Consider the following 57,671-nt stretch of genomic DNA (forward strand, 5'->3'; position numbering starts at 1 on the left):
AATTCTTCATCCCTGACCAGTGGTGTGCCCAGGAAACCTACCAGGTGATGCTGAAAAATGAAATCTGGGTCCACACCAAAGGGATCGACGACGAGACCCTGAAACGCTTTCATTTCCGGCCTGTTGCCGATATTAACCAGGCGATTTCCGAACTGCTGGAACGTTTCGGCCAGGATGCCCGGTGGGCGATTGTGCCCGATGGCCCCTTACTGATTCTCAAGGTCGATTAAGCCTTGTGCTGAAGTCTCCCGTCATCTGAGTGCTCCTGAATCATAGCGTCTGACTCTAACGATTAACCCCGGCTCTGCCGAATTGAAGCAACTTTAGACTTGACATGGAAATGCCGTTTGGTATTGTACCTAACAAACGTTAGGTTTGCTCACGGAGAAGACATGGCTGAAACAATTCCACGGCGCGAGATCATCCTGCAGGAAGCGGCTCACCTATTCCGCGAAAAAAGCTATCCGGGTGCGAACCTGCGTGAGCTGGCGCGCCGGGCCGGCATTCAGGGGGGGAGCATCTACCACCACTTCGCCTCGAAACAGGAGATCCTCTTCCAACTGATGGACCACACCATGACCGATATGATCGAGCGTCTGACCGAACGCTTGGCCGATACCCGAACGCCTTCGGAGAAACTGCGCAAGACCATCAATTTTCATATTGAATATCATGTCACCGGCCCTGATCAGACCTACATCACCGACGAAGAATTGCGCAACCTGACCCCGGAAAACTACCTCAAGGTGGTAGAGAAGCGGGATCGCTATCAAAAAATCATCGAGCAGATCCTGATCGACGGCAAGTCCGAAGAGGGTTGGCAATTGGACGAGCCAAAACTCTATACCCGAGCCCTGATCAAGATGTGTGCGGGGGTCTCGACCTGGTTTAAACCGCAAGGAAGCTTGAGCGTTCCCCAGATCGGCGAAGCCTATATCAGGCTGCTCTGTAACGGCCTGCTCCCGCGCTGACGTGGTGTAAACAAAAGTGAAAATCTGTCACCAACGAGACAGTCAGCTACAGCAGCCCCAAAACCAGAGTTACGCATAATTTGATTATGATTACAGACAGTTACCTCTATAAGCTGATGTCAACTTCACCAGCCCGGCGGTTGGTATTTTCCTTGCTATCTTTCAATTAACGGATAGCAAAACTGACAGGATGGACCACATGGAACTGACCCGCGAAATCTACTGGAACGTCGGCCACTCAGTGCTGATTCCGATGTATCTGCTGGTATTTGCCGCCTTCGGTGTGTTGATCTGGGGGCTGCGCAAACGCCTCGTGACATACCGGCTGGGGCAGGCCCTCGACCGTACCGATCAGCCCGGGGTGCGTCTGACCGGGGTGCTGCGCGACGTCTTTTTGCAGGCGCGGGTGCTGCGGGTTGCGGGTGCCGGGACCGCCCACGGGCTGTTCTTCTTCGGTTTCGTGTTGCTGACCATCGGCACCACCCTGGTGTTTATCCAGGCGGATGTGCTTCATCCTCTCTTCGGTGTGCGCTTTCTGACCGGCAACTTCTATCTGCTCTTTTCCATCGTGCTGGATATCGCCGGTCTGGCCGCGATTCTCATGCTGCTGGGACTGGCGGTACGCCGCTATCTGCTGCGGCCCAAGGATCTGCCGACGGTCGGCGATAATGCTCTGATGCTGTTGCTGCTGCTTGCGATCCTCTTCACCGGTTTTCTGGTCGAGGGGCTGCGCATGGCCGCCACCGAAATGGGCACCAGCCTAAGCTGGTGGTCACCGGTCGGTCTGCTCTTCGCCCAGCCTTTCGCCGGGATGAGTGACTCTGCCCTGCGCGGGCTGCATAGCGGCCTCTGGTGGTTCCACTTCGCGCTGGTGCTCGGTTTTTTCTGCGCCATCCCCTTCACCCGCCTGCGCCATCTGCTCTTGACCCCGGCCAACATCTTCTTCCGTGATCTGGGCCCTACCGGCAAGCTGCGCACCCTGGATCTGGAGGATGAAGAGGCGGAGCATTTCGGTGCCGCCAAGGTTGCCGATCTCTTCTGGAAAGATATCTTCGACGCCGACGCCTGCACCTACTGCAAACGCTGTCAGGACCGCTGTCCGGCCTGGAATACCGATAAACCCCTGTCGCCGATGAAACTGGTCAACCAGATCGGCGAGGTCAGCTTCACAAACCCCGAGGCCAACCTGATCGAAACCATCACCACCGATGTGCTCTGGAGCTGCACAACCTGCCGCGCCTGCCAGGAGATCTGCCCGGCAGCCATCGAGCATGTGCCGAAGATCGTTGAGATGCGCCGTAATCTGGTGCTGATGGAAGGGGAGTTTCCCGGCGAAGAGGTGACCAAGGCAATGGAGAGCACCGAAGTCAACGGCAACCCCCTCGCCATGGCCCCCGCCACCCGCGCCGACTGGGCCGAAGGACTGGAGGTTGCCGACCTGAGCAAGGGAGAGAAGGCCGAAATCCTCTACTTCGTCGGCTGCTACGCATCATTCGACAAACGCAATCAGAAGATCGCCAAGAGCTTCATTAAGCTCTGTAACGCCGCCGGGGTCAGGGTCGGAATTCTGGGTAAGGATGAAAAATGCTGCGGCGAGCCGATGCGCAAACTCGGCAACGAATACCTCTACCAGATGCTTGCAACGGAGAACATCGAGCAGATCAAGGCGACCGGCGTTGAGCGCATCGTCTCCGCCTGTCCGCACTGCTTCAACACCTTAAGTAAAGATTATGTCGATCTCGGGCTGGAGCTGCCGGTTGAACACGCCAACAGTTTCCTTGCGGAACTGCTGAACAGCGGTAAGCTCAAACTCAAGCCCGCCAGCCTCGACTGCACCTACCACGACAGCTGCTACCTCGGCCGCCATAACAATCTTTACGAAGCCCCGCGGCAGCTCTTGCAGGCAGCCGGAGCCAGCATTCGCGAGATGGAGAAGAACCAGGCCGAAAGCTTCTGCTGCAGCGCTGGCGGCGGGCGGATTCTGGCCGAAGAGAAGCTGGGAACGCGCATGAATCAGAAGCGCGCGACCATGGCCGCCGAGACCGGGGCCCCGACGCTGGTATCAAGCTGCCCCTTCTGTATGAGCATGTTCGAAGACGGCATCAAGGGTGCCGATCTCGATGAACAACTGAAACCGCTCGACCTGCTAGAGATTCTGGCCGAGCGAATTTAGGGATAACCTTTAAAAGACAAGCTTCACCACGGAGGCCACAGAGAACACAGAGGAAGGTCAACACACAGGCAAGGCTCTTGGATAAAACCAAAAAGATGGGTTTTCTCGGTGTCCTCCATGTTCTCCGTGGTGAAAAAAAAAGACTTTAAACAGGAGGTCAAGGAATGAACATTCTGGTCTGTATCAAACAGGTTCCCGACATGGAATCACGCTTCAAGGTCGCCGCCAGCGGCACCTGGTTCGAAGAGAGCGATCTCGCCTGGCGCATCAACGAGTATGACGAGTTCGCCGTCGAGCAGGCGGTCAAGCTCAAGGAGCAGCTCGGCGATGCCGATCTGACGGTGCTCAGTATCGGTCCGGCGCGGGTCAAGGAGGCGCTCAAGAAGGCGCTGGCCATGGGCTGCGAGCGGGCGGTGAATATTGTCGATCCGGCGGCGGCCGAGAAAGATTCTTTCCAGATCGCCAGCAGCATCGCCGCCTTCGCCAAAGACAAAAGCTTCGACGTCATCTTCACCGGCATGCAGTCGCAGGATCGCGGCAGCGGTCAGGTCGGGGTGCTGGTTGCCGAACTGCTCGGAATTCCGGTCCTGACCACCGCAGTCGAATTTGAATACACCGACGGCAGCATAACGGTGCGGCGTGAACTCGAAGGCGGCTTAAGAGCGGCGGTCAAGGCGAGTACCCCGGCGCTGGTGACCTGCCAGCTGGGCCTCAACACCCCGCGTTACCCGACCCTGCCGAACATCATGAAGGCGAAGAAGAAGGAGCTGCTCGAGATTCCGATTGGCGAGCTGCTGAAGGATGAAGCCCGCCTTACGACCCTCGCCCTCGCGTACCCGGAGAAGAAGGGTTCAGCCCTGGTCCTCGAAGGGGAGATCGGCGAGCTGGTCGACAAGGTGATCGGGATCCTGAAAGAGAAGACATCCGTTTTATAAATACAGGAGTGAACCATGAAAGCATTACTGGTTGGAGAATATAGAGAAGGAAAACTGCTGGAGTCGACCTACGAGCTGGTCGGCTTCGCCCAGAAACTCGGCTGTGAGTTCGAGCTGTTCCTGGTCGGGACGGAAGCCGCCCTGCCCCAGGTGAACGCCAAGCTTTATCTGGCCGATGTCGCCACAGTCGGGGAATACAACCCGGCGCTGCACAAGCAGCTGATTCTGGATGCGGTTGATAAAGCCAACGCCGATACGGTGGTCTTTCTTCATTCGAGCAGCGGCTGGGATCTGGCACCGCGGGTGGCCTTGGCGCTGGGCGCGGCGCAACTCTCCGAGGTGGTGGAGATCAAGGGGGATGGCTATCTGCTCCCGGCCTGCAACGCCAAGCTGCGGCGCACGGTGAAGGCCGCCACCGGCAAGAGTGTCATCACCCTGCAGGCCGGAGCGTTCATGCCGGCTGAACAGAGCGGCGCTCCCCAGGTGGAGAAGCTGACCACCAGCACCCCGGCGCAGAGCGAATTCCTGGGATACGAGCAGGCCGAAGCGGGACAGGTCGATCTGGGCAAGGCCGAGATCATCGTCAGCGCCGGACGCGGAGTCGGCAAACCGGAGAACGTCGCCATGATTCAGGCGCTGGCCGAAGCCTTGGGCGGCGAATACGGCGCCAGTCGCCCGGTGGTCGACGCCGGCTGGGCACCCCATGACCGGCAGGTCGGCACCACCGGCCAGGTGGTCTCGCCCAAGCTCTATGTGGCCTGCGGCATCTCGGGCGCGATCCAGCATCTGGCCGGGATGAAGAAATCGGAGTTCATCCTCGCGATCAACACCGACAAGGACGCCCCCATCGGCGAAGTCGCCGACGTACTGGTGGTGGCCGATATCAAACAATTTGCGCCGGCCTTGACTGCAAAACTGGCTGGCTAAAACGAGAGCAGGGTACCACGGAGAGCACAGAGGACACCGAGATCGGCAAGAAGTTCTTTGGGGTTATTGCCCTCTGTGATGAAAAAGGATTTTCCTAACTGAAAGGACAAACGCTCATGCAGGACGTATTCATAATCGAGGCGCTGCGCACCCCCTTTGGCAGTTTTGGTGGCGGTCTGGCTGATGTCCCGGCACCACAATTAGCCGCAACCGTGGTTAAGGCGCTGCTCGCCAAAACTGGAGTTGCCGCCGACCAGATCGATCAATTCATCGCCGGCCAGGTGATTCAGGGCGGCGTCGGTCAGGCGCCCGCACGTCAGGCAATGCGCGCCGCCGGACTGCCCGACAACATTCCGGCAATGACCATCAACAAAGTCTGCGGCAGCGGGCTTAAGGCTATCATGCTCGCCGCCGACAGTATCCGCCTGGGTGACGATCAATTCTCCATCGCCGGCGGCATGGAGAACATGTCGCTTGCTCCCTACTGTCTGCCGACAGCGCGCTACGGCATGCGCATGGGGAACGCCGAAGCGATCGACCTGCTCATTCATGACGCCCTGCGCGACCCTTTTACCGGGCGCCACATGGGGGAAGTCACCGAGGAGGTTATCGCCCGCCTCGCCATCAGCCGCGCAGATCAGGACGAGTATGCCCTCGATTCCTACCGGCGCGCCCAGCATGCCATTACCGAAGGACTGCTGGCGTCTGAAATTGTTCCGGTCATAAAGCAGACGCGCAAAGGCGATGTCGTCTTCGATAAGGATGAAGACCCCTTCCGTGTCGACTTTGACCGCTTCACTTCACTACGCCCGGCCTTCCGCAAAGACGGCACTCTAACTGCCGGCAACGCCTCAACCATCAGCGATGGCGCATCTTTCGTCATGCTCGCGAGCAAGGCCGCGGTCGAAAAGTTCGGACTTAAACCGCGCGCACGCCTGGTCGCCTACGCCACCAACAGCCTGCATCCCGATAACTTTCCCGAAGCTCCGGTTGGCGCCATCGAACGCGCATGTGCCAAGGCCGGGCTGACAACGGAGCAGATCGACCTGTTCGAGATCAACGAGGCCTTCGCCGCCGTTACCATGATCGCCATCCGCCAGCTCGGCCTCGACCGCAACAAGGTCAACATCAATGGCGGCGCCTGTGCCATTGGCCATCCGGTCGGCGCCAGCGGCGCACGCCTGGTGACCACCCTGCTCAACGGCCTGGAACAGCGCCAGCAGCGTTACGGCCTGGCGACTCTGTGCATCGGTGGCGGTGAAGCTGTCTCGGCGATAATCGAGAGGATTTAACAACGATCACCGCAAAGACGCGGAGGACGCAAAGAATCGCAACTGATCAGCAACAAAGATCTTCGCTCTGAAGATAATCTCTTTGCGCACTTTGCGTCTTGAGTGAGCGCAAGCGGTAACTTTTCAATAGGGAGTAAGAAGAATGGCAATCAGCAAAATCATGGTCATCGGGGCCGGCCAGATGGGCGGCGGTATTGCTCAGGTCGCAGCCGAAGCGGGACTGCAGGTGGTACTCAACGACATCGACCGGGGTTTCATTGACAAACGCCTGAGCTTTATCAGCGGTCTGCTCGACAAAAATATAGCCAAGGGACGAATCACCGCCGAGAAAAAGACCGAAATCCTGGCCCGGCTGATCCCCTCCACCGATTTGAAGGACGCCGCCGGAGTCGATCTGGTCATCGAGGCCGCGACCGAGAACATGGCGCTCAAGGAGAAGATTTTCCGCACCCTTGACCTGGTCGCCAAGCCTGGTGTGATCCTCGCCAGCAACACCTCCTCGCTCCCGATCACCGAACTCGCGGCGGTCACCAAACGCCCGGAGCTGGTGATCGGCATGCACTTCATGAACCCGGTGCCGGTGATGAAGCTGGTCGAGGTGATCCGCGGCATCGCCACCAGCGATGACACCTACGCCAGAGTCAAAGAGCTCTCCGAGCGGATGGGCAAGGTTCCGGTCGAGGTCAATGACTATCCAGGATTCATTGCCAACCGACTCCTGATGCCGATGATCAACGAGGCGATCTACTGTATCTACGAAGGGGTCGCCGACGCCGAATCGATCGATACGGTCATGAAACTCGGCATGGCACACCCCATGGGGCCCCTGACTCTGGCCGACTTTATCGGCCTGGATACCTGCCTGGCGATCATGGAGGTGCTCTACGAAGGATTCGCTGACAGCAAGTACCGGCCCTGTCCCCTGTTGCGCAAAATGGTCAAAGCCGGCTGGCTTGGCAAAAAAAGCGGCAAGGGCTTTTTCGAATACAGCAACTGATGCTTGCGTAAAAAGTATCAGATTGAATGGCTAAGCAAAAAACGCCAAATGCAGCAACACCGCAGTTGACAAGCTTTTGCGCCGCCATCAGCAATTAACCTCAGGAGGAGAGCATGGCTTACAAAAGTATTCTGGTGCACCTTGACCAGTCATCGCGGAGTCCAGGCCGATTTGATCTCGCACTTGATTTGGCCAAACGCCAGCAGGCCTGCCTCAATGGCTACTATGCCACCTCGATGCCCTATCTGGTTCAGCAGGTCGGACAACATCATATTGAGACCCTTGCTGAATGTCGTGAAAAAGCACTCAACGCCGGTGTGACCTTCAACTGGGTGGCGGAAGCCGAAGAGCTTGAGCAGCAACTGCTTTCCGCGCGCCTGAATTATCAGTCCTTTTTCAGCGACCTGACGATCATCGGACAACCCGCCGCAGACGCCGGGGCCTCCTCAGCAATCCCACGGGATCTGCCGGAAAAACTGATTCTGACCTCGGGACGTCCGATCCTGACCATCCCGTTTGCCGGGAATTTTCTGCAAATCGGCCGGCGGGCCATGGTTGCCTGGCGCTCGGGGCGGGCCTCGGCGCGTGCCGTTGCCGATGCGCTACCACTTTTGACTCAGGCTGATTCGGTCCATCTGCTCAGCTTTGCCACCAACAATACAGAGTCTGTCCTGGGCGAAAAAACTCTGAAAAAATTGGCTGGCTTTCTGGCCCTTCACGGGATTGACACAACGACCGAATCGCGACCGATCCAAGGCATCAGTTTTGGCGATGCCTTGCTGAATCGCGCGGCCGAAGAGGGGATCGATCTGCTCGTCGCTGGCGGCGCGCTCCCCTCCTCACCGGCCCCGCTGGCCACTCAATTATTGAAACAGATGACGATTCCGGTGCTGATGTCGAGTTGAGACACAGCGTTACGGCGACGACTGCCAGCCCCAACCCATATCAGTCAAGGAGTTGATCAATGGACTTTGAAAACCTGCTTTATAACTGCAATGAGGGGATCGCAACCCTCTACATCAACCGCCCCAAAGCCTTGAATGCCCTGAATGCTGCAACCATCAGGGAGTTGATCTCCGCGTTTACACGCATCGGCGCTGATGCTGAGGTCAAACTGGTGATTCTGACCGGAAGCGGCGAAAAAGCCTTTGTTGCCGGTGCCGATATTTCCGAAATGCAGCCGCTTGATGCGATCACCGGACGCCAGTTTGCGCTGCTGGGCCATCAGCTGGCGGCACTCATTGAAGAGCTGCCCAAGCCGGTCATAGCAGCGGTTAACGGCTTCGCCCTCGGCGGCGGCTGTGAACTGGCGCTCTGTTGCGACATTCGCCTGGCGAGCGATAACGCCCGCTTCGGCCAGCCCGAGGTCAATCTCGGCGTGATCCCCGGCTTCGGCGGCACCCAGCGTCTGGCCCGCCTGATCGGCAAGGGGCGCGCCAGCGAACTGATCATGACCGGCGATATGGTTGACGCCGCCGAGGCCTACCGGATCGGTCTGGTCAATAAGGTCTATCCCGCAGCTGAATTGCTGGCGGCGGCGCAGAAGATGGCGCAGAAGATCGCCTCCAAGGGTCCGGTGGCGGTCGGTCTGGCCAAGGCCGCCCTGCGCGACGGACTTGAAACCGACCTGACCCGCGCCTGCGCCCGCGAAGCCGACCTCTTCGGCCTTTGCTTCGCCACCGCCGATCAAAAGGAAGGGATGCAGGCCTTTCTGGAGAAACGCCCGGCACAGTTTGCAGGGAAATAAAAATGAAATTTTTTTACCACAGAGCACACAGAGGCCACTGAGAAAACCAGAGACTCAAACCTTGTCTGTCACGCCTTGGCCATTCTCTGTGTTCTTAAATAAAGGATTAAATCTTTGAATTTGGATCTCACTGAAGAACAAAAACTGATCCAGCAGACCGCGCGCGAATTTGCCGAGGCAGAGCTGGCCCCGGTCGCGGCGCAGTTGGACCAGAACGGTGATCAGCAACCCTTCTTCGACAACCTGCGCAAGCTAGCCGAACTCGGCTTCATGGGACTGAACGTGCGCGAAGAGTACGGCGGCGCCGAAACCGGCGTGGTCGCTTTCTCCGTCGCCCTGACCGAGATCGCCCGCGCCTGCGCCTCGACTGCGGTGACGCTGTCGGTCAACAACATGGTCTGCGAAGTGATTCAGGCGGTCGGCAACGAAGCACAGCGCCAGGCGTACATCCCGCGCATCTGCTCTGGAGAGTATCCGGCCGGGGCCTTTGCTCTGACCGAAGCCGGGGCTGGCTCCGATCCCGCCGGCATGACCACCAGCGCGGTACTCGACGGTGAAGACTGGGTCTTAAACGGCAGCAAGCTGTTCATCACCAGTGCGCCTTACGCCGGGGTCTTTGTGGTTTGGGCGATCACCGACAAACTCGCTCCCAAGGGGAAAGGGATCAGCTGCTTTCTCGTCGAACAGGGTACGCCGGGCCTGAGTATCGGCAAGCAGGAAGAGAAGATGGGGCAGCACGCCTCAGCCACCAACGAGATCAGCTTCAGCGACTGCCGCATTCCGCAGAGCGCGCTGATGGGGAAACTGAACGACGGCTTCCGCATTGCGGTCGGCGAGCTGGCCGGAGGACGCATCGGCATCGGCTCGCTGGCGCTGGGGGTCGGGCTGGCCGCCATCGACTGCGCCAGCCGTTACGCCCTCGAGCGCAAGCAGTTCGGTCAAAAACTGGCCGACTTCCAATCGACCCAGTGGAAGATCGCCGATGCCTACACCGAACTGGAAGCCGCACGTCTGCTGCTGATGAACGCCGCATTCCAGAAGGAGCAGGGCCGCTCCTTCGCCCGCGCCGCCTCCATGGCCAAACTCTTCGCCAGCGAAAGCGCCAACCGCGTCTGCTACGAAGCCCTCCAGATTCATGGCGGCTACGGCTACACCCGCGATTATCCGGTCGAGCGCTACGCCCGCGATGCGCGCATCACCAGCATTTATGAGGGGACCAGCGAGATCCAGCGCCTGATCATTGCTCGCGATATCTTGCACAGTTTGAGTTGAGCCTGCAGGCATAGATCCTTTTTAAATTATTGGAATCGAACAACAGGAGGAAGTACCGATGATCTTTGAATTGAATGAAGAACAGAAGCTGATCCGCCAGACAGTGCGCGAGTTTGCCGAAAAAGAGATCAAACCGAGCGCCGCCGAGCGCGACGAGAACGAAAGCTTCGACCGCAGCCTGATGTTCGACAAGGTCGGTGAACTCGGCCTGGCCGGGATTGTGTTCCCCGAAGAATACGGCGGCGCCGGCGCCGATTACATCAGCTACGCCATCGCGGTCGAAGAGCTCTCCCGCGTCTGCGGGTCGACCGGGGTCACGCTCTCGGCGCATCTCTCATTGGGCGCCAACCCGATCTACCTGTTCGGCAGCGAAGAGCAGAAGCAGCAGTATCTGGTGCCGCTCGCCGAAGGGACCAAGCTCGGGGCCTTCGCCCTGACCGAAACCGCGGCGGGCTCCGATGCCGGCGGGACCAAGACCACGGCGGTGCGCGACGGCGACAGCTGGGTTTTGAACGGCACCAAGATCTTCTGTACCAACGGCGGCGAGGCCGAGATCAATATCGTTTTTGCCCGCACCGATAAGAATGCCGAGAAACATCACGGCATCAGCGCCTTCATCGTCGAGAAGGACACCCCCGGGTTCAGCTTCGGCAAGAAGGAGAAGAAGCTCGGCATCCGTTCTTCACCGACCCGCGAGCTGGTGTTCGACAACTGCCGGATTCCTGCGGCCAACCTGCTGGGTACGGAAGGAAGCGGCTTCAAGGTCGCGATGAAGACCCTCGATGGCGGCCGGATCGGCATCGCCGCTCAAGCCCTGGGGATCGCTCAAGGCGCCTATGAGGCCGCCCTCGACTATGCGCGCGAACGCAAGCAGTTCGATCAGCCGATCGCCAGCTTCCAGGCGGTGCAGTTCAAGTTGGCCGACATGGCGACCGAAATCGAGGCCGCGCGCCTGCTGGTCTATCAGGCCGCGTATAAGGCGAGCGCCGGGCTGCCTTACGGCAAGGAATCGGCGATGGCCAAGATGTATGCTTCGGATGTGGCGATGAAAGTCACCACCGAGGCGGTCCAGATCTTCGGTGGCTACGGCTTCACCCGCGACTTCCCGGTTGAACGCATGATGCGCGACGCCAAGATCACCCAGATCTACGAGGGGACCAACGAAGTCCAGCGGATCGTCATCGCAGCGGCGATCACGCGCTGACAGTTTCGGCAGCAATGGGTTCAACGGCGGTAGACAGGTGTAAAGACATATCGTCTCCGTCCGTTGACACCCGCCAGAACCAGATTCTGAGCCAAACGAAAGTCCCCTTTTAATGTGTGTAATTCCAGAGAGTTAAGCCAGGAGATTTTATAAACAGAGAAAAACTGAGCTTGGCATTGGGATTGCTAATAATAAGTTCGACAGCACCAAACTTTCTTGCTGGAGACGATTATGACCGTGATCAATTACCCCGGGCTCAGTTTCGATCTGGACGACACCGCCTGCCTGCTGCGTGAGACCGTCAGGGATTTTGCCGCCGCCGAGATCGCCCCACGGGCCGCGGATATCGACCGTGACAACCTGTTCCCGGCTGACCTCTGGCGCAAAATGGGCGATCTCGGCCTGCTCGGCATCACCGTCAGCGAAGAGGACGGCGGCGCCGGGATGAGCTACCTGTCACACGTCATCGCCATGGAGGAGCTCAGCCGCGCCTCGGCCGCAGTCGCCCTCTCCTACGGCGCCCATTCCAACCTCTGCGTTAACCAGATTTTTCGTAACGGCACCCCCGCCCAGAAGCAGAAATATCTCCCCAGACTGATCAGCGGCGAGCATGTTGGCGCCCTGGCCATGAGTGAATCCGGCTCCGGTTCCGATGTCGTCAGCATGACCCTGCGTGCTGAGTGCAAGGGGGATCATTACCTCTTGAACGGCACCAAGATGTGGATCACCAACGGCCCCGATGCCAACACTCTGGTCGTTTATGCCAAGACCGAACCGACCCTGGGACCACGCGGCATCACCGCTTTTCTGATTGAAAAAAGCTTCCCCGGCTTCTCTACCGCGCAGAAACTCGACAAACTCGGGATGCGCGGCTCGAACACCTGCGAACTGCTCTTCGAGAACTGCATGGTGCCGGCAGAGAACATCCTCGGCGGGCTCAACTGCGGGGTCAAGGTGCTGATGAGCGGCCTCGATTACGAACGCCTGGTGCTGTCGGGCGGCCCCCTGGGAATCATGAGCGCCTGCATGGATGCGGTCCTCCCCTATCTCCACGAGCGCAAGCAGTTCGGCCAACCGATTGGTGAGTTTCAACTGATGCAGGGGAAGCTGGCCGACATGTACACCAACATGAACGCCAGTCGCGCCTATGTTTACGCGGTCGCGCGCGAAGCCGACAAACAGGGACGCCGTACTCTGCGCAAGGATGCCGCCGGGGCGATTTTGTATTCGGCTGAAAAGGCGACCCAGATGGCGCTGGATGCCATTCAATGCCTCGGGGGCAACGGCTATATCAACGACTTTCCCACCGGCCGTCTGCTGCGCGACGCCAAACTCTATGAAATCGGCGCCGGCACCAGCGAAATACGTCGCATGCTGATCGGCCGCGAACTGTTTGCAGAGACCATAAGCTGAACGGTAAAAAAACTTTGCCGTCGGAAGCGGGATATCTATGAGGATTTTGAAGAGTTTACTCCAGGGTGAAGCTGAAGATTTCAAATGCAACGCCGCAGCGATGCGCGCCCTGGTGAGTGACCTGCGCACCAAGGTCGCTCAGATAAAACTGGGCGGCGGCGAGCGCTCAATGGAAAAACACCTCGAGCGCGGAAAACTGCCGCCGCGCGAACGAATCCGCCAGCTGCTCGATGTCGGCTCACCTTTCCTGGAATTTTCCCAGTTCGCCGCCTGGCAGATGTACGACGGCACGGTCGCAGCGGGCGGAGTCATCACCGGCATCGGGCGGGTCTGTGGTCAGGAGTGTCTGATCATCGCCAACGACGCCACGGTCAAGGGGGGCAGTTACCTGCCGTTGACGGTCAAAAAACATCTGCGCGCCCAGGAGATCGCAGAACAGAACATGCTCCCCTGCATCTACCTGGTCGATTCGGGCGGCGCCTTTCTCCCCCTGCAGGAAGACGTCTTCCCTGATCGCGACCACTTCGGCCGGATCTTCTTCAATCAGGCTCAGATGTCGGCCAAGAGGATTCCGCAGATCGCCGTGGTCATGGGCTCCTGCACCGCCGGCGGCGCCTACGTGCCGGCAATGGCCGATGAGAGCATCATCGTCAAAAATCAGGGCACGATCTTTCTCGGCGGTCCGCCGCTGGTCAAGGCGGCGACCGGCGAGGTAGTCAGCGCCGAAGAGCTGGGCGGAGCCGACGTCCATTGCCGCACCTCGGGGGTCACAGATCATTACGCCGCCAACGACGGTCACGCCCTCGGCCTGGCCCGGCGCATCGTCAACAATCTGAACCGGGTCAAACCGGCCCAGCTCGACCTGCGCGAACCGCGTGAACCCCTCTACCCGGCTGAAGAGCTCTACGGCATTATTCCGACCGACAGCCGCAAGCCCTTCGAGGTACGCGAGGTGATCGCGCGCATTGTCGACGGCAGCGAATTCGACGAATTCAAGAAGCTCTACGGCGAAACCCTGGTCTGCGGCTTCGCTCACATCCATGGCTACCCGGTCGGTATCGTCGCCAACAACGGCATCCTGTTCTCCGAATCAGCCCTTAAAGGGGCGCACTTTGTTGAGTTGTGCAGTCAACGCGGCATTCCGCTGGTTTTCCTACAGAACATCACCGGTTTCATGGTCGGCAGCAAATATGAAACCGGCGGCATCGCCAAGGATGGTGCCAAAATGGTCATGGCCGTGGCCTGCGCCAGGGTACCCAAGTTCACCGTGCTCATCGGCGGCAGCTACGGCGCCGGCAACTACGGTATGTGCGGCCGCGCCTTCAACCCGAGGTTCCTCTGGATGTGGCCGAATGCGCGGATCTCGGTCATGGGCGGTGCCCAGGCCGCCGGCGTCCTCGCCCAGGTCAAACGCGACGCCCTGGAAGCCCGCGGTGAAGATTGGAGCGCCGACGACGAAGCCAGCTTCAAGCAACCGATCCTCGACCAGTACGAACTGCAGGGACACCCCTATTTCGCCAGCGCCCGTCTGTGGGATGACGGCATCATCGACCCGGCCGATACCCGCATGGTCCTCGGACTCGGAATTTCAGCAGCCCTCAATGCCCCGATCGAAAAGACCACGTTCGGCGTTTTCAGGATGTAACTATGGCTGACCAACTGCTCACAACCATTGATGAACTGGGCCGGGCGACGCTGGTGCTCAACCGTCCCGAACGACACAACGCCTTCGACGACAGCCTGATCGCCGAGCTGACCGCCGCCCTCCAACAGCTGGCCGCCGATCCAGAGGTCCGCCTAGTCGTCCTGACCGGCGCCGGGAAAAGTTTTTCGGCGGGCGCGGATCTTAACTGGATGCGGCGCATGGCTGACTATACCCATGCCGAAAATCTCGCAGACTCCATCGCCCTGACCGAACTGATGCAGACCTTGGATACTCTGCCCAAGCCAACCCTGGCACTGGTCCAGGGCGCAGCTTTCGGTGGAGGAGTTGGGCTGGTCGCGGCCTGCGATCTGGTGCTCGCCACACCTGAGGCCAAATTTTGTCTTTCCGAAGTCAAGCTGGGGCTCATCCCCGCCGTCATCTCCCCTTACGTAATCGCAGCGATCGGTGCGCGGGCCGCGCGGCGCTATTTTATCAGCGCCGAACGCTTTGATGCCAAGCACGCCCGCAAGCTGGGGCTGGTCCACAAGATCGTCCCCGCTGAAAATCTGGTCAAAGAAGCCGATCGCATGACCCGCCTGCTGTTGCAAAATGGACCTGAGGCGATGGCACTCTCCAAGCAACTGATCGCCGATGTTTCCCATCGGCCGCTGGACGCGGCGCTGATCGCCGATACCGCCGAACGGATTTCATCCGTGCGGGCCAGTGATGAGGGACGCGAAGGGCTGAGCGCATTTTTGGAAAAACGCCCCCCCCGCTGGGCCAAAGAATGATGCCTTCGACAGCCGATATGACTATTTGCGTATGCATGAAGGATAAAGAAATATGTTTGATTCCCTGCTGATCGCCAATCGCGGCGAGATCGCCTGCCGCATCATCCGCAGTGCCCGCCAGCTCGGGCTGCGCACCATCGCGGTCTATTCTGATGCGGACCGCGATGCACGCCATGTGGCGCTGGCCGATGAGGCCTGGCACCTCGGTGCGGCACCGGCGACGGAGAGCTACCTGCGGGTGGATAAACTGCTGCAGATCGCCCGCCAGTCGGGTGCCGCCGCCATCCATCCGGGCTACGGTTTTCTGGCCGAAAATGCCGAGTTCGCCGCCGCCTGCGCCGCAGCAGGGCTGATCTTCGTCGGCCCCCCGGTGGCGGCGATCCGCGCCATGGGGAGCAAGAGTGCCGCCAAGGAAATCATGCAAGCGGCTGGCGTGCCGCTGGTCCCCGGTTATCACGGTGAGGCTCAGGATCTGCCGACCCTGCGCAGCGCCGCCGACGACATCGGCTTCCCCCTGCTGGTCAAGGCGAGCGCTGGCGGTGGCGGCAAAGGGATGCGCGTGGTGCGCGATCCGGCCGAACTGGAGGCCGCCATCCAAGGCGCCAAACGTGAAGCCGCGTCGAGTTTCGGCGATGACAAACTGCTGCTCGAACGCTATCTGGAACAGCCCCGCCATGTCGAAATCCAGGTCTTTGCCGACAGCCTGGGGAATTGTCTGCACCTGTTTGAGCGCGACTGCTCGGTCCAGCGCCGCCATCAGAAGGTCCTCGAAGAGGCACCCGCCCCGGGGATGACCGCCAGCCTGCGTCAGGCGATGGGTCAGGCCGCGGTTAAGGCGGCGCAAACCATCGGCTACGTCGGTGCCGGAACCGTCGAGTTTCTCCTCGACACCGATGGCTCCTTCTACTTCATGGAGATGAACACCCGCCTGCAGGTTGAACATCCGGTTACCGAGATGATCACCGGTCAGGATCTGGTCGCCTGGCAGCTGCAGGTGGCCGCCGGCGAAGCACTCCCCTGTGCGCAAACCGAGCTCGCCATCGGTGGCCACGCCATCGAGGCGCGGATCTACGCCGAAGATCCGAACCGTGACTTTCTGCCCTCCATCGGCCGGCTGCATCATCTGCGCTTCCCGGCCGAAGACGCCCATCTGCGCATCGATACCGGGGTGCGTCAGGGGGATGAGGTCAGCATCTATTACGACCCGATGATCGCCAAGCTGATTGTCTGGGGCAAGGATCGCGGCGGCGCCCTGCGTCGCATGCGGCGGGCGCTGGAACAGGTCGAGGTGGTCGGAGTGGCGACCAACGTCGCCTTTCTTAACGCGGTCGTCAGCCAGGCCGATTTTGCCGCGGGCCAGTTTGATACCGGCTTCATCGGACTGCATCATGACGAACTGATCCCCGCCCCGCAAGTCGCCTCAGACCAGGTTCTCGCCCTCGCCTGTCTCTCTCTGCTTTTGCAGCGCGAGGTCGACGCGCGCCAGACCGCGCGCAACTCAAACGAACCCTGGTCCCCCTGGCACAGCACCAGCGGCTGGCGTGCCAATGGCGACAATCACCATCTGCTCCACTTTGTCGACGGCGAAACCGACCTGCTGATGACCCTGCATTATCGCGACAGCGGCTATCTGCTCGAACTCCCCTCCGGCTCCTGTGAAATTTCCGGACGTTTCGATAAGGATGGCAGCCTGTTGGCGACGGTTGCCGGACAACAACTCCAGGCGCGCGTGGTGCGGCGCGGCATGGAGTTCACTGTCCTCTGTTGCGGACGGCGCCATAATCTGGTGCTGCACGATCCGCAAGCCGAGGCGCTTGAGCAGGAGGACGCCGGCGGGCGACTGACCGCACCGATGCCAGGCAAGATTATCGCCCTGCTGGTCGCGGCGGGCAGTCGGGTCACACGCGGCACCCCGCTGCTGATTATGGAAGCGATGAAGATGGAACACACCATTAACGCGCCCGCTGATGGCCTGGTCACCCAGTTCAACTATCCGGTCGGCGCCCTGGTGAACGACGGTGTGGCGCTCCTGGACTTTGAAGCGGATGAGGGGAGTTGAGATGAGACTACCGAAACGGATCAAGATGGTCGAGGTCGGCCCACGCGATGGCCTGCAGAATGAGGCCATGATCGTCCCCCTCGAGGTGAAGATCGCCCTTATTGACCGTCTCTCGCAGACCGGCCTGGCGGCGATTGAAGGGGCAAGCTTTGTCTCGCCGAAATGGATGCCGCAGATGGCCGACAGCCTGGCAGTGATGCAGGGGATCGCACGCCTGCCGGGGGTGAGTTATCCGGTGCTGGTCCCCAACCTGCAGGGCTTGGAGGCCGCCATCGAGGCCGGCGCCGACGAGGTAGCGGTCTTCGGCGCCGCGTCTGAATCCTTCTCGCGCAAAAACATCAACTGCTCCATCGCCGCCAGTTTCGATCGCTTCGGCGAGGTCTGCGAGGCCGCCCGCAAACAGGGACTGCGCGTGCGCGGCTATGTCTCCTGTGCCCTCGGCTGCCCCTACGAAGGAGCGGTCGAACCGGAGACCGTCGCCTGGGTCGCCGGACGCATGATGGAACTCGGCTGCTATGAAATTTCCCTCGGTGACACCATCGGCGTCGGCACCCCGGTCAAGGCCCAGGCGATGATCGATGCGGTCGCACGCAAGGTCCAGGTCGAACGCCTGGCGGTTCATTTTCACGACACCTATGGCCAGGCGCTGGCGAATATTCTGGCGGTCATGCAGCAGGGGATCGCGGTGATTGACAGTTCGGTTTCCGGCCTCGGCGGCTGCCCCTACGCTCCCGGCGCCTCGGGCAATGTCGCCAGCGAAGACCTGCTCTACATGCTCAAGGGACTGGGAATCGAGACCGGCGTCGACCTGCAGTCACTGGTCGAAGCGGGCCGCTACATCTCCGGCGTACTCCAGCGCCCCTCGGGTTCGCGCGTGACCAACGCGCTGGCCGGGCAGAGCGTCCCGACAAAGGCTTGCGTCTGAACCCTATTTTATCAACGCCGGTGCCGAGCTCTGCCGAGAGATAAAGATCCCAGTGAGCCGCGCAGATACTCGTGATATGATGCCCCATGCCAAAGACCATTCTCGACCAGTATCAGACCCTGCTCCAATCCCTCGACCACTGGTTCAGTGACTGTATTACCGTGGCTGGCGATCAGATCACTTGCCACAAGGGGTGCTCAAGCTGTTGCCGCGGCCTGTTTGAAATCAGTCTGCTCGATGCCCGGCTGCTGCAGCAGGGATTTGACCGACTCGACGCCGCGACACGTGAATTGATCCTCGTCAAGGCCCGCACCCGCGTAACGGAATTGCAAACCGCCTGGCCGGGATTCCAGCCCCCTTACATTCTGAACAGACTCCCCCACGACAACTGGCAGGAGATGCCGGAAGATGATCCAACGCCCTGTCCGTTACTGTCCGGGGCAGGCCATTGCCTGATCTACTCCCATCGCCCCATGTGCTGTCGCCTGCATGGGCTGCCGAACATCGACCTCTCGGGTGAGTCCTTCTCCGATGACTACTGCACTCTCAATTTCAGCGCCAGCGATCCCTTGCAGATACCGGAACTGCGCTTCCCCTTTCGCGTAACCTTTACCAGGGAATTTGACCTGTTGGCCCGTTTCGCCAGAGTGCAATTCGGCACTCCGGAACTGGAGCTCGATACCTTCATCCCCTGCGCTCTGCTGATCGATTTTGACAGTCCTGATTGAGGGCGTCTGCCGCATAAGACCCCGGACATCTATGGTTGCAGCTCGCCAGAGTCCAGCTATACTGGGGATGAATCACACCGCATTACCGTCCATTGAACAAAATTGGAGCTGGCATGAAGACCTTTTTTCTCGCATTGATCTTTACCCTCTGCACCACCAATCTGTTCGCGCAAACCCTCAATGATCTGAACTTTATCACCGAAGAATATCCCCCCTTCAACTTCAGCGTAAAGGGGCAGCTGCGAGGGATCTCTACTGACACCCTGGTTGAGATGCTCAAACTGCTCGGCGCCCAACAGACGCGCAAAAATATCGGGTTGTTCGCCTGGGCCAGGGACTACAATATCGCGCTCAAGCAGGAGAATGCCGTACTCTTTTCAACAACCCGCACCGAAGCCCGGGAGAAGCTGTTCAAGTGGGTCGGTCCAATTATCAGTTCGGAGATCGTTCTGTATGCTCGTAAAGATCGACATCTCAGCATCGGCAGCATCGACGACCTCAATCGACAGAAGTTGCGCGTCGGCGTCGTCCTGAACGATGTCGGTGAACAGCTCCTGCTGGAGAAAGGGATCAAACGGGCACATCTCTTTCGCTTCAACAAGGGGGTTCATCTCGCCGAAATGCTCGCACGGGGCCGGATTGATCTCCTCGCCTATGATAAACTGGTTACACTCTTTAACCTCAAAACCCTCGGGTTTGACCCGAAGGATTTTGAGGCGGTATATGTACTGAAACGGGCGTCATACTATTACGCCCTCAATACACAGATCGACGACCAGATTGTTCTCCAGTTGCAGCAGGCCCTTGACCAGCTCAAGACCTCCGGCGCAGTTGACGCAATCGTCAAACACTACCTCGATTGATTACGCCAGGATGCCGATGCTCTCACCTTGACCCCATTCCGTAATACCAGTCTAACGCCAGAAAATGTCAGGAGAACAGAACCAGGGCTGACCAGACCAGGGCTGTGTTTTTTTTGTTATGCCTCTCTTGCTTGTAATGACCGCATTCACGTTATAATCAGCAGTCAATTGTTCTGAGTAAGTACTACGAGGTTCTGGCTTAAAATGCCGGGTAACGCGCCTCTCTTATCAAAGCCGTAAATCGCCTTAATCTGCTCCTGAAGTCTGTCCACAGTTTTATTGCAAGGGTCTCCCGCCATGAGCGAATTAATCCATACCTCTCCTTCCGATGGAGATGCCAAAACCCTGGCCGCGGCCAATCGCGTACTGGTCGGCGGCAGTTCGCAGAAGGGGCTTGCCCGCTTTTTACCCTTTCTGGGCCCGGCTTTTATCGCCAGCATCGCCTATGTCGATCCCGGTAATTTCGCGACCAATATCGAGGGCGGAGCCAAGTTCGGCTACACCCTTTTATGGGTGGTGGTCGCCAGTAACCTGATGGCGATGCTGATTCAGTGCCTCTCGGCCAAGGTCGGAATCGCCACCGGACGCAATCTGGCCGAACTCTGCCGCGATCACTTCCCCACGCCGGTGGTCTGGGGAATGTGGGTGTTGATGGAGCTGGTCGCTATTGCCACCGATCTGGCCGAATTTATCGGTGCAGCGATCGGCTTCAACCTGCTGTTTGGCATGCCGCTGTGGGTCGCCGGGCTTCTGACTGCGGTGGTGACCTTTCTGATCCTGGCCTTGCAGTCACGTGGCTTTCGTCCGATGGAAGCAGTCATCTCCGCCCTGCTCGGCGTGATCGCACTCTGCTATCTGATCGAAACTGTACTCGACAAACCCGACTGGACCAAGGTTGCCTACCACGCTGTGGTTCCCCAATTCGCCGGTTCCGAAAGTGTGCTGCTGGCCACCGGGATTCTCGGCGCGACCATCATGCCGCACGTGATCTTTCTCCACTCCTCACTCACCCAGGGACGGATCGTGACCAGCGACCCGGTTCATAAACGACGGCTGTTCTTTTTTGAAGTCGCCGACGTCACTATCGCCATGGGGGTTGCCGGGTTTGTCAACGCGGCGATGCTGATGATGGCAGCGTCCACCTTCCATACCCAGGGATTAAGCCACATCGCGACCATTGAAGAGGCCCACCGCACCCTTGAACCCCTGCTCGGGGCCGCCGCCGGCTGGGTGTTCGCCATCTCTCTGCTGGCCGCCGGGCTCGCCTCGACCACCGTCGGCACCATGGCTGGACAGGTGATCATGCAGGGATTTCTACAGCGCCATATCCCGATCTGGGTGCGACGTCTGGTCACCATAGTCCCCTCGCTGGTCGTCATCTTCCTCGGCTTCGACCCGACCCGCACCCTGGTCCTCAGCCAGGTGGTGCTCAGCTTTGGTCTGCCGTTCGCCATCATCCCGCTGGTGATCTTTACCCGACGCAGCGACCTGATGGGGACCCTGGTCAACTGGCGCTTCACGACCCTACTCGCCTGGCTGGTGACAACCTTGGTTGTTTGTCTCAATTTCTATCTGCTTTATCAGACCCTGTGGGGAGCCTGAAACCATGCTTAAACATATTCTGGTTGCTCTGGATGGAACGTCACTCGCCGAAACCGCCCTCGTCGAAACCCGGGTTCTGGCCAGACTCTGCGGCGCAAAAGTCACCCTGCTGCACATTATTGAACCGACTTCAGCCCCCGTAGTGCATGGCGAACGCCACCTGACCGATAAAAACGAGGCCGAAGAGTATCTGGCCCAAATCGCCCGGCAGTTTGCCGCCGAAGGGATCCCCTGCGAGCGACATGTGCACAGCGAGGCGATCACCCAGGTGGCAGGGGAGATTGTCGCCCATCAACAGGAGCTGCAACCCGACCTGATCGTCATGTGCACCCACGGCCCGGGGAAACTTGAACGCCTGCTGCACGGCAGCCTGGCACAGCGGGTGATTGCTCTCGGCCAGACCCCGCTGCTGCTGACCAACCCCGAACATCGCCTGGGGGGGAAGCCCTTCGTGCTGCGCCAGATCCTGGTCGCACTCGACGGAGATCCCAGGCATGAAAACGGCTTTGAACTGGCCTGCACTCTGGCGAAGTACAGCCGGGCCCATCTCAACCTGCTGTCCGTGGTCCCCGAGCTCTCCTCCCTGGCCGGGCGCAAGGCTTCACTCTCCCGCTTTCTGCCCGGCGCCAGCTGGTTTCTGCAGGGGCTGACCCTGCACAACCTCAAAACGTATCTGGCCCGCCTGCTGGTTCGGGCCGAGGAACGGGAACTTCACATTGACGCCGAGGTCCAATACGGTAAAATCGCCAGGACCATCAGCGCCCGAGCAGATGCGCTGGAGACTGATCTCATCGTGCTGGCGACCCATGGCAAGGCGGGAACTCAGGCCTTCTGGGCCAACAGTATCGCAGCCCAGGTTCAGGGTTTGACCACCCGCTCCCTGCTGCTGATTCCGGTTTAAGGGCCGATCCTCATGACGCTGGCAACACGGGGAAAACGCTCCGGGAAATTTTCAAGAAAGAAGTGAGAGTGCAATGAAAAAAGCGATTATTCTATCCATTATCGGTCTGATTATTGTCGTTGGGGTGCTGGCTGGCATTAAAGCCCTGCAGATCCGGGCAATGATGGCGCAGGGGGCAAAATTTGTCATGCCTCCCGAAATTGTAACCTCGGCGCCGGTGCAGTCCGACACCTGGGAATCAACCCTGAGCGCGGTCGGTACGCTGGAAGCGGTGCAGGGGGTGGTTGTAACCGCCGAAATGACGGGCAAGGTGGAACACATCGCCTTTGAAGCCGGCAAACGCGTGGCGGCCGGAGACCTGCTGGTGCAGCAGGACGTTTCGGTCGAGAAAGCCCAGCTGAAGGCAGCAGAAGCCATGGCGGAGTTGGCGCGAATCAATTTCGAGCGCTCAAAAACCCTGCTCCCCGAACATTCCATCTCACAATCCGACTACGATAACGCCCTGGCTAAACTCACCGAGGCCCAGTCCCAGATTGACAACATCCAGGCCCTGATCGCCAAAAAAACCATTCGCGCGCCCTTCGCCGGACGACTTGGCATCCGCCAGATCAACCTGGGCCAGGTTATCAACGACGGCCAGGCGATTGTCAGTCTGCAGTCCCTGGGTCCCATCTTTGTCAATTTTCTCCTCCCCCAGCAACAGCTGGCCAAACTGCGCAACGGGCTGAAGGTCAGGCTCAGGTCGGACGCTCTTCCCGGCCAGACCCTCAACGGCGAGATCACCGCCATCGACCCCAAGGTGGATGCCGCGACCCGCAATATTCGAGTGCAGGCCCTGGTTCCTAACCCGAAGGAGCAGCTGCGAGGCGGGATGTTCGTCAACCTCACCCTGGTCCTGCCGCAAGCGGAGCAGGTGCTGACCATCCCGGCCACCGCCGTGCTTTACGCCCCCTACAGTGATTCGGTCTTCGTCATCGAAGAGAAAAAAAATGCCGCCGGCAAGCCGGCAGGCAAGGCGGTACGCCAGCAATTCGTCACCCTGGGCGAAAAACGCGGTGACTTTATCAGCGTAAAATCCGGCCTGAAGGCTGGCGAATCCATCGTAAGTACCGGCGCCTTCAAACTGCGCAATGGTCAGGGCGTGATCGTGGATAACAAGCTGGCGCCCGAATTCAAGCTGGCCCCTCAGCCGGCTGAGGGCTAGGCGATGAAATTCACCGATATTTTCATCCGCCGGCCGGTTCTGGCGCTGGTGATCAGCCTGTTGATCATCATCTCCGGGCTGCAGGCCATCCGCTCCCTGAACGTCCGTCAGTACCCGCGCAGTGACAACGCCGTCGTCACCGTCACCACCGTCTACGTCGGCGCCAACGCCGAACTGGTGCGCGGATTTATCACCACACCCCTGGAGCGGGTCATCGCCGCCGCCGACGGCATCGACTACATCGAATCCCAAAGCGCGCCGGGACGCTCCACCATCAGTGCCCGACTGAAACTCAACTACGACCCGATCAAGGCGCTGTCCGAGATCAGCTCCAAGGTCGACCAGGTGCGCGGGGATCTCCCGCCCGAAGCCGAAGTCCCGATCATCAATGTGGAATCAGCCGACAGCAAGTTCGCTTCGGCCTATCTGAGCTTTACCTCGAATATCCTCAAACAGAACCAGATCACCGATTACCTGGTGCGCGTCGTCCAACCCCGCCTGTCGGCCCTGGAGGGTGTCCAGCGCGCAGATATTCTCGGCGCGCGCACCTTCGCCATGCGCATCTGGCTCAACCCCGAGCGCATGGCGGCCTTCAATATCAGCCCGGCCCAGGTGGTCCAGGCCTTGACCTCGAATAATTATCTGGCCTCGGTGGGAAGCACCAAGGGCTCGCTGATTCAGGTCAACCTGACCGCCAACACCGACCTGCGCTCGGTCGAGGAGTTCAAACGCCTGATTGTACGCGAAGAACATGGCGGCATCGTACGCCTTGAAGATATCAGTAAGATTGTCCTCGGCGCCGAAAACTATGACACCGAAGTGCGCTTTTCCGGCCAGACCGCTGTCTTCATGGGGATCTGGCCGCTGCCCAACGCCAACTCTCTCGACGTCATCAAACGGGTCCGGGCCGAGATGGAAGCGATCTCCAGCCAACTGCCCGCAGGCTTAAAAGGGCGCATCGCCTACGACGGCACCGCCTATATCAACAATGCCATTCATGAGGTGGTCAAGACCCTGAGCGAGACCTTGTTGATCGTGGTGATCATCATCTTCCTCTTTTTAGGCTCAATGCGCGCGGCGATTATCCCGGTGATCGCCATCCCCCTCTCCCTGATCGGCGCCGTATTCCTGATGCAGGCCTTCGGCTTCACCATCAACCTGCTGACCCTGCTGGCGATCGTGCTCTCCGTCGGTCTGGTGGTCGACGACGCCATCGTCGTTGTCGAGAACGTCGAGCGCCACATGGGAGAAGGAAAATCGCCGATGCAGGCGGCCATTCTGGGCGCACGTGAACTGGTCAGTCCGCTGATCGCCATGACAATTACCCTGGCGGCGGTCTATGCACCGATCGGTTTACAGGGGGGACTGACCGGCTCGCTGTTCCGCGAGTTTGCCTTCACCCTGGCCGGGGCCGTGACCATCTCCGGCATTGTCGCCGTCACCCTGTCGCCGATGATGTCCTCGCAACTCCTGAAAGCAGGGATGAATGAACATGGCTTCGCCGGAGTCATGGACCGTAGCTTCAAAAGGTTGCGGGCCTTTTACGGACGCTTACTGAACGGCAGTCTGAATGCCCGACCGGCGGTGTACCTGGTATGGCTGGTAGTGACACTGCTGACCATCCCGATGTTCACCATGTCGGCCAGAGAGCTGGCTCCGAGCGAGGATCAGGGGGTCATCTTCGGTATTCTGGACGCGTCCGCCAACTCCACCCTGGACCAGACCAGTCACTATGCGGCCGCGGTCAGCAAAGCGTTCCTGAGCGTCCCGGAAACCCAATTTGTCTTTCAGGTCACCATGCCCTCTTCCGGATTTGCCGGGATGGTGGTCAAGCCCTGGCAGGAGCGTAAGCGCAATATTTTTCAGATTATGCCCGAGGTCCAGCAGAAGCTCCACGCCATCCCCGGCATCCGCATGTTTCCGGTCACCCCGCCGGCGCTTCCCGGCGGGGGGTCGTTTCCGGTCGAATTCATTCTGGCCTCAACCGCCGAGCCCGAGCAGATCCTGAAATTCGCCAACCAGATTCAGCAAGCCGCAGCCAAAAGCGGCATGTTCGCCTTTCCGCCGCTCATCGACGTCAAGATCGATCAACCACAATCCGAGATCGTCATCGATCGCGAGAAAGTGGCGGATATGGGCCTTAATCTGCGCCAGGTGGGGTCTGAGATGGCGACAATGATGGGGGGGAATTTTGTCAACCGCTTCAACATCGCCGGTCGCAGCTACAAGGTCATCCCCCAGGTCCAGCGGATCGACCGCCTGAACCCGGAGCAGCTCGGCGACATCTACATCAGCGGACCCAACGGCCAGCTGATTCCCTTAAGCAGCATCGCGACCATCAAGAACAGCACCGTACCGCGCTCATTAAATCGCTTTCAGCAGCTCAACGCTGTCAAAATCAGCGGCGTGGCGATGCGTCCCCTGGACGAGGCGCTGCGTTTTCTGGAAAGAGAAGCCGGCAAAATTCTGCCCCAGGGCTATGTGCTGGATTACACCGGCGAGTCGCGCCAGCTGCGAACCGAAGGGAACAAATTCCTGCAGGCCTTCGCGTTGGCTGTCATCCTGATTTTCCTGGTCCTGGCCGCCCAGTTCAACAGTTTCCGCGATCCCTTCGTGATTCTGGCCGGCTCGGTGCCGCTGGCGATGTTCGGGGCAATGATTTTCACTTTTCTCAAGATGCCCAATCCCAACGTCCCCTTCTGGACTCAGGGCTGGACCACGACCATGAATATTTACTCCCAGGTGGGGTTGGTCACTCTGGTCGGGCTGGTCGCTAAAAACGGCATTCTGATCGTGGAGTTCGCCAACAAGCTGCAACTGAAGGGACACAGCAAACGGGAAGCCGTGCATGAGGCTGCCATGACCCGCCTGCGTCCGATCCTGATGACCACCGGGGCGACCATCGCCGGTCACTTCCCCCTGATTCTGGTCACCGGTGCCGGGGCTGCGGCACGAAACTCCATCGGTCTGGTCCTGGTCGGAGGAATGGCGGTCGGGACCCTGTTTACCCTGTTTATTATTCCGTCGATTTACATGCTGGTGGCCAAGGACCACAGCCAAGACCAACGTCAAGAGGACGCGATTACCACCGGTTAAAATATCCTGACCGTAATCTTTTCTGCCTGCCTTAAGGCAAACGATTTCTCGACGAAAAGGTCCTGATACCATGGCACCACCCGTTCAAAAAACTTTCTCTCTCCATCGCCTGCTCCCCCTGATGGTGCTGGTTCTTTTTATTGCGGCGCTCTGGGTGTTGCATGGCGTCCTGAGACAGTTTCACTATCACCAGGTGGTGGTGCAACTCAGGGCGATCCCGGCCTCACAGGTACTGGCGGCGCTGGGCCTGACGATTCTGAGCTACCTGATCATGACGGCCTACGATCAGCTGGCGGTTCACTACATCCGCCATCCTCTGCCGAAGGGCAAGGTCGCGCTGGCCTCCTTTGTCAGCTACGCCTTCAGTAACACCATCGGCCTTTCCCTGCTGACAGCCGGATCGATCCGCTATCGTCTTTATTCGGCCTGGGGCCTCTCTACAGAGGAGATCGCACGACTGGTCACCTTTACGGTGCTGACCTTCTGGCTGGGCATCGTCACCGTCGGCGGCATCACCTTTGTAACCGAACCCCTGGCGTTACCGGTACTTGAACACCTGTCGATCCATTCAGCGCGACCACTCGGGCTCCTCTTCTGTGGTCTGGTGGTCGGCTACCTGCTCGTCATCTTCATGCGCAATAGCCCTTTCCGTTTCCGCAACTGGGAGCTCCCGCTACCGACGTTGCGCCTCGCCGGAGCACAGGTTCTGATCGGCGCACTCGACTGGGCGCTGGCCGGCAGCGTCCTTTTTGTCCTGCTCCCGACCCATGCGAAACTCTCGTTTCCACAGTTCCTCGCGATCTTCCTGCTCGCTCAGGTCGTGGCCCTGATCAGTCATGTGCCGGGCGGTCTGGGGGTTTTCGAATCGATGGTTCTGCTCTCTGCCCCCGAGATCCCGGCCGATGTCCTGCTCGGCGCGATGCTGATCTACCGCGCCATCTACTATCTGTTGCCCCTGATGCTGGCCGCGCTGCTGCTCGGGGGGAATGAACTACTGCAACGCAAACGATTGATCAAGCAGGCGGCACAGCTGGCGGGTCGCTGGGGGGGCGTCATCATCCCGCAGCTGCTGGCCGCAACAACCCTGGTCAGCGGCGCGGTGCTGCTCTTCTCCGCTGCCACGCCAGCACTCCCCGAGCGCCTGCACTGGCTGCAGGATTTTCTGCCGCTGCCGGTGATTGAGCTGTCACACTTTCTCGGCAGCCTGGTCGGAGTCGGGCTGCTCCTGCTGGCGCGCGGGCTGCAGCGTCGCCTCGATGCCGCGTATCTGTTGGCGGCCGTTCTGCTTGTGGCCGGCAGCGCATTTTCGCTGCTCAAAGGAGCTGACTACGAAGAAGCCCTGCTGCTCGCCCTGATGCTGCTGGCCCTGCTCCCCTGCCGGCGTTATTTTTACCGTCACGCCTCGCTGCTCAGTGAGCCGTTTAGTTTCGGCTGGAGCATCACCATCCTGCTGGTGCTGGTCTGTTCATTCTGGCTGGGCCTTTTCGCCTATAAGTATGTTGCATTTTCGAACGAGCTCTGGTGGCATTTTGCGCTGCGCGGGGATGCTCCGCGCTTTCTGCGCGCCACCGTTGGCGCAACCGCGCTGTTACTGGTTTTTGGGCTGACCAAGCTTTTGCACCCCTCGCCACAGGACCCTGACCTGCCTGGCTCCTCTGAATTAGACGCAGCGAAGCCGATTCTGGCCCGCTCTCCGGTCACCATGCCAAATCTGGCCCTGCTCGGCGACAAGGCATTGCTCTTCGATGACCAACGGAACGGCTTTGTCATGTATGGCGTTGAACGGCACTCCTGGATCGCGTTGGGGGATCCGGTCGGACCACCCGAGATCACTCAGGATCTGGCCTGGAAGTATCGCGAGCTGGTTGAGCGCCACGGCGGACAGACGGTGTTTTATGAAGTCGGAACCGCCATGCTGCATGTCTACCTGGATATGGGGTTGACACTCTTCAAGCTCGGCGAAGTCGCGCGCGTCCCCCTGGCAGAATTTTCCCTCGAAGGCGCAACGCGCAAAGGGTTACGCTACACCTACAACCGCCTCAATCGCGACGGCTGCAGCTTTGAAGTTCAGCCGGCCTCGGCGCTCCCCGAACTGATGCCGGAACTGCGGCGGGTTTCGGATGCCTGGCTCCGCGAAAAAAGCACCCGGGAAAAGGGCTTTTCCCTGGGCTGTTTTGATGAGGACTATCTGCTGAATTTCCCTGTCGCCCTGATCAGACAAGAGGGAGAGATCGTCGCCTTCGCCAATCTCTGGTGCAGTGGCAACCTTCAGGAGCTCTCCATCGATCTGATGCGCTTCTGCAGCGACGCCAAAAGCGGCGTCATGGAATTCCTGCTTATCAATTTGATCCTCTGGGGGAAGGAACAGGGCTACGCGTCTTTCGATCTCGGCATGGCGCCCCTCTCCGGACTCAAAAATCGTCCATTCGCCCCCCTGTGGAACCGGATCGGCGCGGTCATCTTTAATCAGGGCGAGCACTTTTACAACTTTGAGGGGCTGCGTGAGTACAAACAGAAATTCGATCCGATCTGGGAACCGCGCTACCTAGCTGGTCCGGGGGGGCTGTCTCTGCCGCGCATCCTGCTCAATATCGCGGCCCTGATCAGTGGCGGGATTAAAGGGGTTATCGCCAAATGACCTGGAGTATCTGGCCGCAACCCACAGGAAGTTAAATGCGCCTGTTTCTAAAATTTGATGAGATACGCGACGCGCTTTTTACCTATTTGGAGAGACGCTCAAAAACAACCCTCTTCAGCTGGAGCCTCGGGCTGACAGCGCTGACCGGAACCCTCGATTATTTCACCGGCGGTTATTCTTTCATCCTCTTTTACCTCATCCCCATATTCCTTGGGTCCTGGTTCATCAACCGGACCGCCGGGACTCTGATTTGTATCGTCAGCTTTGGCTCCAGTCTTCTCGTCAATCCCCTGCGTTATGTGCTTCATCATTACACTCACCCCTCGTTTTATTACTGGGATATCTCCCTGGAATTTATCTATCTTTTGCTGTTAAGTCTGATGTTCTCCACCCTGAGAGCACAATTCAACACCGAACGTGAAATGTCCCGCATCGACCATCTGACCAGGGCCCTGAATCGACGCGGGCTGCTCGAACTGGTGACCTATGAAATGGCGCAATGCTCGCGGCATAACCGCGAACTCAGCATGGCTTTTCTCGACCTGGATAACTTTAAAACGATTAATGATCAGCGCGGTCACGCTGAGGGGGACAGGGTCCTGTGTGCCGTCGTCTCTACACTGCGGAAAACTCTGCGGCAGGCCGATACAATTGCGCGGGTCGGGGGGGATGAGTTTGTCGTGATGCTGCCTCAAACAGACGCCGAAGCCGCCGGAGAACTCCTCCGCAAGGTGCAGAAACAACTCTTGATATCGATGGAAAACCAGGATTGGCCGGTGACCTTCAGCATTGGCCTCATCACCTATGTGACCCCTCAGGGCACGGCAGAAGAGCTGATTGCACGGGTGGACCAACTCATGTATTCCATCAAAAACCGGAACAAAAATGGCCTCTTGCATCGGGTTGTGCCCTGATATACAGAGGCTCTGATATACTTCCACGGGGACAATACTATGCATGCCGTGGCATCATCCGCAATTGAGGCATCAACAGATGGAGATTCATGATCGACCTGTTCCCTGGCTGCTCTTCGGTGCTGAACTGCTGGGTACGGCGCTTCTGGTTACGGTTGGATTATCCCTCGTGATCCTGGCCTTCGGTCAGGGCAGCCCGCTGATCCAGCTGATCCCGAGTTCTGGAGTGCGCCGCCTGCTCACCGGGTTTCTGTTCGGCACCACCGGTGCCCTGATTGCGCTCTCGCCCCTCGGCAAGGAAAGTGGCGCGCATATCAACCCGGTCGTGACCCTGGCGTTCTGGCTGACAGGCAAGCTGAAGGGGTGCTACGTGCCGGGGTATATCATCGCCCAACTCGCAGGGGCGTTGTTGGGATCCCTCCCCCTCTTGACCTGGGGCGCGATGGGGCGCAGCATAGACTTTGGCGCGACTCTGCCTGGCGCTAACTACAGCACCGAAGCCGCCCTATCGGGGGAAGTTATCACGACCTTTTGCCTGATCACCGGACTGTTCTTTTTTCTACGCAATGAGAAATTGCGTCCCTTCACCCCGGCGCTCTTCCCCTTCCTTTATGCCCTGATGGTCTTCATCGAGGCGCCAGTCTCCGGTACCAGCACCAATCCTGCTCGCAGTTTCGGTCCAGCGCTCATCTCCGGCAATTGGCAGTCCTGGTGGATCTATTGGGTCGGTCCCTTACTGGGGATGTTGCTGGGCCTCGCCGCTCTTCACTTCAGCGGGCTGGGGTGGTTCAAGATCGAGGTCGCCAAGCTCTATCACTTTGGTCATGATCGCTACGGTGTTTTTCACCGACAGGGTGAACCCAGGCAACAAGCGACGAAAGGAACCCCATGAATATCAGACTTGATGGCAAACGCGCCCTGGTCACCGGCGGCAATTCCGGCATCGGCGCGTCGATCGCCCTGGCCCTCGCCGAAGCCGGCGCGCAGGTCGCGATCAACTATGTTACTCACCCGGAAACCGCCCAAGAGATGGTCGCACAAATTGAGACCGCAGGCGGCAAAGCGCTGGCGCTTGAGGCCGATGTCGCCGATCCCGCTGCCATCGCGGCGCTTTTTGCTAAGCTTGATTCCGCCTGGGGCGGGATCGATATCCTGGTCAACAACGCCGGAATCGACGGCGGCCGGGCCCTCAGCTGGGAGACCGAGCTCGCAGCCTGGCGCAAGGTGATCGACGTCAACCTGCTGGGCGCCTTCTACTGCGCACGCGAAGCCTTGCAGCGCATGGTCACGCAAAAAAACGGGGTGGTCGTCAATCTCAGCTCGGTGCATGAAGAGATCGCCTGGTCCGGTTACAGCGCCTATGCCGCGAGCAAGGCGGCGGTCAGCATGCTGACCAAGACCCTGGCGCAAGAAGCCGCACCTTTTGGGGTACGCGTACTCTCCATCGCGCCCGGGGCGATCAAGACGCCGATCAACCGCTCCGTCTGGAGTGATCCACAGAGTCTGAAGGATCTGGTTGAAAAAATTCCGCTGGCCCGCATCGGCGAACCGGCGGAGATCGCCAATATGGTGGTGGTGCTGGCCTCTGAGGTGGCCTCATACATCACCGGGCGCACAATCTTTGTCGATGGCGGCATGACCGATTATCCCGATTTCGCCCATGGTGGCTGAGCGGGATCAATGCACCAAAGAAAGGCAAACCATGGAAGCTTCAACACATAACGCACCCGGCTGGCCGGGCATTCCAGCACGCTGGACCTCCAGCGCCAAATCCGGTGTCGGGGCCTCCTTCGGCACCCACAGCCGGGTCTGGTTCACCTTAAGTCACGGCATCTTTAATGAAATCTATTATCCGCGCATTGATCAGGCCTGTGCGCGTGATATGGGCTTGATCATCACCGCCGGCAACGACTTTCTTGCCGAGGAGAAACGTGACACCCAGAGTCGCGTTCACTGGCTGAGCGAGGGAGTCCCGGCCTTCGGTCTGGTGAATACCTGCCATCAAGGCCGCTTCCGCATCGAAAAGCAGATCCTGACCGATCCACGGCGCGACGCAGTGCTGCAACAGACCCGCTTTAGCGCCACCCAGGGCCAGCTCGCCGATTATCGCCTGCATGTGCTGCTCGCACCCCATCTGGGCAATCAGGGGGCCGGCAATACCGCCTGGATCGGCGACTACAAGGGCGTCCCCATGTTGTTCGCCGAACGGGACGGCCTGGCCCTGGCGCTGGCCTGCTCTGCTCCCTGGGGCAAACGTTCGGCCGGGTTCGTCGGTTTTTCGGACGGCTGGCAGGACCTGCTGGCCAACCACCAGCTGACCTGGGACTACACGCGCGCCGAAAACGGTAACGTGGCCTTGGCCGCCGAGATCGACCTGACGGCGGGTCAAGGCGAATTTCTGCTGGCGCTGGGCTTTGGCCGCAATAGCGCCGAAGCCGGTAACCGTGCCCGCGCGGCACTGCAGGATGGCTTTCCGTCCGCCCAAAAGGGCTACTCCGACGAGTGGCGCATTTGGCAAAAACAGCTGCTCCCGCTGGATGCAGAACACCAGGAGGGGCAGCAGAATTTCTACCGAGTCAGCACTGCCGTGGTCCGCAGTCATGAATCCCTCAATTTCCCCGGCGGGCTCATCGCCAGCCTCTCGATCCCCTGGGGTTTCGACAAGGGCGACAACGATCTGGGCGGCTATCACCTCGCCTGGCCGCGCGATCTGGTTGAATCGGCGGGCGGCCTGCTGGCGGCCGGCGGCAAACAGGAGGTGCGCCGCGTGCTCGGTTTTCTGCAGGCCACGCAAGAGGCGGATGGCCACTGGGCGCAGAACATGTGGCTCGATGGTTCCCCCTACTGGCACGGGGTGCAAATGGACGAGACCGCCTTGCCAGTGTTGCTGGTCGATCTGGCGCGGCGGGAAAAGGCCCTGACCAAGGCCGATCTGACCCGTTTCTGGCCGATGGTGCTTGCCGCAGCGACCTATCTGGTACGCAACGGACCGGTCAGTCAGCAGGACCGCTGGGAGGAAGACCCCGGCTATTCCCCCTTCACCGTCGCAGCCGAGATCGCCGCGCTCCTGGCGGCTGCCGAACTGGCCGACCTGCAGCAGGAATCAGGTATCGCGAACTATCTGTGTGAGACCGCAGACAGCTGGTACACCGCCATTGATCGCTGGATGTATGTCAGCGGGACCGACTGGTGCCAGAAATATCAAGTTGCCGGCTATTACGTACGCATCGCGCCGGTCGAGGACGATGACGGCCTGACCCGTTTTCAGACCAGCATCCCGGTCAAAAACGTCGCGCCCGAACAGGCCGCAAGCCCCGCCTGCCATCTGGTCAGCCCCGACGCCCTGGCGCTGGTCCGTTTTGGTCTGCGCGCAGCCGATGACCCGCGCATCCTCGACACGCTCAAGGTAGTGGATGCCTTGCTCAAGACCGAGACCTCGCAGGGTCCGGTCTGGCATCGCTACAATGGCGACGGCTACGGCGAGCACGCCGACGGTAGCCCCTTTGACGGCACCGGCATCGGCCGCGCCTGGCCCTTACTGACCGGCGAACGCGCCCACTTCGAGTTGGCGGCGGGACGAGTCGCCGAAGCAAAACGCCTGCGAGGCACTCTGGAATCCTTCGCCGGAGCTGAAGGTTTGCTTCCTGAACAGATCTGGGACGCAGCGGATATTCCCGAACGTGAGCTGTTTTTCGGCCGCCCCTCCGGGTCGGCGATGCCGCTGGTCTGGGCCCACGCCGAACACCTGAAGCTGCTCCGTTCCCTGCATGACGGACGGGTCTTCGACCTGCCCCCGCAAACGGTGCAACGTTACCTGGTGGATAAAACCGAATCCCCCTGCATGTTCTGGCGCTTCAACCATAAAATCCGCTCGCTGGCAGCGGGAAAAAGTCTGCGCATCGAGACACTCTTCCCTTCGGTGATTCACTGGAGTGATGACAGCTGGCAAAGCAGGCAGGATTGTCCGACCCTTGACACAGGTCTCGGGGTGCATTTCGTCGATCTTCCGCAGGCCGCGCTCAAGAGCGGGACGACCCTGGTTTTCACCTTCTACTGGTCGGAAGCGAACCGCTGGGAGGGAAGTGATTTTTCGCTGAACGTCGAGTGACTTTCCTATACGTCCTGGCTTCGGCAAGGCCGGCCAGTATCAGTAAGTAAGGAGAAAGAATGAATCTTCTGCAAATTTTTATGGGTGCCACACTCCTGCTGGCGGGACGACGCCTGTTCTGGTTGGCGGTGGGAATTATGGGGTTTCTGTTCGGCTTCAACTGGATGAGCTACCACCTGATGAGTTGGCCCGCCTGGAGTGCCTGGCTCATTGCAGCCGGCCTCGGCCTTCTCTGCGCGCTCGGCGCGATTTTTCTGCAGCGGGTCTCCTTTGGTATCATGGGCTTTCTGGCCGGCGGTTATCTGCTAGTAAAACTGCTGCTCGTCCTGGAAGTCCAAAGTGATCCGGCTCCGGTTCTACTCTTTTTACTGGGCGGCGTGATCGGCGCAGTTCTGGCTCTCGTCTCAGTGGACTGGGTGTTGCTGACGCTCACGTCCCTCGTCGGGGCAGCGGTCATAAGCGAAGACATCAGCGTCGGCCCCTGGCTCTCAGGTTTGCTATTTCTCGGTCTGACTCTGATTGGAATCGCGGTCCAATCGGCCAGCTTAAGAAATAAAGATGAGCGTATTCCCGCTCCTTCACGCCACAGGTAAGCGAGAGTTTGCCACCATGAAGAAAGTTTCACCATGAATGCAAAAAATTGCACAATCGGGGTCGATCTGGGAGGCACAAAAATCAAGGTGGCCCTGGTGACCGAATCGGGCAGCATCCTGAACAAACTCAAAGTAGCTACCCCCGCCCAGGACGGTCCGACAGCTGTCATACGAAAAATCGTCACCGCGGTCCACGATCTTTTGCAAGAAGAAGGGATCTCCCCCCACTGTCTCGGGATCGGAGTCGCCGGACAGATCGATAGCGCTGGCAAAACCGTGCGTTTTGCCCCCAACCTGAATTGGCATGAGGTCCCGCTCCAGGCCGAACTGCAGAGAGAGCTTAAGCTGCCGGTCGCCCTGCTGAACGATGTGCGCGCGGCGACCTGGGGTGAATGGTTGTTCGGTGCCGGCAAAGGCTGCGCTGATATGGTCTGTCTGTTCGTCGGCACCGGCATCGGCGGCAGCGTTGTCAGCGGCGGCCGTATGCTTGACGGCAGCAGCAACAGCGCCGGCGAACTCGGCCACATGACAGTTGATCTGCACGGTCCCCTCTGCAACTGCGGCAATCGCGGCTGCCTCGAAGCTTTGGCTGGCGGCTGGGCCATCGCCCGGAGCGCCAGGGAGGCGGTGACCGCCGATCCCACTGGTGGAGCGCTGCTAAAAAAAATGGCGGAAGGTTCGGTGGCGGCAATCACAGCGGCACTCGTCGCCCGGGCCGCCCAATCCGGCGACCCACTGGCCGGCCAGATCGTTGCCAGGGTGAGCGAAGCCCTGATCAGTGGCATGGTTGGTCTGATCAACGCCTTCAACCCGGAACGGCTGGTGCTGGGCGGTGGCGTAATTGAGGGGCTGCCGAAGCTGGTTGGCGAGGTTGAGCGAGGGGTGAAGGGGAAAGCCCTGCAGGCCGCCCTCGCACAACTTCAGGTGCTCCCGGCTTTACTTCACAATGACGCCGGGGTGATTGGCGCGGCAGCCTTCGCCATGCAGCGCTGCGGCACAAATAAAAACCCGGGATGACTCTGTCCCCAACAAACTGGAGTGAACGCATGCACCTCGGCATCGCCGCCGACCACGGCGGGTTCGAACTCAAACACAGGTTGATCGATGAGCTGCAGAACCAGGGGCATACCCTGATCGATTTTGGTGCTGCGAACCTCGATCCGACTGACGACTACCCCGACTTCGTCATCCCCCTGGCCAGAGCGGTGGCCGCAGGAACCATAGAGCGCGGCATCGCCATCTGTGGCAGCGGTGTCGGAGCCTCGGTGGTCGCCAACAAGGTCGACGGGGTGCGCGCCGCCCTGGTCCATGACTCCTTCAGCGCCCACCAGGGGGTCGAGGACGACGCGCTGAACCTGATGTGTCTCGGTGCACGGGTTATCGGTCCTTCCCTGGCCATAGAACTTGCGGGCATATTTCTGCAGGCCCGTTTCTCTAAAGCCGAACGGCACCAGCGCCGCCTGTCCAAGGTCGCGCGCCTGGAAGAGGACAATTAAAATCGCACGATAAGGAGCAATCCATGTCCAAAGTCTCCAGCATAACCACCCTGTTCCTCGATATCGGCGGGGTGCTGTTAAACAACGGCTGGGATCGCCAGATGCGCAGACTGGCGGCCCAACATTTTGATCTCGATTACGAGGAGCTGAACGAACGCCATCACCTGATCTTCGACAGCTATGAAAAGGGACAGCTGAGTCTTGAAGCTTATCTTGAACGCATCGTTTTCTACCGGCAACGCAGCTTCTCCCCCGAAGAGTTCAGGGCCTTCATGTACGCCCAGTCGCAGGCCTGCCCTGAAATGATTGAACTGATTCGTCGACTCAAAGCGCGTTACCAGCTGAAGATTGTCGCCGTCAGCAACGAGGGGCGCGAACTCAACGCCCACCGCATAGAGAACTTTGGCCTGACCGCGGTCATCGATTTTTTCGTCTCCTCCTGCTACGTGCATCTGCGCAAGCCCGACCCGGAGATCTTCCGCATGGCCATCGACATGGCTCAGGTTAATCCAGGTCAGGTCATCTACATCGATGATCGGGAAATGTTTATCGACGTGGCCCAGAGCCTTGAAATCCGCGGAATTCTTCACCGTGACGTCAAAACCACCGGCGCAGAACTGGCCAGGCTCGGCCTGACCCTGAACTGAACTGAAAGAGACTGAACCTAAGGCATAAGGAGACAACAGAATGACCACAAAAATTGCCGAAATCGGCATGATCGGATTGGGTGTCATGGGCCGCAACCTGTTACTGAACATGGCCGATCACGGCTTTGTCGTGGCCGGTTATGACCGGGACGCGGACAAAGTCGCCGCCCTTGCCACCGAAGGGAGCGGCAAAAAGGTTGCCGCCGAGCAGAACATCAGCGCCTTTCTCAACTGCCTGAAACTGCCGCGCGCCATCATGCTGCTGGTGCCGGCGGGGGCGCCGGTGGATGCCGTCATCGCCGAACTGCTGCCGCAGCTTGACACAGGGGATCTGATCATCGACGGCGGCAACTCGCACTTTATCGATACCGCGCGCCGCACTCAGGAATTGGCAGCGCAGGGGTTCGAGTTCCTCGGGGTCGGCGTCTCCGGCGGCGAAGAAGGCGCCCGAAGGGGGCCAAGCATGATGCCCGGTGGTTCAAAAAAGGCCTATGCGCGGGTCCAGAGGCTTTTCGAAACCGTCGCCGCCAAAGTCGCTGACGAACCATGTGTCACCTGGCTCGGCCCCGGCGCGGCGGGCCACTACGTCAAGATGGTCCACAACGGCATCGAATACGGTCTGATGCAGCTCATCGCCGAAAGCTACGACCTGATGAAGCGCGGCCTTGGACTCAATAACGCCCAGCTGCACGAGATCTACCGAAAATGGAACCAGGGGATTCTCAGCGGCTTTTTGCTCGAGATCACCGCCGACATCTTCGCCCAACCCGACGAACGCACCGGCCGCGACCGCATCGACCTGATTCTGGATGCCGCGCGCCAGAAAGGGACCGGAATGTGGACCAGCCAGGAAGCGATGCAACTTCAGGTGCCGATCCCGGTGATCGATATGGCGGTAATGATGCGCGATCTTTCCGGCGACAAGGCCGAGCGCGATCTGCTTGCAAGCGCGCTGGATTCCTCATCGCGGCCCGCTCCAGAAGGTGCTGAAGGAGATCAGCAAGACCTCATCGATGCACTGGAGAATGCCCTGTTTGCGGCCATGCTGCTGACCTACGTCCAGGGGATGGCCCTGCTGCATAAGGCATCAACAGAGCATGGCTATGATCTGCAACTGGCGGAGGTCGCGAAAATCTGGCGCGGCGGCTGCATTATCCGTGCGGCCCTGCTCGACGACCTGTGGAGCGCCTACAGCAAGCAGCCGCAGCTCGCCCATCTGCTGCTCGACCGACGGCTGACACAAAAGGTCCTCGACCGGCAGCAGGACCTGCGCCGGGTCGTAAGCAGCGCGACAGAACAGGGGATTCCAGTGCCGGCGCTGATGACCTCCCTGGCTTATTTTGACGCCTATCGCAGCGCCCGGCTACCAGCCAACCTGATCCAGGCGCAACGCGACTATTTTGGTGCCCACACCTATGAGCGGATCGACGCCACAGGAACCTTCCACAGTGAATGGCAACGGAGCTGAGCCTATGGAACGCAACAATCAACCCCAACCAACCGTGTTTGTCATCTTCGGCGCCAGCGGCGACCTGGCCTGGCGAAAACTGATTCCGGCCCTTTACAACCTCTATCTTGATGACGAGCTGCCCAAGCGCCTGGCGATCCTTGGAATCGGTCGCAAGGCTATCAGCGATGAGGAATTTCGCGCGCACCTGCGGGATGGCGTCGATCAGTTCTCACGCCGCGGCAAGACGGAGAAAAAGTCGTGGGACGAATTCGCCGCCCACCTTAACTATCTCGCCGGCGACCTGGCCGAAAAGCAGACCGGTACGGCGCTGGCGGAACAATTGAGACAGTTCGATCAAACCTGGGGCCTCGAGGCGAACCGGATCTTCTACCTGGCTATCCCGCCGGCCCTGGCTGAAACCGTCGCCGGCCAGCTTGCCAGGCTCGAGCTGTGCAAAGATTGCCGGCGCGACCGCCTGGTGGTGGAGAAGCCCTTCGGTCACGACCTGGCCTCGGCGCGCGCCCTCGACCTGACCCTGACCGGGATGTTCTCGGAAAATCAGATCTATCGCATCGACCATTATCTGGGCAAGGAGACGGTGCAGAACCTGCTCGCCTTCCGCTTCGCCAATGCCCTGTTCGAACCGATCTGGGATCGCCGCTATATCGATCATGTCCAAATTACCGTGGCCGAAACCGTGGGGGTTGGCAGTCGCGGCGGCTACTATGAACATGCCGGCGCCCTGCGCGACATGGTACAGAATCATCTGCTGCAGATCCTCTGCCTTATCGCCATGGAGTCGCCGGTCTCCTTCGACGCCGATGAGATCCGCAACAAAAAAGTCGACGTGCTGCGGGCGATTCACCCGATCAAGCCGGACAAGGTGCATCAGTACGCCGTCCGCGGCCAGTACGGCAAGGGGCAGATCGGCACGCAGAAGACCCCCGGTTACCGCCAGGAAGAGGGCGTCGCACCGGACTCCAGCACCGAAACCTTTGCCGCCCTGCGGCTGTTCATCGACAACTGGCGCTGGCAGGGGGTGCCCTTCTACCTGCGCACCGGCAAGTGCCTGGCCGATAAGGTCTCGCAGGTCTCGATTTTGTTCCGTCCCGTCCCCCATCAGTCCTTTCCGGCCAGTGCGGTCGAGAACTGGCAGCCCAACCGGCTGGTGATCCGCATTCAACCCGAAGAGGGGATCACCCTGCGCATTCAGGCCAAGCAGCCCGGCACACGCATGGTCCTCGCCCCGGTTGATATGCAGTTCTGCTACAGCGACGCCTTTAACACCACCGCGCCGGAAGCCTACGAGACCCTGCTGCTTGATGTGATGCGCGGCGACGCCACGCTCTTCATGCGCGCCGATCAGGTCGAAAAGGCCTGGGAGGTCATCGCCCCGGTGCTGGAGAGCTGGACCTCGGTGCCGGCTGGCGATTTCCCCGACTATCGCCCTGGCAGCTGGGGGCCCGAGGCGGCGGCGGCGTTGCTGACCCAGGACGGGCGCAACTGGTTTGAGCCGGTCGCAAGCAGCGCCAAATGTGGGGAGCAAGAGGACAAAGAGTGATGATTCAGATCTTCGATGACAAGGAGCAGCTGAGTCAGGCTGCGGCCAAACTGTTTGCTGAAGAGGCCTGCAAGGCCGTAGCCGCGCGCGGGCGCTTTTGCGTCGCCCTTGCGGGTGGCAGCACCCCGCGTCAGACCTATCATCAGCTGGCGCTCGCGCCGCTGTGCGAGCAGATCCCCTGGTCACAGGTCCACATCTTCTGGGGTGATGAACGCTGTGTGCCCGGAGATGACCCACGCAGCAACGCCCGCATGGCCCACGAGGCGCTGCTTGACCGGGTGCCGATCCCCGCCGCACAGATCCATGCGATGACCTGCACTAGAAATCCCGAGGCCAGCGCAAGACGCTATCAAGCCCTGCTGCAGAAATTCTTTGAGCCTGATGCGCCGCGCTTCGACCTGATTTTGCTCGGTCTGGGGGAAGACGGCCACACCGCCTCGCTGATTCCGGGGACTGCGGCGCCGCAGGAGCGCGTGCGGCTGGTTACCCCGGTGCAAAAACCGGGGGAGGACTTCAGCCGCCTCAGCCTGACCGCCCCGCTCATCAACCAGGCCCGGATGGTGGCCTTTCTGGTCTCAGGTCCGGCCAAAGCCAAAATTTTGCGCCAGGTCCAAGCCGGACCGCGCGATCAATTCCCTGCGCAGCTGATCGCCCCACTGAATGGTGACCTCTGCTGGCTGGTTGACAAGGCGGCAACGGAGCAGGCTTCCTGATGGAGCTCTGGATTCAACAATTCGGGTATCTGGCAGTTCTGGTGGGAACCTTTCTGGAGGGGGAGACCATTCTGGTGCTGGCCGGGTTTGCCGCTCATCGCGGCTATCTGCATCTTTCCGGGGTCATTATCGCCGCGTTTATTGGCACCCTGTTCGGCGACCAGCTGTTCTTCTATCTGGGCTGGAAACACAGCGATTATCTGCTGAAGCGGCGCCCACACTGGCAGCCGCGCCTGGAACGGGCTCAAAGGTTGATCCGCAACTATCAGATCTCGATTATGCTCGGGTTCCGCTTCCTCTACGGCTTACGCACCATCACGCCGTTCGCCCTCGGTATGAGTAAAGTGCCCTTACGCCTGTTTATCCCTTTTAACGTCATCGGTGCCCTGGTCTGGGCCGTTTTTTTTGGCAGCGCCGGCTACCTGTTCGGCCGGACCCTCGAAATCTTCCTGGGTGATGTAAAACGCTATGAGCGCTGGGCCTTTGCTGCGCTGATTGCTATTAGCTTGACAGGCTGGGTTATTTATCTGGTAAGACGGAAGCGCCATTCCGATCAAAACCCTGTGCCGAAAGCCTGATGCATATGCAAACAAGAAGACTCATCTTTCTCCTCTCCTCCGCGGCCCCATGCCGATGACCTGGTTTTTATCCCATATTGTTCTGCTCCTCGGCTTCTGCCTGGCCCTGGTGGTGATTGCCCGGATGATCCGTCAGCGCCGCTCACCGGCAGGATCTCTGGCCTGGCTGCTTATCATGGTGCTTGTCCCCTATTTCGGGATTCCCCTGTACCTGATGTTGGGTGGACGCAAAACGCGCCGCCTGGCCGACAGCAAAACCGACCTGGCGCTTCAGGATCAGCAATCGCCACCCCCGCAAGAAATCCCGGAGATTGATCGCCTGCTGCGCTCTTACGGTATTCCAGGCGCGAGTGCCGGCAATCGGGTCCAGCTGTGTCTTTCGGGGGAAGAAGGGTATACCGCCCTGACGGAGCTGATCGATCAGGCGCGAGAGAGCCTCTGGGTCAGCACCTTCATCCTGTCTCCGGATGTGGTCGGCCGCGATATCATCGAACGGCTCGCGTGCCGGGCTGCGGCAGGGATCAAGGTGAAAGTGCTGCTCGATGGCGTCGGTTCGCTGCACACCGGCAAACACGCCCTGGCACCACTGAGGCGCGCCGGTGGGGAGGTCGCTTTTTTCATGCCGGTCTTGCATCGCCCCTTTCGTGGCCGCACCAACCTGCGAAACCATCGTAAGGCCGTCATCGCCGACGATTTACGGGTCTGGGCCGGGGGAACCAATATCGCCGCCGAGTACATAGGCCCGATCCCGGTGCCAGAGCGCTGGTGCGATCTGTCTTTCCTGCTGGAGGGTCCTGCCACCCGGCATTATTTGAGCGTCTTCGATTCCGACTGGCAATTTGCCACCGGACGAGAACACACTCCGCCGCAAAAATGTCCGCGATCCTCTACACCCGCCGGGAACGCCATTCTGCAGGTGGTGCCCTCAGGACCGGATGTTAATGGTGACCCGCTTTACGCCGCGCTGATTTCAGCCGTTTTTCAGGCAAGAGAACGTTTATGGATTGTGACCCCCTATTTTATACCCGATGAAACCCTGGCCGAGGCTCTGAATCTGGCCGCCCACCGTGGGGTCGATGTGCAGGTCCTGGTACCGGCAAAGTCGAATCATCGCCTGGCAGATATGGCGCGCGGTCCTTACCTCCGTGACCTGCAGGCCGCTGGTGGGCAGATTCAGCTCTACCAACCGGGAATGCTGCACGCCAAGGCTCTTCTGGCCGATAACCACCTGGCGATCCTCGGCTCGGCCAACTTCGACATGCGCAGCCTTTTTTTGAACTATGAAACGGGGCTTCTGATTTATAGTCCGTCTGAGATTAAACAGGTTCATGCCTGGATCGAGACCATCCTGCATGATTGCCGCTCCGGCATCGGGACAGTCGGCGTACTGCGCGACTTAAGCGAAGGTGTGGCAAGGATGCTGGCCCCCATGCTTTGAACGATGACACAGGGGGGTTATACAACCGCGAAAACTTTGTGGTACATACCATTATGGAGAACAGATGTTAAAAACAGCTTGTCATAAAAACAGACTGACTGGTGCCATGCTCATCGCTTGCCTGTTTCTGGGGGCCTGTTCAGCCTGGGGGAGCGAATCAACCCTTAAATATGGCCGTTTCGGCAAACTCACCCTCTATCAAACCTCGGCGCAGCCGAACCATGTGGTGCTGTTCGTCTCCGGTGATGGCGGCTGGAATCTGGGCGTGATCGACATGGCCAGAAGTCTGGCTGGCCTCGATGCCCTGGTCGTCGGGATCGATATCACCCATTACCTGCGCCAGCTTCGCCGCTCATCCGAGAACTGCTCTTACCCTGCAGCTGATTTCGAGAACCTGTCGAAGTTTATCCAGATGAAGCTGGGCTTCGAACACTACCAGACCCCGGTGCTGGTCGGCTATTCATCGGGCGCAACCCTGGTTTATGCCCTACTGGCCCAGGCGCCGCCAAACACCTTCCGCGGAGCCATTTCATTGGGTTTCTGCCCCGACCTGCCGCTCAACAAGCCCTTCTGCGCCGGTCACAGCCTGACGAGCAAACCCGATCCGGCGAATCACGGTTATGATTTTCTCCCCACCTCTGAGCTTAAAAATCCCTGGATCGTCTTTCAGGGGACCATCGATCAGGTGTGTAACGCTGGCGCGGTCGAGACCTTTGTCAAGGGGGTCAACAATGCCGAAACGATCCTGCTGCCCAGGGTCGGCCACGGCTTTTCGGTCCAGAAAAACTGGCTGCCCCAATTTCGCGCGGCGTTCACCCGCCTGATTGCATCGGACAAGAGCGGCAAGGCCACAGACCAACCGGCCTCCGTAGTCACAGATCTTCCCCTGATCGAGCTTCCTGCTAACGGCCCGGCCAGCAACCTGCTCGCGATAATTCTCAGCGGCGACGGCGGCTGGGCGTCCATCGATCGGGACATCGGCACAACCCTGGCGGCCAGAGGGATTCCAGTAGTCGGCCTCAATACCCTGAGGTATTTCTGGACCCCCAGCTCACCGGAGCAGTCCGCCCGGGATCTCGAACGGATCCTGCGCCACTATATGTCAGCCTGGAAACGCGAGCGGGTGGTGCTGATCGGCTTTTCGCTGGGCGCCGACGTGCTGCCGTTCATGGCCAGCCGTCTGCCGGACAAGCTGCAATCCCGGATCGCGACAGTTGCACTGCTCAACCCGGGGAAAACGGCCAGTTTCGAATTTCACCTGAGCGACTGGATGGGCGGAGGCGGGCCCCCCGGGCGACCGATCGCCCCGGAACTTGCCCGACTGCAGGGACTGAACGTGCTCTGTGTCTACGGCAGGAACGAAAAAGACAGTCTCTGCCGTGACCTGAAACCAGACCGTCTGACCAAAAGCGTTGGGCTGGATGGTGGGCATCACTTCGACGGAGACTACAAGAAACTGGTTGAGTTGATTTTGGCCGAGGTCGACACAAAATAATTGATTCTGCGGGCTGCTCTCAGTTGCCGTCAAATGGGGGCATGCGCACTGACGGCAATGAGCTTGTCATCGACCTCTACCCCTGCCAGGGATTCATGAATAAACCTCTCACCTCGCTTGATTTTTAACCGGCCGCGGTAACCGGACCAAGCACTGCTACGATCTCAGCCAGTCGCGCTTCAGCATCAGATTCACCGATTTCAAGCAGTCGCTTCAAGTAACCAGGTTCAAACATAATCATACTCAGCCAATCAGGACTCAAGGTTCTGTGTGTCCCTATGCCTCGCATCAAATGGCGAAACAGCCCCGACAGATGAGCTTCAAATTGGCCGGAAAGTTCGCCGATATCGCAGGAAGGACGCAACATAAAGAGTTCAACCGGGGATGGCCCGGGATCTAACCCCTGAGGGATTTTACTGAGCAGAAAGTTGACCATCTCAAGCGACCGCGCGTCCTGATCGAGCACATCCAGAAAGACCGAATTCATCATCGTGCCCAGAATCTGAGCCGGGGGTGGATAACCATGCACCATCGAAACATTTGCCTCTGCCATCGAGCGCTCATAGCGGGTCGAGATTACCAGAATTTTCCCGGCTCCCAGGTGCAGCGCTGGCGAGAGTGGAGCCGATTGACGGATTCCGCCATCGCCGAACCAGTTGTCCCCAACCTGAACGGCCGGAAAAAAAAGCGGCAGGGCCGCCGAAGCCATAATGTGCTCTACCGTCACTTCGGTTGATACACTTCGCCGGTGCGGGCGTTCCCACATCCTCATCCCCCGTCCCTGAACCCAGGTCACTGCCTGTCCCGTCCCGTAATTGGTCCCGGTAATCGCCAGGGCCTTCAGCGACCCCCGTCGCAGGTTCGCCCTGACCCCGGTCAAGAGGCCATCATGAGGAGCAAGTTGTTCCAGCAGCAACTTCAGCAGCGGAGAAGTATCCACCAGCCCACGGACTGAAGGAGAAATTCCCAGTCCGCCAAACAACAGATTGATTCCCCAGCGCGAGACGATTTTAGCCAGACTCCAACTGTCGGTACGAAAAACCTGTTCGACCTCAAGCCCCGACCACAACCTGGCAAGGTCAGCCACAGCCTCTGCAAAGCTCCCGCTATGGTTGGCGAGAAAAGCCGCATTGATTGCGCCTGCCGAAACGCCGGTTAAAATTGGAATCTGCAGCTCAGGATAATGTCTGGCAAGGCAGCGTAAAAACCCAACCTGATATGCTGCCCGGGCACCACCTCCGCTCAACACCAGAGCCAGATCATTTTTTAAATTTGCCATATACTTATCTTCACTGACCTCGCGTGAGAAGAGCAACCCTCGTTGATCGATAAGTGTACCTTTTTTTGCGCCACTGTTCTCGGCAAATAACTGACCCAATCGGCCTGAGACGGACAGGTTGTCCCTGATTTGGATTAAAATCTACCGGGTGAGTATGCTAATCTCCTCCAGCTGATTCTTTATGTGCGAAAGGTAAAAACCTGGCATGAAGATCTAACCGGAAAAAGCGAAAGGCTTGAGTATGCGCCACCTGGAAAATCACCGGACTCAACGCATCGGCTGGCTGCGCGCCGCCGTTATGGGGGCGAACGACGGGATTGTCTCGACCGCCAGCCTGATGGTCGGCGTCGCCGCGGCCCAGTCTACGCGCAGCAGTATTCTGGTGGCCGGGGTCGCTGGACTGGTGGCCGGCGCGATGTCCATGGCCGCGGGAGAATATGTGTCGGTCAGTTCGCAATCCGATACCGAGCAGGCCGACTTAACAAAAGAGCGACAGGAACTGCTGACCGATCCGGTCCATGAACTGGCTGAATTGACGGCTATCTATGTCGATCGGGGACTTGATGAGGATCTGGCGGGGCAGGTCGCAATCCAACTGACCAATCACAACGCGCTGGAAGCCCACGCCCGGGACGAACTGGGCATCTCCGAAATGACCACCGCGCGCCCGGTCCAGGCCGCACTGGCCTCTGCGGGCACCTTCGCGGTCGGGGCGGCCATGCCCCTGCTGATTTCGGTGCTGGTGCCGCTCAAGGCGATTATCCCAGCGATCTCTTTGACCTCGCTGGTATTTCTGGCCTTGCTGGGGGGAGTCTCTGCCCATGCAGGCGGGGCCGACCGGGGCAAGGCCGCAATCCGGGTCTGCTTCTGGGGGGCCCTGGCAATGGCGTTGACCGCAGGGGTCGGGGCACTCTTCGGAGTTGCAGCATGACTCTTCGCCCCCAGTAATCCCCCCGGCTCTAAGCCTGGAGTACAGCGGTAGCGCAATCCCAAACTACAGGTGCTGCCCAGGGCTGAGGCAAGATCTGCAGACCATGTCTTTACCTGATCAAAAAATTATGCTACCCCCTTATCTGGTTTTTTTATAAGCACTGCCCTGTCGGCCGCTTAAGGGTTTGAGGCAGGCGAAGAATCGACCCTGTGGGTCTGATCTCGGAGAGAATATGCGCCCCTCAAAACGACTGATGCCTTATCTGCTGGTCTTTTTCTACATTGTGCTGCAAAGCGCCAGCTGCATGGCCGCCGTTACGGCCGCACCCGGTCAATCCGCCGGGAAAACTTCGGCGCTGACCCTGGGGCAGGCGGCGGTTCTGGGAGTGGTTGAGGGGCTGACAGAATACCTGCCGGTGAGTTCGACCGGGCATCTGCTGCTTGCGGAGCGAGTGATGGGGATCGGCGAGAGCGTCGCCCTCACCCCCGAAGAGCGCAAACGCACCAAGGAGGCCTCGGATGCCTACACCATCTGCATTCAGGCAGGCGCGATCCTCGCGGTTTTCGGCCTCTACTTCCGCCGGGTCAGGCAGATGCTGCAAGGCCTGATGGGTAAAGACGCCGCCGGACGCCAGCTGCTGACGAATGTCGTGGTCGGATTTCTCCCCGCCGCCGTCATCGGGCTGGCCTTCAATAAATTGATCAAATCCTACCTGTTCGGCACCTGGCCGGTGATTCTGGCCTGGTTTTTTGGTGGGCTGGCGATCCTCGCCGTCAGTTGGAGAAACAAACATAAAGAGACAGGTGCTCAGAGTGGGCTGTCGATCATGGAACTCAGCTGGCGCATGGCCCTGATCATCGGCTTCGCCCAGTGCATCGCCATGTGGCCGGGGGTCAGCCGCAGCCTGGTGACCATCGTCGGCGGACTGCTGGTCGGACTCACACTGTCGGCCGCCGTCGAATTCAGCTTTCTGCTCGGCCTGATCACCCTTTCCGCCGCCACCGCTTATGACGCGCTCAAACATGGTCAGGTCATGCTCCAGACCTTCGATGCCCTGTCTCTGGCCGTGGGCGTTTTCTTCGCCTTCGTTGCAGCTGTCCTGTCGGTAAAGTGGATGGTCGGCTACCTCAACCGTCACGGGCTGGCCATCTTCGGTTACTACCGCGTCGCTCTGGCGCTGGTGGCGGGGACGCTGTTAATGAACGGGGTATTGTAATAACAGCAGGCTGAACTAGAAATATCGCCCGACCTGCAGGGTGAACGCGTTGATCCCGTGGTTTTCATGATAAAGGTTACCGTTAGACAGATGATAACCTCTGAAGGCCGCATACCAGCGTACCTTGTTCGATGACAGCCATTCACTGCCGATACCGGCTTGCGGATTAAAGTTGAGCCGCAAGCCCTGCCCTTCGACCTGAAAATCGCTGTAAACCAGGCCAATGCCCCCTTCAACATAGGGAGAGAGAGTCCGGGTCTCCAGGTTACGAAGATAGTAGAGGGCGAAGATATTGGCCGAGACCAGCAATTTTTTACCCGCGGGGTCAGCGAACCCAACACTCCCCTCTATCTTAAACCTGAGAGGTTCCGGTGCAGGGTGCGGCATGATTTGTTCATAGTCGTAGAGCGCCATCAGGCTCAACTGCCCGATACGAAAGGCAGGTTGTGGAGCGTAACTGGTTCCATACACCATGGCCAGCCCAAGGTGTTGTGGCTGGTCCAGCGACACCGCGCCGACCGGAAACGGGGCAAGCAGGCATAAAGCGAGCAACAGACAGACCATAGGCCCTCCGGTCTTTGGCATCATAGATCACCCCGGCTTAGGTGGATTACAGCATATTCGCCGTCGTTGCCGAAACGCAAACAACCAAGCGCACTGCAGGGGCGTGTCTCGCGGATCACCCCACCCTGATAGTAATCACCACCGTCATCACTTGAAGGGAAGAGCAACCCGCGCTGCAAGCTCAGGGCCGCAACAGCCAAATCAAAAGCCGGGCTAACCGGGGAAGCCCCATAGAGTGGTGAATAACAGGCCACCGGTTGCCCATTTGCCACATATTGACCGTAAGTGGCGCCATTATTAAGGAGGCCCTCGCACCCAAGGATAAGCGGCCTGACGATCTCTAACTGCGGCTTGCTACCACAGAGGTTACCCACCTTAACGCTGTTAATTCGACCGTAACGCGCTGGGATGGGGGTCTCTCTTTGCAGCAGGAAGAAGGCTGCACCCTCGCCGACGATGCCAGTCATCCGACTAAAATCAAGAGGTGTCATCCTCTGTGCCCCAGGAATTTCACAGAACTTCTCCCAGCAATGACCCAGAACCGGACAGTATTCGTCAACCACCCCCAACAAAACCGCGTCAACCCGCTCTTCTGCCAGCCCTTGCCATGCAGAGAGCAGTCCTGCTGCCAACGATTGGTCAAACTGACTGATTGTCAAATTCGGTCCGGTAATCTGAAGCTGCATGGAGATATGCGCCGCCGCCGCATTGTGGACTGAATTGGAAAAGGCCGTCGGTGAGGCGCAAATGTCACCATCTTCAATCACCGAATCAAGGAAGTCGAAGGTGGTGGTCAGTGGGCCGAACCCTGAAGCCAGCACCAGCCCGAGACGACTTTTATCCAGCGCCGGCTGTGCGGCATCTTCCAGAGCCTGAAACGCCCCGAGCAGTGCCAGCCGCGAGAAGTGATCGATGCGACGCAGGGCACGCTTATTCAGGAAGTTTTCCAAGGGTGCGCTGTCGGCCTGCAACAGGGGGATATGATGATCCCGCAGCGCAACCGCGACGGGCGAGACTTCACCCTTCTCCAGGGCCCCCAGCAATGCCTGTTGACCGCAACCAAAGCCTCCAACCAGGCCCAGGCCGTTAATTTGGATGGCAGTCACCGGGGCACCTCCAGACCAATCAGCAGGGCCGAATTGTTGCCCCCGAAGGCCAGTGATTCGGAAATAGCCAGGGTTCCGCGTACCCCTACCGGTTCTGCTGAAGGATAAACGGAAAGCTCCGGGTCGGCGTGGGTCAGGCCGACATTGCCTGGCAGTTGTTGTTGTTCGAGGCTGGCCAAGGTGAGGACCGCTTCGATCGCCCCGGCAGCACCCAAGGTGTGGCCGGTGTAGCATTTCGTGGCAACCAGCGGCGTCCGGGGGAAGAGTTGACCCAGCACCAGGCTCTCGACCCTGTCGTTATCCGGGGTACCGGTGCCGTGGACATTGATAAAGCTGACCTGTTGTGCCTTGACGTTGGCAGTTCGCAGCGTTTCGGCCAGCGCCTGACGCAGCCCACGCCCCTCGGGATGGGGCGCGGTCAAATGGTAGGCGTCGGTGCCGCTGCCGTAGCCGAGCAGGTAGCCGCGCGGGCTTTTCCCTCGCGACCTCAGCGATGCGGCTGATTCAAGCACCAGCATCCCCGCCCCTTCGCCAAGATTAAGACCACGACGTTGTTGATCAAAGGGCTTACAGGGTTTGGAATCGGCGATCATCAACGAGGCAAAACCGTTATAGGTCGTGCGACAGAGTTCGTCCGCCCCGCCAACCAGAGCAATATCGCAAACTCCGCTGCGCACCCAGGAAGCCCCCAGCCCGATAGCATCGGTCCCCGACGCACAGGCGTTGACCACCACCTGACAGGGGCCATCCAAACGGTAATGACGGGCCACAGCTGAGGCCGGATTGCTACGCAGATAACGCTCAATGGGCGCCATTGAAGGATCAGCCCCGGAGCGAAAATCTCGATAGAAATCCTCGTTATTCATGGCACTGCCGACCGTTGTCCCAATGCAGACTCCGACCTTCAGCCCGAAAAGATCAGCGTCATCCAGCCCGGCATCAACCAGCGCCTCGGCTAAGGCGCTCAAGGCCAGACGCGTGGTCCGCAACAGTTCAGGATTATTCCCTTGCCGGGGGAGTGCAGCCAGAACCTCAAAAACCGGATAAGGACTGGGATGACTGGTTAAAAAAGCCCGTGGCGGACCAGGATTACGCTCACGCCGCAGCATCGATGCAGAGGCGCTCGCCAGAGTCATTCCGGCGGCGCACAGGCACCCGACCCCGCTGATGGCAACCGCCTGATTCACCGCGGTTGCTTTGACTCAATGAAAGCGGCCAGGGTGTTGATCGACTGCAGCGCCGGACGCCCCTCTTCCATATCCTTGATCTCAACCCCGAAATGCTTCTGGATCACCACCACCAGCTCCACCGCATCAAGGGAATCAAGTCCCAGTCCCTCACCGAACAACGGCGCATCATCTGCGATCTCAGCCGGGGTCACATCTTCCAGATTCAACTCTTCGATCAGAATCTGCTTCAACTTTGCCTTGATATCCATCATGACTCCTTGTCGTTATTTATCGGTTCGGGCTGCTGACGCAGCCAGAGGTCAAAAAAATTAAAAAACTGGTAAGGCTGTTCCCGGCAATACTGCTCGAGTTCTGCAGCAAATTCCGCAGCATAGGGGCGAAAGGTCTCGGGCTTGCGCCCTTTCAGCGCGGGGACGCGCACCACCCGCGCCAGGTTCAGGCGGTAGCTGGCCGAGCCATCCTTATAGCTGAAAAAGACCACCACCGGCGCCCCGCTGGTCGCGGCGATCTTGTAGGCGCTGAAAGGGATGGCAACCGGTTGGCCGAGAAAGTCGACCGCCACCGTGTTGCGTTCACTGCCGAGCTGGCGATCCCCCATGACACAGACAATCTCTCCCTGCTTGAGCGCGCTGAGCATCTCCAACGTTCCGCCCAGATAGCCGGTCGGGTCGATAACCCGGTAAGGGCAGTCGAGCCCCGCATGTTCGTAATACTGGCGATCAATATCACCATCTTCTCGGCGCATCAGCATATGTACCGGGCGCTCTAGAAAATTCAGGGACGACATCGCAACCTGCCAGCAGCCGACATGGGCGGTCATCATGATCATCCCCTGCCCTGCATCGCGCAGCTTGAGCAACGCCTCACGGCCTTCGAGGGTGACGCTCAACGTCTGCGGCCCGAGGATGCCGACCGCCGCCCGGTCGATCAAGACCTGCCCGAAGGATAGAATCAAACGATAGCAGTGCCAGAGGCGCCGCGGACCGGACCTGCCCGGAAAGCGCCGGCTCAGATAGTAGCTGGCGCGCTGGCGGGCCAGACGGCTGAACAGCACATAGTAGGCGACAACGACATAGAGCAGCAGATAGGCCGCACGTCTGCCACCCAGCCGGATCAGCAGGTAAAACAGCTGATGCTGCCAGTTGCGCCCGATGCTGCGACTGCTCCAGTTCGCCTTGGGCGCGGCGCTATCCTTTTGCGACTGTGGCATCGTTCTTCTTTATCATCAGGGTGAGCAACAGGGTCAGGCCCCCGACCAGTCCGGCCAAAAGCGGAGCCAGCACCAGAGAACCTAAAAACCACTCGTACAGGCGTTGCACCGCCTGGTAGCCGAGGGTCTGCAGTGAAAATTCGGTCAACCATTCCCCTTGGCGCATGAAATACCCCAGCTCAATACACAGGGCCGGCACCAGGGGCGGCATGCACAGCTGGCTGCTGCTGATCGCCGCCGGTTTATTCAAGCGAAAAAAACTGCAGGCGAACAGGATCGCCAGAGTATGACAAAAGAGCAGCGGCAGGGTGCCGAGGAACACGCCGAGCGCCGCCGAAGCGGACAGCTGCCCTGGCGAGCTATGTTCACGCAGCAGTTGCCGCAGGGAGCGCAAGGGGTGCAAGGCCGAAACGGAAGCGCCCGGAGTCCCTTTCACACTCTGCAGTTCGATGAGTTTCGGGTGGGGCCAGGGCACAATCGAACGCAGGGTCAGATGGGTATTCAGCAGGGTCAGACGCCAGTTGTCCATAAAACCCCGAAAGTGCGAGATCCGTTCATCTGCCGGAGGATAATAAACCGAGATATCGACATCCCGCAAATCCACCCCGGCCCAGGCCGAACGCACCAGCACTTCGACTTCAAAATTGTAACGCCGGGTCCAGAAATTCAAACCGGCAAAAATCAGCAACGGATAGGCGCGAAACCCGCTCTGCACATCTCTAAGACGGCTGCCGGTCTGCAGACGCAGCCAGAAATTGGAAAACTGCCGGCCGAAACGCGATGCTCCCGGGATCGAGGCCTGCTCAAAATCGCGATGGCCGACAATCAGCGCCTGCGGATGGGCCGCAATTTCGGCAAAAAATTTCGGTAAGTCAGCCGGGTCATGCTGGCCGTCGGCATCGAGGCAGACCATATGACTGTAGCCCTGCTCCAGGCCCCAGTGGGCCGCAGTCTGCAATGCCGCGCCCTTGCCCCGGTTTTGCGCATGTCGCAACAGCTCAACCGGCAGCCCGACCAGGCTTTCGGCCGCGCCGTCGTTGCTGCCGTCATCGACCACCAGCACCCGTTCATGCTGGGTTAAGACCCCTTCAACGACCCGCCGCAGGGTCGTCGCGTGGTTATACGCCGGAACCACGACAAATGTCCCCCCCTGATCTTCAAGAAGAGCCATAACGCTTGTTACTCAAGGCAAAACGTAAAAATTGTCCGGCACTGCCAGCAAAGCGCAGCCAGCTGTCGGGGGATTTCCAGAGCATGGCCAGATAACCGAGCAGCACCCGCTTGCGTTTGAAATGGCTCTTGTAGAACTCGATAAACAGCTTCTCCATCTGCGCCTTCTCCATCCCCTGCGGGATAAACTGAAAGTGCATGCAGTCCATCCTGGGCCAGTCTTCGTCGAATGCCCCGAGTTGATGAATCGTCTCGTAGATCGGTGACCCCGGAAAGGGGGTAAACTTGGCGAGGTTGAAGTCGTCGATCGGCAGCGAAAAGACATAATCCATACTGCGCCGGATTGAAGCCTCAGTCTCGCCGGGCAGCCCCATCATCAGCAACCCCTTGGTGCGGATACCGCAACTCTTGATGGTGCGGATGGTCTCGGCCAGCATATCGAGATCAGCGTTCTGCCGGTGCCGGGCGAGCAGCTCTTCATCGCCGCTCTCGATCCCCAGACTGACCATCCAGCAGCCGGCGGCCTTCATCAGCTGCAGCAGGCCGCGATCGACATGCTCGGCGCGTACCGCACAGTTGAAGGTCATGCCCAACGGTTGCTCGATCATCAAGCGGCAGAATTCTTCGACCCGGCCGCGATGAAAGGTGAACTGGTCATCGTAGAAGTTGATATGCCGGATCCCGAAGCGATCTTTTAAATAGAGCAGGTGCCGATAAAGGTAATCGGCCGAATTGTACCTGAAGGTCTGACGAAACACGCTGCGGTCACAGTAACTGCAGCTGTAGGGGCAACCACGACTCGAGATACAGCTGCTGTTGGGCGCCTTGGGGTAGTTGAAGATCGGCAGCTTGTAGGCGTCGGGATAACCGGCAAGTTTATGGTAGGCCGGAAAGGGCAGCTCATCGAGGACCAGCGCCTGGCGCCGGTAGCCGTTATTGACCAGACCGCCGTCGGCGGCGCGCCACACCAGTCCCTCGACGTTTTCAGGCGAGTCGCCGGCCAGCTGCGCCAGTTCGAGCATGCTCTGCTCACCCTCGCCGATCACCGCATAATCGATCAGAGGAGAAAACTCCAGAACTTTCTCTTTTAAGGCCGAAACATGCGGGCCGCCGAACGCCACACGCAGACCCGGCAGTTCGGCCTTGGCCAGTTGCGCCAGTCGTACCCCATCATGAAAGCTGGCGGTGGTGCAGCTGATCCCGAGCAGAGCCGGGCGCTGCTCACGCAGCAGTTGCTGCAGGCGCTGATCGGCGTCGGGGAACGCATAACAGTCGAGGATCTCGCAGCAAAGACCGGCGCGCTCCAGGTAAGCGGCGATGCTCGCCAGGCCGAGGGGCGGCATGATATTCGCCTTGCGTGAGATGTCCCGCGCTGCCGCCGCCAGCTGATAACCGAGCGGGTGCAGCAGCAGAATATTTTTAGCGTTCAGTTGCGCCATGGTTTTCCTGGTTAGAGATTATCTGCGCTGCTTGGGGAAACGGACCAGCTGGTCCCACATCAGGCCACGATAGCCGAACTTTTTCATCACCTGCAGCCGCTTCAGCCCCTCCGAGGGGGGGAAGATGCGATTAGCGCGCCCGGCAAAGCTGGCGGTGATCCGATTTTCCATCAGCTGCCGGTCGAGGCGCGGTGAAAAGTAGTAGGCCGGTTTTAACAGCAAAGTCTCAGCGGCTATCAGCCCCTCGGCGACCGCTCGCAGATGCAGCGGGGCGTCGGGAAAGATCCGGATCCCTGAAAAAGCGAAGACCACCGAAACTCCGAGCAGCTGCAGATTCCGCAACCCCTCTTCCAGCGACTGCTCATCCTCATCCGGACCGCCGAACATGACAAAGTGGGCCGCGGCCAGACGTTCGTCCAGGCAGGCCTGATTGACCGCAAGCACCTCATCGAAGCGCAGCCCCTTGTTGATCCCGGCCAGGGTCTGGTCGGCGGCGGCGTCGGTCCCCAGCTCCAGGGCATAGAGTCCGGCGCGCTTCATCAACGCCAGCTCCTTACGCCCCAGCCCCTGTGGCCGGAAAAACGCCGACCAGCGCAGCTTCAGATCGCGTCGCAGCAGCTCCTCGACCAGCTGCAGGTAATGCCCCTGCGGATCATTAAAGATCGAGTCGGTAAAAAAGACCCGCTCGACCCCGTGGTCCCGGGTCAAGCCTTCAAGCTCATCAACCACCAGCCGCGGGTCGCGCACCCGGAAGTGGTCCCCTTCGAGATGCGGATAAGAACAGTAGCTGCAACAAAAGGGACAACCGCGCTTGGTCTGCAGATTGACCATGCCGCTCTGCCGCAGGTAATAGTCGATCAAAGACTGATCGAACAGCGGCGCGCTGAACTGGTCTCCCGTCAGCGGACTGGTACGCGGAATAACCAACGGCGCGCTTTCACCGGCGGCCAATTGCCGCACCAGCTCAGGTAGAGAGCGCTCCCCCTCGCCGATGATCGCATGATCAACCTGCAGAAATTCGGCAATCGCTTCCGGCATGATGGTCAACGCCGGGCCGCCGACCACGATTGGGACCGCACTGAACCCGCGCAGGGTTTCGATCAGGTTTTTTGCCTGTTGCAGGTACCAGCCGCCCTCCCCACTAAAAGAATCGACGTCGTCGATATTGCGCAGCGAAATTGAAATCACTCCCGGAGAAAACTGTTCGAGGGCGGCACCCAGCGGCTCTTCGCCCTGAACCAGAAGGTCATACTGCCGAACCTGATGCCCGGCCGACTGCAGCGCCCCGGCGACTACCGCCATGCCCAAGGGATAGACCGGGTAAGGCTCGGTCGCCCTGTTGCTCGAGATCAAAAAGACGCGACTCACGCCTCCGCCCGAGTGAAGATCCGCCGCTTGCGCGGATTGTAACGGTGATAGGTGCCGTCATCCATCTCGCGACGAATGACCTTTTTGAACAGCTCTCCCATCTTCAGCTGATGACCGCTGTCAGCATTGAAGGTATCCCAGGCGTAGTAGTACATCTCCTGCAGCTTCTCCGGGGTCATCTGTTTCGGCTGGAAGACGACCTTGTCGGCGGTGTAGTTGAGCCAGTCGTTCGAGAGAATACGCCCCTCCTTCTCCATTTGCCGTCTGACCGGTGATTGGGGAAAGGGGGTCATGATGGTGAACTCGGCGACATCCAGTTCAATCTCGATGAGAAAATCGACCAGGCGCTTGATGTCGTCTTCACTCTGATCATCGGTGCCGAGAATGATCGTCCCTTCGATGCCGATACCGTGATCCTTAAGACGCTTGACCCGGTTGCGGATGGTGTCAGAGGTGTCGAAGACCGCCTGGTAGACATACCAGGCCCCGGCCTCGGCGGCCAGTTTGAGCACCAGATCATCATCCAGAATCGGATGGGAAACCCATTTTTTCTTCAAGGGCGCCATGGCGGTGAACAGATCGATCAGCCACTGCCTGTCCTGAGCCAGGGAGTTGTCGACGATAAACAGGCGGTTGTTCTGAATCGCCTCCATCTCGGCGATGACCTTGTCGACCGGCCGCGGGCGGAACATCTTGCCGCCCAAGAAACCGGTGCAGCAGGGGAAACAGTCAAACCTGCAGCCGCGCGAAGCGTGGACCAGATCGAGCATCTGCACCCCGCGATAGTTGTAGAGCTCGCGATCGAGAATCTCACGTCTGGCGGTACCGACCAGGTTGATATCAGGGTGATTGTTCATGTAATTGTAGACCGGCTTGAGCGCACCGCGCTCAAAATCCTCGATCACCCGAGCCATGCGGCCCTCGGCCTCACCCAGGAACACCGAATCGGCATGCAGCTGCACCTCTTCGGCATGAAGCATGGTGGCGATGCCGCCGAAGATGACCTTTTTGCCCCGCGCGCGAAACTCGCGGGCTATCTCGAAGGCGCGCGGAAGCTGCGAGCTGAGCATGGTCGAGATCGCGACCAGATCGCAGCTGCCGTCAAAGTTGATGGTCTGCAGGTTCTCATCGGTGAAGTTGATCTCCACCCTGTCGGGCAGGGCCGCGGCAAACACCACCGGTCCATGCGGCGGCAGATGAAACTCGGTCTGGCGGTCCAGCTTCGGCCAGCGCGGGTAGATCAATGCCATTTTCATCGGTTTTCAACTCCTTTTATGTCAGCGGCAAACTCCTCCGCGAAAAATCTATCGATTCGTTGCCAGACAGGCCTTAATTAACGCAGCCAGATCTGCAGGTCTAACTCCATCAAACCAGACCTCACCCTTGTCCAGTTTCAGTTCACCGTATGTCCCCTGCTCCCCCGGCTCGCGCCCGAGCAGCAGGAAAACCGCCCCGGGGAGATCGTCCCCATCACCCCTACCAGCCACCACATCCAGATCGGGCTGCGCCAGGTCACAGATCCCGGCCAGCACCGCCTGCTGATCGCTCCAGGCCAGCTCTTCGAGGGCAAAACGCAGACTCTCAAGACGGGTGTTATCCGCACGATTCAGCACCAGACTGGTACCGGTCAGACCGAAGCGCAGCGCTGCTTCACCGAGAAAGCTGTTCGGCAGGGTATAGGCGAACAGATTCGGGCTGGCGAGTTTTCCCCCTTCAGGGAGCATGGTCTTAAGGTAGGCGATATCCGTTGCCAGGCAGCCGTAGCGACTGGCGGCAATGATGCCGATAGGCCGTTTTTCCTGCCAATCTTCGGCACCGGCAT

The 57,671-nt window shown here is 59.4% G+C and carries 50 protein-coding genes (2 of these 50 cut by a window edge); 39 read left to right on the forward strand and 11 right to left on the reverse strand.

Annotated features, from left to right (window positions below):
• The 37 genes from D888_RS0116925 to D888_RS0117110 all read left to right on the forward strand — a co-directional run.
• Positions 1-230, forward strand: partial view of a nickel-dependent lactate racemase family protein gene (locus D888_RS0116925; RefSeq protein WP_020677764.1) — the final stretch only. 1,045 nt of this gene lie to the left of the window's left edge; the window shows 230 of its 1,275 coding nt (coding positions 1,046-1,275); its start codon lies beyond the left edge, outside the window; its stop codon occupies positions 228-230.
• Between the two features lie 162 nt (positions 231-392).
• Positions 393-971, forward strand: a complete 579-nt coding sequence (locus D888_RS0116930) for a TetR/AcrR family transcriptional regulator (RefSeq protein ID WP_020677765.1) — start codon at positions 393-395, stop codon at positions 969-971.
• A gap of 199 nt (positions 972-1,170) precedes the next feature.
• Entirely contained in the window at positions 1,171-3,144 is a 1,974-nt protein-coding gene (locus D888_RS0116935; RefSeq protein WP_020677766.1) for a (Fe-S)-binding protein, read from the forward strand.
• 164 nt (positions 3,145-3,308) lie between these two features.
• Complete coding sequence (locus D888_RS0116940; RefSeq protein ID WP_020674510.1) at positions 3,309-4,079, forward strand: electron transfer flavoprotein subunit beta/FixA family protein; 771 nt, start codon at positions 3,309-3,311, stop codon at positions 4,077-4,079.
• Positions 4,080-4,094: 15 nt separating this feature from the next.
• Positions 4,095-5,006: an electron transfer flavoprotein subunit alpha/FixB family protein gene (locus tag D888_RS0116945; protein ID WP_020677767.1), complete on the forward strand. Its 912-nt coding sequence runs from the start codon at positions 4,095-4,097 to the stop codon at positions 5,004-5,006.
• Between the two features lie 116 nt (positions 5,007-5,122).
• Positions 5,123-6,298, forward strand: coding sequence for a thiolase family protein (locus D888_RS0116950; protein ID WP_020677768.1), 1,176 nt, complete (start codon positions 5,123-5,125; stop codon positions 6,296-6,298).
• Positions 6,299-6,440: 142 nt separating this feature from the next.
• Positions 6,441-7,295: a 3-hydroxybutyryl-CoA dehydrogenase gene (locus tag D888_RS0116955; protein WP_020677769.1), complete on the forward strand. Its 855-nt coding sequence runs from the start codon at positions 6,441-6,443 to the stop codon at positions 7,293-7,295.
• A 113-nt stretch (positions 7,296-7,408) separates the two neighbouring features.
• Positions 7,409-8,200: a universal stress protein gene (locus D888_RS0116960; protein WP_020677770.1), complete on the forward strand. Its 792-nt coding sequence runs from the start codon at positions 7,409-7,411 to the stop codon at positions 8,198-8,200.
• Between the two features lie 59 nt (positions 8,201-8,259).
• On the forward strand, positions 8,260-9,042 hold the full coding sequence (locus D888_RS0116965) for an enoyl-CoA hydratase-related protein (RefSeq protein ID WP_020677771.1): 783 nt from the start codon (positions 8,260-8,262) through the stop codon (positions 9,040-9,042).
• A 114-nt stretch (positions 9,043-9,156) separates the two neighbouring features.
• On the forward strand, positions 9,157-10,314 hold the full coding sequence (locus D888_RS0116970) for an acyl-CoA dehydrogenase family protein (RefSeq protein WP_020677772.1): 1,158 nt from the start codon (positions 9,157-9,159) through the stop codon (positions 10,312-10,314).
• A gap of 58 nt (positions 10,315-10,372) precedes the next feature.
• A complete protein-coding gene (locus D888_RS0116975; protein WP_020677773.1) occupies positions 10,373-11,518 on the forward strand; it encodes an acyl-CoA dehydrogenase in 1,146 nt (381 codons plus the stop codon).
• A 231-nt stretch (positions 11,519-11,749) separates the two neighbouring features.
• Positions 11,750-12,931 (forward strand): isovaleryl-CoA dehydrogenase, encoded by a 1,182-nt coding sequence (locus tag D888_RS0116980; RefSeq protein ID WP_020677774.1) that lies wholly within the window; start codon positions 11,750-11,752, stop codon positions 12,929-12,931.
• 37 nt (positions 12,932-12,968) lie between these two features.
• Complete coding sequence (locus tag D888_RS0116985; protein WP_020677775.1) at positions 12,969-14,576, forward strand: carboxyl transferase domain-containing protein; 1,608 nt, start codon at positions 12,969-12,971, stop codon at positions 14,574-14,576.
• A 2-nt stretch (positions 14,577-14,578) separates the two neighbouring features.
• Complete coding sequence (locus D888_RS0116990) at positions 14,579-15,367, forward strand: enoyl-CoA hydratase/isomerase family protein (RefSeq protein ID WP_020677776.1); 789 nt, start codon at positions 14,579-14,581, stop codon at positions 15,365-15,367.
• 52 nt (positions 15,368-15,419) lie between these two features.
• Positions 15,420-17,426, forward strand: a complete 2,007-nt coding sequence (locus D888_RS0116995) for an acetyl/propionyl/methylcrotonyl-CoA carboxylase subunit alpha (RefSeq protein ID WP_020677777.1) — start codon at positions 15,420-15,422, stop codon at positions 17,424-17,426.
• Position 17,427: 1 nt separating this feature from the next.
• Positions 17,428-18,351: a hydroxymethylglutaryl-CoA lyase gene (locus D888_RS0117000; protein WP_020677778.1), complete on the forward strand. Its 924-nt coding sequence runs from the start codon at positions 17,428-17,430 to the stop codon at positions 18,349-18,351.
• Positions 18,352-18,437: 86 nt separating this feature from the next.
• Positions 18,438-19,079, forward strand: a complete 642-nt coding sequence (locus D888_RS0117005) for a zinc/iron-chelating domain-containing protein (protein ID WP_020677779.1) — start codon at positions 18,438-18,440, stop codon at positions 19,077-19,079.
• Positions 19,080-19,192: 113 nt separating this feature from the next.
• Positions 19,193-19,942 carry a substrate-binding periplasmic protein gene (locus tag D888_RS0117010; RefSeq protein ID WP_020677780.1) on the forward strand — a complete coding sequence of 250 codons (750 nt, stop codon included), beginning with the start codon at positions 19,193-19,195 and terminating at the stop codon, positions 19,940-19,942.
• A gap of 297 nt (positions 19,943-20,239) precedes the next feature.
• Entirely contained in the window at positions 20,240-21,544 is a 1,305-nt protein-coding gene (locus D888_RS0117020) for an Nramp family divalent metal transporter (protein ID WP_020677782.1), read from the forward strand.
• A 4-nt stretch (positions 21,545-21,548) separates the two neighbouring features.
• Complete coding sequence (locus D888_RS0117025) at positions 21,549-22,445, forward strand: universal stress protein (protein WP_020677783.1); 897 nt, start codon at positions 21,549-21,551, stop codon at positions 22,443-22,445.
• 73 nt (positions 22,446-22,518) lie between these two features.
• A complete protein-coding gene (locus D888_RS0117030) occupies positions 22,519-23,649 on the forward strand; it encodes an efflux RND transporter periplasmic adaptor subunit (protein WP_020677784.1) in 1,131 nt (376 codons plus the stop codon).
• Between the two features lie 3 nt (positions 23,650-23,652).
• Complete coding sequence (locus D888_RS0117035) at positions 23,653-26,745, forward strand: efflux RND transporter permease subunit (RefSeq protein ID WP_020677785.1); 3,093 nt, start codon at positions 23,653-23,655, stop codon at positions 26,743-26,745.
• A gap of 70 nt (positions 26,746-26,815) precedes the next feature.
• Complete coding sequence (gene mprF / locus D888_RS0117040) at positions 26,816-29,383, forward strand: bifunctional lysylphosphatidylglycerol flippase/synthetase MprF (protein WP_020677786.1); 2,568 nt, start codon at positions 26,816-26,818, stop codon at positions 29,381-29,383.
• 35 nt (positions 29,384-29,418) lie between these two features.
• Positions 29,419-30,297: a GGDEF domain-containing protein gene (locus tag D888_RS22140; protein ID WP_020677787.1), complete on the forward strand. Its 879-nt coding sequence runs from the start codon at positions 29,419-29,421 to the stop codon at positions 30,295-30,297.
• A gap of 43 nt (positions 30,298-30,340) precedes the next feature.
• Positions 30,341-31,189, forward strand: a complete 849-nt coding sequence (locus tag D888_RS22145; protein WP_211215675.1) for an MIP/aquaporin family protein — start codon at positions 30,341-30,343, stop codon at positions 31,187-31,189.
• Positions 31,186-31,968 carry an SDR family oxidoreductase gene (locus tag D888_RS0117055; protein WP_020677789.1) on the forward strand — a complete coding sequence of 261 codons (783 nt, stop codon included), beginning with the start codon at positions 31,186-31,188 and terminating at the stop codon, positions 31,966-31,968. The genes D888_RS22145 and D888_RS0117055 overlap by 4 nt, the downstream gene beginning before the upstream one ends.
• 31 nt (positions 31,969-31,999) lie before the next feature.
• On the forward strand, positions 32,000-34,405 hold the full coding sequence (locus tag D888_RS0117060; RefSeq protein WP_020677790.1) for a glucan 1,4-alpha-glucosidase: 2,406 nt from the start codon (positions 32,000-32,002) through the stop codon (positions 34,403-34,405).
• A 59-nt stretch (positions 34,406-34,464) separates the two neighbouring features.
• Positions 34,465-34,998 carry a TM7S3/TM198-like domain-containing protein gene (locus tag D888_RS0117065; RefSeq protein WP_020677791.1) on the forward strand — a complete coding sequence of 178 codons (534 nt, stop codon included), beginning with the start codon at positions 34,465-34,467 and terminating at the stop codon, positions 34,996-34,998.
• Between the two features lie 33 nt (positions 34,999-35,031).
• On the forward strand, positions 35,032-36,015 hold the full coding sequence (locus D888_RS0117070) for an ROK family protein (RefSeq protein WP_020677792.1): 984 nt from the start codon (positions 35,032-35,034) through the stop codon (positions 36,013-36,015).
• 29 nt (positions 36,016-36,044) lie between these two features.
• Positions 36,045-36,494 (forward strand): RpiB/LacA/LacB family sugar-phosphate isomerase, encoded by a 450-nt coding sequence (locus D888_RS0117075; protein ID WP_020677793.1) that lies wholly within the window; start codon positions 36,045-36,047, stop codon positions 36,492-36,494.
• A 23-nt stretch (positions 36,495-36,517) separates the two neighbouring features.
• Positions 36,518-37,141, forward strand: coding sequence for an HAD family hydrolase (locus tag D888_RS0117080; RefSeq protein WP_020677794.1), 624 nt, complete (start codon positions 36,518-36,520; stop codon positions 37,139-37,141).
• Positions 37,142-37,181: 40 nt separating this feature from the next.
• Positions 37,182-38,609 carry an NADP-dependent phosphogluconate dehydrogenase gene (gndA, locus tag D888_RS0117085; RefSeq protein ID WP_020677795.1) on the forward strand — a complete coding sequence of 476 codons (1,428 nt, stop codon included), beginning with the start codon at positions 37,182-37,184 and terminating at the stop codon, positions 38,607-38,609.
• 4 nt (positions 38,610-38,613) lie between these two features.
• A complete protein-coding gene (zwf, locus tag D888_RS0117090; protein WP_020677796.1) occupies positions 38,614-40,152 on the forward strand; it encodes a glucose-6-phosphate dehydrogenase in 1,539 nt (512 codons plus the stop codon).
• A complete protein-coding gene (gene pgl, locus D888_RS0117095; protein ID WP_020677797.1) occupies positions 40,152-40,865 on the forward strand; it encodes a 6-phosphogluconolactonase in 714 nt (237 codons plus the stop codon). The genes zwf and pgl overlap by 1 nt, the downstream gene beginning before the upstream one ends.
• Entirely contained in the window at positions 40,865-41,443 is a 579-nt protein-coding gene (locus D888_RS0117100; protein WP_020677798.1) for a DedA family protein, read from the forward strand. The genes pgl and D888_RS0117100 overlap by 1 nt, the downstream gene beginning before the upstream one ends.
• A gap of 55 nt (positions 41,444-41,498) precedes the next feature.
• A complete protein-coding gene (locus D888_RS0117105; RefSeq protein ID WP_026362462.1) occupies positions 41,499-42,881 on the forward strand; it encodes a phospholipase D-like domain-containing protein in 1,383 nt (460 codons plus the stop codon).
• A gap of 64 nt (positions 42,882-42,945) precedes the next feature.
• Positions 42,946-44,376: an AcvB/VirJ family lysyl-phosphatidylglycerol hydrolase gene (locus D888_RS0117110; RefSeq protein WP_020677800.1), complete on the forward strand. Its 1,431-nt coding sequence runs from the start codon at positions 42,946-42,948 to the stop codon at positions 44,374-44,376.
• Between the two features lie 124 nt (positions 44,377-44,500).
• On the opposite strand, the gene D888_RS0117120 is transcribed toward D888_RS0117110, so the two are convergent.
• The gene (locus tag D888_RS0117120) at positions 44,501-45,655 is read right to left on the reverse strand and encodes a patatin-like phospholipase family protein (protein WP_033423772.1); all 1,155 of its coding nucleotides are present in this window, start codon (positions 45,653-45,655) and stop codon (positions 44,501-44,503) included.
• A gap of 241 nt (positions 45,656-45,896) precedes the next feature.
• Here D888_RS0117120 and D888_RS0117125 point away from each other — a divergent pair, with 241 nt between their 5' ends.
• Positions 45,897-46,586, forward strand: a complete 690-nt coding sequence (locus D888_RS0117125; protein WP_020677802.1) for a VIT1/CCC1 transporter family protein — start codon at positions 45,897-45,899, stop codon at positions 46,584-46,586.
• Positions 46,587-46,818: 232 nt separating this feature from the next.
• On the forward strand, positions 46,819-47,802 hold the full coding sequence (locus D888_RS0117130) for an undecaprenyl-diphosphate phosphatase (RefSeq protein WP_020677803.1): 984 nt from the start codon (positions 46,819-46,821) through the stop codon (positions 47,800-47,802).
• 15 nt (positions 47,803-47,817) lie between these two features.
• Here D888_RS0117130 and D888_RS22150 read toward each other — a convergent pair whose 3' ends face one another.
• The 10 genes in view from D888_RS22150 to D888_RS22160 are tightly spaced (at most 48 nt apart) and all read right to left on the reverse strand, a layout consistent with a single transcriptional unit that may run on beyond the window.
• Positions 47,818-48,390 carry an acyloxyacyl hydrolase gene (locus tag D888_RS22150; protein WP_083928896.1) on the reverse strand — a complete coding sequence of 191 codons (573 nt, stop codon included), beginning with the start codon at positions 48,388-48,390 and terminating at the stop codon, positions 47,818-47,820.
• Positions 48,387-49,472, reverse strand: coding sequence for a beta-ketoacyl synthase chain length factor (locus tag D888_RS22155; RefSeq protein ID WP_020677805.1), 1,086 nt, complete (start codon positions 49,470-49,472; stop codon positions 48,387-48,389). The genes D888_RS22150 and D888_RS22155 overlap by 4 nt, the downstream gene beginning before the upstream one ends.
• On the reverse strand, positions 49,469-50,659 hold the full coding sequence (locus tag D888_RS0117145) for a beta-ketoacyl-[acyl-carrier-protein] synthase family protein (RefSeq protein WP_020677806.1): 1,191 nt from the start codon (positions 50,657-50,659) through the stop codon (positions 49,469-49,471). Before D888_RS0117145 ends, D888_RS22155 begins: the two co-directional genes overlap by 4 nt.
• Positions 50,656-50,910, reverse strand: a complete 255-nt coding sequence (locus tag D888_RS0117150; RefSeq protein ID WP_020677807.1) for a phosphopantetheine-binding protein — start codon at positions 50,908-50,910, stop codon at positions 50,656-50,658. The genes D888_RS0117145 and D888_RS0117150 overlap by 4 nt, the downstream gene beginning before the upstream one ends.
• Positions 50,910-51,872, reverse strand: coding sequence for a lysophospholipid acyltransferase family protein (locus tag D888_RS0117155; protein WP_020677808.1), 963 nt, complete (start codon positions 51,870-51,872; stop codon positions 50,910-50,912). The genes D888_RS0117150 and D888_RS0117155 overlap by 1 nt, the downstream gene beginning before the upstream one ends.
• The gene (locus D888_RS0117160; RefSeq protein WP_020677809.1) at positions 51,850-53,043 is read right to left on the reverse strand and encodes a DUF2062 domain-containing protein; all 1,194 of its coding nucleotides are present in this window, start codon (positions 53,041-53,043) and stop codon (positions 51,850-51,852) included. Before D888_RS0117160 ends, D888_RS0117155 begins: the two co-directional genes overlap by 23 nt.
• The gene (locus D888_RS0117165; RefSeq protein ID WP_020677810.1) at positions 53,030-54,481 is read right to left on the reverse strand and encodes a B12-binding domain-containing radical SAM protein; all 1,452 of its coding nucleotides are present in this window, start codon (positions 54,479-54,481) and stop codon (positions 53,030-53,032) included. The genes D888_RS0117160 and D888_RS0117165 overlap by 14 nt, the downstream gene beginning before the upstream one ends.
• Positions 54,482-54,499: 18 nt before the next feature.
• A complete protein-coding gene (locus D888_RS0117170) occupies positions 54,500-55,849 on the reverse strand; it encodes a lipid biosynthesis B12-binding/radical SAM protein (protein WP_020677811.1) in 1,350 nt (449 codons plus the stop codon).
• On the reverse strand, positions 55,846-57,105 hold the full coding sequence (locus tag D888_RS0117175; RefSeq protein WP_020677812.1) for a B12-binding domain-containing radical SAM protein: 1,260 nt from the start codon (positions 57,103-57,105) through the stop codon (positions 55,846-55,848). Before D888_RS0117175 ends, D888_RS0117170 begins: the two co-directional genes overlap by 4 nt.
• A 48-nt stretch (positions 57,106-57,153) precedes the next feature.
• Positions 57,154-57,671, reverse strand: the 3' portion of a protein-coding gene (locus D888_RS22160; RefSeq protein ID WP_020677813.1) for a beta-ketoacyl synthase N-terminal-like domain-containing protein. The gene runs 202 nt beyond the window's last position; the window shows 518 of its 720 coding nt (coding positions 203-720); its start codon lies beyond the right edge, outside the window — the gene reads right to left on this strand; its stop codon occupies positions 57,154-57,156.

This window comes from Geopsychrobacter electrodiphilus DSM 16401 (assembly GCF_000384395.1).
GTDB lineage: Bacteria > Desulfobacterota > Desulfuromonadia > Desulfuromonadales > Geopsychrobacteraceae > Geopsychrobacter > Geopsychrobacter electrodiphilus.

Excerpts from the sequence above, each read along its gene's own strand:
- D888_RS0116930 (WP_020677765.1), top strand. The coding sequence starts at position 393 with ATGGCTGAAACAATTCCACGGCGCGAGATCATCCTGCAGGAAGCGGCT.
- D888_RS0116935 (WP_020677766.1), top strand. The coding sequence starts at position 1,171 with ATGGAACTGACCCGCGAAATCTACTGGAACGTCGGCCACTCAGTGCTG.
- D888_RS0116940 (WP_020674510.1), top strand. The coding sequence starts at position 3,309 with ATGAACATTCTGGTCTGTATCAAACAGGTTCCCGACATGGAATCACGC.
- D888_RS0116945 (WP_020677767.1), top strand. The coding sequence starts at position 4,095 with ATGAAAGCATTACTGGTTGGAGAATATAGAGAAGGAAAACTGCTGGAG.
- D888_RS0116950 (WP_020677768.1), top strand. The coding sequence starts at position 5,123 with ATGCAGGACGTATTCATAATCGAGGCGCTGCGCACCCCCTTTGGCAGT.
- D888_RS0116955 (WP_020677769.1), top strand. The coding sequence starts at position 6,441 with ATGGCAATCAGCAAAATCATGGTCATCGGGGCCGGCCAGATGGGCGGC.
- D888_RS0116960 (WP_020677770.1), top strand. The coding sequence starts at position 7,409 with ATGGCTTACAAAAGTATTCTGGTGCACCTTGACCAGTCATCGCGGAGT.
- D888_RS0116965 (WP_020677771.1), top strand. The coding sequence starts at position 8,260 with ATGGACTTTGAAAACCTGCTTTATAACTGCAATGAGGGGATCGCAACC.
- D888_RS0116975 (WP_020677773.1), top strand. The coding sequence starts at position 10,373 with ATGATCTTTGAATTGAATGAAGAACAGAAGCTGATCCGCCAGACAGTG.
- D888_RS0116980 (WP_020677774.1), top strand. The coding sequence starts at position 11,750 with ATGACCGTGATCAATTACCCCGGGCTCAGTTTCGATCTGGACGACACC.
- D888_RS0116985 (WP_020677775.1), top strand. The coding sequence starts at position 12,969 with ATGAGGATTTTGAAGAGTTTACTCCAGGGTGAAGCTGAAGATTTCAAA.
- D888_RS0116990 (WP_020677776.1), top strand. The coding sequence starts at position 14,579 with ATGGCTGACCAACTGCTCACAACCATTGATGAACTGGGCCGGGCGACG.
- D888_RS0116995 (WP_020677777.1), top strand. The coding sequence starts at position 15,420 with ATGTTTGATTCCCTGCTGATCGCCAATCGCGGCGAGATCGCCTGCCGC.
- D888_RS0117000 (WP_020677778.1), top strand. The coding sequence starts at position 17,428 with ATGAGACTACCGAAACGGATCAAGATGGTCGAGGTCGGCCCACGCGAT.
- D888_RS0117005 (WP_020677779.1), top strand. The coding sequence starts at position 18,438 with ATGCCAAAGACCATTCTCGACCAGTATCAGACCCTGCTCCAATCCCTC.
- D888_RS0117010 (WP_020677780.1), top strand. The coding sequence starts at position 19,193 with ATGAAGACCTTTTTTCTCGCATTGATCTTTACCCTCTGCACCACCAAT.
- D888_RS0117020 (WP_020677782.1), top strand. The coding sequence starts at position 20,240 with ATGAGCGAATTAATCCATACCTCTCCTTCCGATGGAGATGCCAAAACC.
- D888_RS0117025 (WP_020677783.1), top strand. The coding sequence starts at position 21,549 with ATGCTTAAACATATTCTGGTTGCTCTGGATGGAACGTCACTCGCCGAA.
- D888_RS0117030 (WP_020677784.1), top strand. The coding sequence starts at position 22,519 with ATGAAAAAAGCGATTATTCTATCCATTATCGGTCTGATTATTGTCGTT.
- D888_RS0117035 (WP_020677785.1), top strand. The coding sequence starts at position 23,653 with ATGAAATTCACCGATATTTTCATCCGCCGGCCGGTTCTGGCGCTGGTG.
- mprF (WP_020677786.1), top strand. The coding sequence starts at position 26,816 with ATGGCACCACCCGTTCAAAAAACTTTCTCTCTCCATCGCCTGCTCCCC.
- D888_RS22140 (WP_020677787.1), top strand. The coding sequence starts at position 29,419 with ATGCGCCTGTTTCTAAAATTTGATGAGATACGCGACGCGCTTTTTACC.
- D888_RS22145 (WP_211215675.1), top strand. The coding sequence starts at position 30,341 with ATGCCGTGGCATCATCCGCAATTGAGGCATCAACAGATGGAGATTCAT.
- D888_RS0117055 (WP_020677789.1), top strand. The coding sequence starts at position 31,186 with ATGAATATCAGACTTGATGGCAAACGCGCCCTGGTCACCGGCGGCAAT.
- D888_RS0117060 (WP_020677790.1), top strand. The coding sequence starts at position 32,000 with ATGGAAGCTTCAACACATAACGCACCCGGCTGGCCGGGCATTCCAGCA.
- D888_RS0117065 (WP_020677791.1), top strand. The coding sequence starts at position 34,465 with ATGAATCTTCTGCAAATTTTTATGGGTGCCACACTCCTGCTGGCGGGA.
- D888_RS0117070 (WP_020677792.1), top strand. The coding sequence starts at position 35,032 with ATGAATGCAAAAAATTGCACAATCGGGGTCGATCTGGGAGGCACAAAA.
- D888_RS0117075 (WP_020677793.1), top strand. The coding sequence starts at position 36,045 with ATGCACCTCGGCATCGCCGCCGACCACGGCGGGTTCGAACTCAAACAC.
- D888_RS0117080 (WP_020677794.1), top strand. The coding sequence starts at position 36,518 with ATGTCCAAAGTCTCCAGCATAACCACCCTGTTCCTCGATATCGGCGGG.
- gndA (WP_020677795.1), top strand. The coding sequence starts at position 37,182 with ATGACCACAAAAATTGCCGAAATCGGCATGATCGGATTGGGTGTCATG.
- zwf (WP_020677796.1), top strand. The coding sequence starts at position 38,614 with ATGGAACGCAACAATCAACCCCAACCAACCGTGTTTGTCATCTTCGGC.
- pgl (WP_020677797.1), top strand. The coding sequence starts at position 40,152 with ATGATTCAGATCTTCGATGACAAGGAGCAGCTGAGTCAGGCTGCGGCC.
- D888_RS0117100 (WP_020677798.1), top strand. The coding sequence starts at position 40,865 with ATGGAGCTCTGGATTCAACAATTCGGGTATCTGGCAGTTCTGGTGGGA.
- D888_RS0117105 (WP_026362462.1), top strand. The coding sequence starts at position 41,499 with ATGACCTGGTTTTTATCCCATATTGTTCTGCTCCTCGGCTTCTGCCTG.
- D888_RS0117110 (WP_020677800.1), top strand. The coding sequence starts at position 42,946 with ATGTTAAAAACAGCTTGTCATAAAAACAGACTGACTGGTGCCATGCTC.
- D888_RS0117120 (WP_033423772.1), bottom strand. The coding sequence starts at position 45,655 with ATGGCAAATTTAAAAAATGATCTGGCTCTGGTGTTGAGCGGAGGTGGT.
- D888_RS0117125 (WP_020677802.1), top strand. The coding sequence starts at position 45,897 with ATGCGCCACCTGGAAAATCACCGGACTCAACGCATCGGCTGGCTGCGC.
- D888_RS0117130 (WP_020677803.1), top strand. The coding sequence starts at position 46,819 with ATGCGCCCCTCAAAACGACTGATGCCTTATCTGCTGGTCTTTTTCTAC.
- D888_RS22150 (WP_083928896.1), bottom strand. The coding sequence starts at position 48,390 with ATGATGCCAAAGACCGGAGGGCCTATGGTCTGTCTGTTGCTCGCTTTA.
- D888_RS0117150 (WP_020677807.1), bottom strand. The coding sequence starts at position 50,910 with ATGGATATCAAGGCAAAGTTGAAGCAGATTCTGATCGAAGAGTTGAAT.
- D888_RS0117155 (WP_020677808.1), bottom strand. The coding sequence starts at position 51,872 with ATGCCACAGTCGCAAAAGGATAGCGCCGCGCCCAAGGCGAACTGGAGC.
- D888_RS0117160 (WP_020677809.1), bottom strand. The coding sequence starts at position 53,043 with ATGGCTCTTCTTGAAGATCAGGGGGGGACATTTGTCGTGGTTCCGGCG.
- D888_RS0117165 (WP_020677810.1), bottom strand. The coding sequence starts at position 54,481 with ATGGCGCAACTGAACGCTAAAAATATTCTGCTGCTGCACCCGCTCGGT.
- D888_RS0117175 (WP_020677812.1), bottom strand. The coding sequence starts at position 57,105 with ATGAAAATGGCATTGATCTACCCGCGCTGGCCGAAGCTGGACCGCCAG.